Raw genomic sequence first — 54610 nt, 5'->3', positions numbered from 1 at the left:
CTCGCGCTGCTCATCTCGCGCGATGCCCCGTGGCTGACCACCGACGAGTTCATGAACGCGCTCGACGAGAACCTGGCCCGCAAGATCGCTGCCTGATCCAGGCGTACCGCGTCATCGGAGCCCGCCGGCACCCCTGCCGGCGGGCTTCGGCGTGTCCGGCGTCGCCGCGCCGGGCAGCGTCACTGCGGCCGGCGGGCCTCGTTGACCAGGATGGACGAGATGCCAGTCGCGTCCAAGGAAGGTTGACCACGGTCGACCCGCGGCACCCGTGCGCCGATCAGCCAGCCTTCCCGGCTGTGCCGTGCACAGCCAGCCGTCCCTTCCCTGCGGGGGGCCCTGTCCCGGGCCCCCCGCGCCCTGTTTCCCGCCAAGCTCAAGCCACACGCACAGCAGGGCTGATGCCGTCTTGGCCCTGGGCGACGCCGCCATGGCCCGTGTCCCCCGCGGCGGCCGAGCGGGGATTGGCCTCGGCCGCCGAGACCATTCCCCGAGGCCAGGTTGGTGCAGAGCACGACGGTGCCGGCCGGCGGACACTCCAGAGAGCGTGATGTCTGTAAGTCATCACGATGACTCACAGACATCACGCTTCCTGCCAAGTGGGGTGGGAGGTCGTCGAGCTGGCGTACGAGGTTGGCGGCCGGGGCGTTCAGGCGGCGCGCAGCAGGTCGGCGGCGCGTTCCGGGGCGATGTCGTTGATGAAGACGCCCATCCCGGACTCGGAGCCGGCCAGGTACTTCAGCTTGTCCTGGGCACGCCGGATGCTGAACAGCTGAAGGTGCAGGTGGCCCAGCTCGCGGTCGATCCGCACGGGCGCCTGGTGCCAGGCCGAGATGTACGGCATCGGCATGTCGAACAGGCCGTCGAAGCGGCGCAGCAGATCCAGGTAGAGCGGCCCGAAGGCGTCCCGCTCACTGTCGCTGAGCGCGGGGATGTCCGGCACCACGCGGTGTGGCGCGACGTGCACCTCGAACGGCCAGCGCGCTGCCGCCGGGACGAACGCCGTCCAGTGTTCGTTCTCGGCGACCACCCGGTCACCGGTGGCGCGTTCGGCGGCCAGCACGTCCGCGTACAGGTTGCCCCCGCCGGTCCGTTCGGCGTGCCGGCGCGCCGCGGCCAGCAGCGCGCGGGTGCGCGGCGTCACGAAGGGGTACGCGTAGATCTGCCCGTGCGGATGGTGCAGCGTCACGCCGATCTCGACACCCCGGTTCTCGAAGCAGAAGATCTGCTCGACGCCGGGCAGCGCGCCCAGCACCTCGGTGCGGTCGGCGAGCGCGTCCAGCACGGTGCGGACCCGGCGTGGCGGCAGGCTGGCGAAGGAGGCGTTGTGGTCGGAGGTGAAGCAGACCACCTCGCACCGGCCGAGGCCGGGCCGGACCGGTGTGAACGGCGTGATCTCGCCGGGCTCCTCGGCCACCCGCCCGCTGAGTGAGGGGAACCGGTTCTCGAAGACCACCACGTCGTAGTCGGGTGCGGGGATCTCGGTCAGCCAGTCGCCCACCGACGGGTCGAGGGGGCACTCGTTCGCCGGCGGGAGGAAGGTGCGGGTCTGCCGGTGCACGGCGACCGCCACCCACTCGTCGGTCAACGGGTCGTAGCGCAGCTGCGACGCAGGGGGAGGCGGCGGCAGGTCCCGGCGGTCCGGCTGGTCGCGGACCGCGTCGTCGCGCTCGTCGAAGTAGATCAGCTCCCGGCCGTCGGCCAGGTCGATCGCGGTGCGCTTCACGGCGCCGTCCCCTCAGTTGTCGGCGTGCGCGTCACGCGGCCCGCCCCTCGCCTTCACCATGATCAGTTCGCCCACCTGCTCGCCGAGTACCCGTCGTGCGGGTGGAGGCAACCGGTCGTCGCTGACCAGTACGTGGGCCGCCGCCAACGCGACGATCGAGGAGATGCCCACAGTGCCCCACTTGGTGTGGTCGGCGAGCACCACCAGTTGGTCCGCCGCGGCCACGAGCGCCCGATCGGTCTCCGCCTCCATCAGGTTCGGGGTGGTGAAGCCGGCCCGCTCGGTGATGCCGTGGACGCCCAGGAAGAGCAGATCAAGGTGCAGTGACCGGACGGCACCGACCGCGAGTGGACCGACCAGCGCGTCCGACGGTGTGCGTACGCCGCCGGTGAGCACCACCGTCTGGTCCGGGCGGCCGCCGGCGTGCATGATCTCGGCGACCGGCAGCGAGTTGGTGACGACTGTCAGCTCGGGCACGTCCACCAGTCGGCGGGCCAGTTCGGCGGTGGTGGTGCCGGCGGAGAGCGCGATCGCCGCTCCCGGCCGGACCAGCTGGGCCGCCCGGTCGGCGATGGCGGCCTTCTCCGGAAGTTGGCGGACCGACTTGGCGTGGAAACCCGGCTCGTCGGTCGAGCTCGGCCCGGTCGTGGTGGCACCGCCGTGCACCTTGGCCAGCAGGCCGCGCTCGTGCAGCGCGTCCAGGTCACGCCGGATGGTCATGTCGGACACGCCGAACTCGCCTGCCAGCTCGCTGACCCGGACCCCACCGGTCGAGCGGACCCGCTCCAGGATGGCCGCCTGCCGCTGCTGAGCGAGCATCAGCCGTGCCTCCCCGGACGTCCACGTACCTCACGCGGTCAAACGTGTTCCAACAAAGATGAACACTAGCGCGTGCGGGTCAGCTGTGGAAGAAACGGGTACGGCGACGCCTCAGGCGGTGGCGATCTTCAGCTCCACCCAACCGGTCTCGGTCAGATGGTGCAGCACGGCCTGCACCGCGTCCGCCACGCTCAGGTCGGTGGTGTCGAGCACCAGATCGGCGTCGGTCGGCTCCTCGTACGGGTCGTCGATGCCGGTCATCCCGGTGAGCAGGCCGGCCCGCGCCCGCGCGTACAGGCCCTTGCGGTCCCGCCGCTCGCACACCTCCAGCGGGGTGGCCACGTGCACCAGCACGAAACCCGCCCCGGCGGCGAGGGCCATCTCCCGGGCGGTGGCCCTTGCCGCCGCGTACGGGGCGATCGGGCAGCAGATGCCCACCCCACGGTGCCGGGCGATCTCGGCGGCCACCCAGCCGATCCGCCGTACGTTGAGATCCCGGTCGGCCTTGCTGAAGCCCAGACCGGCGGAGAGTTCCCGGCGCACCACGTCCCCGTCGAGCAGGGTCACAGTGCGGTCGCCGCTCTCCCGTAACGCGTCCGCCAGGCCTCGGGCGATCGTCGACTTGCCGGAGCCGGAGAGGCCGGTCAGGAAGACCACCAGCCCGCGCTGCCGACGTGGCGGCCGGGCCCGGGCCAACTCGCGCGCCACTGCGGGCGGGGTGTGCCACTCCGGTAGCGGGAAGCCCCTGTCCAGCAGGTCGTCGATCTCCGGCTGGGTCAGCGCGAGCCGGCGATTGCGCGGTGGGATGTCCTCCCGCCAGCGCCACTGCCCGTCCCGGTTGTCGTACGCGAGCTCGCGCGGCACCAGCACCCGCAGCCCGGCTCCGGAGAGCATCTCCCCGGTGGAGAGCAGGTGGGTGACCCCGTACGCGGCGGAGACCCGGGCGCGCAGCAACGCGTCACTGATCTCCTCGCGGCGGTGCGACAGCGGCACCGCGACCAGGGTGGCGGGGGGCATCCGGTCCCGCGCGGCGAAGATCGTACGGACCAGCGCCTCCGGCGGGAGCCCGTCGGCGCCACCCTCACCGACCGGGATCATCACGAGCAGGTGCGCGGCCAGGGTGCGGGCGGCATGGGCGATCTGCGCGAGCTGCGGACGATGCAGCGGCCGATCGGCGATCACCCCGAGCACCCGGCCCGGGGGCAGTAGCGCGCGGACCTCCTCCGGGTTGCGGCGCAGCCGCTGGAACGGACCGTGCCCACCGTCGCCCAACCGCCGGACCTGACCGCCGACCCCCGCCACGCCCTCGCGTACCGGCCAGACGTCGGCCACGTCCAGGGCGGCTGCCGGGGCACCCTCCCCGTCGGTCAACACGAGCGCCCGGCGGGCCGGGTCGCGCGGATCGAAGCTCTGCGCCAGTGTCGCCGGCACCTGGAGGACGACCGCAACCTGCCACGGTGTGCCGTCGGCCAGCCGGCCGCGCCGGCTGACCGAGACCAGGTCGGCGCGGGTCATGAAGCCAGTCAGAGGGGCGTACGCGCCGGTCAGTAGCAGCTCCAGATCCGCGAGCTCACCGGGACGTGGCGTGTACGCCGGTGCGTCCCGTAGCACCTCGTCGGGCAGCACCCAGCCGTTGCTCATCCACACCCCCCACTCGCTGACCGGCACACAGTTTCGCAGCCGACCGCCGATCGGTCGAGGGCGCCACTCCACGACCCCGGCGGGCGGATCAGCGCTTGATCCGCCGGCCTACCGCCGACCGCACCCGGTTCCACACCTTCCGCTCGTCGCGGATCCGGGGTCGCGAGCCGTCGGCCGGGCAGATGAACACCAGCGGCAGTCGCGCGTCCTCGGTCCAGCCCACGTTGGAGATCCGGGCCTTGAGCATCCAACTGCCCCTGGTCCGGCCACCGTTGAGGGCGGCGAAGTCGATAGTGGCGGTGGCCCGGTGCACCAGGTGCACGATGTCGGCTCCGGTCCCGCCGGTGATCCGCTCGGTTTGGAAGGTCATCGGAAGGAAGATCTCACCGCCGGTCTCCCGGTGGCGGGCCACCAGGTCCAGGCGGGCCTTGCGCACCTGCGCGGTGGCGTCCAGCACCTCGGGGGCGATCTCCTCCATCGGGAGCATCAGCACGTCGCGGCCATCGTCGGCGCGGAAGCCCACCGGCTGGTCCCCCGAGCGCAGCTCGGCGGCTACGGTCACCGTGACGGCGTGGTCGGTGTGCTGGAGTTCGTCGATCCGGCTGTGTGCGGCGATGCCCGCCTCCCAGTTGGCGAGCCGGCGCAGGTCCGCGACGCGGCCCCGCTCGGCGAGGTACGCCACGGCGCGGAGCAGGGGCGGCAGCCCGGCGGCGACGCCACTGGCGAAGCGGTCCTGGATGATCTTCTGGGTCTCCAGCGCGACCTGGTCCAGCCAGGCCTCGGGGGCTTCCAGCAGCCGCTTGCCGCGGAGCCGGCTGAGCATCTCGTTGCGCAGCCAGCGCCGGTGCAGCCGGTCCCGCAGCGGACCCGGCTCGGTGTGGGCGTCGACCACGTCCAGCGCCTCCCGCACGCTGGCGAAGTAGCTCGACGGGTCCATCTCGCCGGCGGTGACGTTACGCCCGTCGCCCCGGTGGACGTGGTGGTAGCAGGTGTAGTCGGACAGCACCGAGGTGCGCCGGGACAGGAAGTAGGCGCGGACGACCAGCGAGTGGTCCTCCAGCCGACGCTTGCCGCCCTCCGGGAACCGCAGACCGTGCTCGTTGAGGAACGACCGCCGGAACAGCTTGTGGCAGGTCAGGCTGTCGATCAGGGGGGAGTTGGCAAGCGTGGCGTCGAAGCGGTTCTTCCGGAACAGCTCCCGCGGCACGGGGCGCCCGTACCCGGCCATCTTCCCGACCACGATGTCGGCGTCGTTCGTCGTCGCGCAGGCGTGGAGCCGCTCCAGCGCCTCGTCGGCGAACCAGTCGTCGTCGTCGGCGAAGAAGACGTACTCGCCCTGGGCGTGCTCGATGCCGAGGTTACGCGGACGCGACGGCCACCCGGAGTTCTCGATGTGCAGCACCCGGATGTGTGGGTGCTCGGCGGCCAGCCGGTCCAGTCGCTTGGCCGTGCCGTCTGTCGAGCCGTCGTCGACGAAGATCGCCTCGAACTCGTCAGCGGGCAGTGACTGCCGCAGCAGCGAGGCGACGAGCTTCTCGATGTGCGGGCCGCAGTTGTACGCCGGCACCACGACGCTCACCTTGGGGACGCCCACCTTGGCTTTCAGGATCCCTCCCACGTCGTCAGTCGATCACCAGTCAGGTCGATGTCTGGTGAACGGGAGGTGAATGGTGCCACCCCGGATCCGTCTTTCCCGAGGCGGGGTCGGGCCGAACGCAGGACCGGCGGAAACGTCGCCAGAGCCCCGGGTGGGGGACCTTAGGGGTCCGGCCGGAAAAGGATCAGGGGAGCGCCGGGGGCGTGCCGGTGTCCGGGCTGGGCATCGACTCCCTACGCTGGGCTCGTGACACTGATCGCGACCCAGTCGCTCACCAAGACGTACGGAGGTCGGGTCACCGCGCTGGCCGACCTCACCGTCGCCGTCGAGCCCGGGATCATCGGCCTGGTGGGCGCGAACGGCGCCGGAAAATCCACGTTGATCAAGATTCTGCTCGGCCTGATCGCACCAACCAGCGGGCAGGTCTCGGTGCTCGGCATCGACCCGACCGCGGACCCGGCGGCCGTCCGCAACCGGGTCGGCTACATGCCGGAGCACGACTGCCTCCCCCCGGACCTGTCCGCCGCCGAGCTGGTCACCCACCTCGGCCGGATGAGCGGTCTGCCCCGCACCGCGGCCCGTGAGCGGGCCTCGGAGGCGCTGCGGCACGTGGGGCTCTATGAGGAGCGCTACCGCCCGGTCGGTGGCTACTCCACCGGCATGAAGCAGCGCGTCAAGCTGGCCCAGGCACTGGTGCACGACCCCGACCTGCTGCTGCTGGACGAGCCGACCAACGGCCTGGACCCGGCCGGCCGCGACGCCATGCTGGCGCTGGTGCACCGGATCGGCACCGAGTTCGGCATCTCCGTGCTGGTCTGTTCGCACCTGCTCGGCGAGGTGGAGCGGATCTGCGACACGCTCATCGCCATCGACGGCGGCAAACTGCTGCGCGCCGACAACATCTCCGCGATGACCTCGGCCACCGACGTGCTCGCCGTGGAGGTCAGCGAAGGCACCGAGGAACTCGCCGCCCGGCTCGCCGAGCTGAAACTGCCGGTCGCCCGGGACGGGCGACTGCTCCTCGTGCCGCTCGCCGACGACGGCACCTACGACCTGATCCTCGGTGCGGTCGCCGAACTGGACCTGCCACTGCACCGACTGGACCAGCGCCGGCACCGGGTGGCCGAACTCTTCGCCACGAGGGAGCTCACCCATGCCTGAGCCGACCGCAGCCGCCGTGCGCCCCGCGCCGACCGGCGTCATCCACGACATCGGCTACCAGCGCTACAAGGGTCCGCGGCTGGGCCGCCGACAGGTCTTCGGCGCGCTCTACCTGCACGGTCTGCGCACCGCGTTCGGCTTCGGGCGCAGCGCCAAGGCCAAGATCTTCCCGTGGCTGGTGGTCGGCATCGTCTCGCTGGTCGCGGTGGCCCTGGCTGCGGTACGCAGCCAGATCGGCGAGCCAGTCGCCACGTACGCCCAGTTCGCCGACGCGATGAGCTGGCTTGTCATCTTCTTCGTCGCTGTCGTCGCTCCGGAGCTGGTCTCCCGGGACCTGCGCAGCGGTGTGCTGCCGCTGTACTTCTCCCGGCCGCTGCCGCGCACCGACTACGCGCTGGCCAAGCTGCTGGCGCTGGTCACCGCCCTCTGGTTGCTGCTCGGCGGGCCGCAGCTGCTGATGTTCCTGGGTGCCGCCTTCACCACCAAGCAGGGCATGCGCGGGGTGTGGAACGAGCTGCTCGACCTGCTGCCCGGGCTGCTCTACGCCGGGCTGTGGGCTGTGGTCTTCGCCTCGGTCGGGCTGCTGGTCGCCTCGCTGACCGGCAAGCGCGCCTTCGCCGCCGGTGGGGTGGTGGCGGTCTTCCTGATGACCACCCCGATCGTCGGGGTGCTGAGCATCCTCCCGTCGCGCGCCGCCAACGAGCTGGCCGGGCTTGCCTCGCCCTCCACGCTGGTGCAGGGGGTGGGCATCTGGTCGCTGGGTGACCTGCTGGTCGAGGGCGATCCGGGCGAGATGATGATCGGCGGGTTCGGCCCGGTCTACGCCCTGGCCGCGGTGCTGTTGGTCGCCGGCGCGACCGCCCTCCTGCTGGCCCGCTACCGGAAGGTCGCCTCCTGATGAGCACGCTGAGCCTGACCGGGGTGTCCCGGTGGTACGGCAACGTGGTCGCTGTCAACGACATCAGCATGGCCCTGGGGCCGGGCGTGACGGGGCTGCTCGGCCCGAACGGCGCCGGCAAGACCACGCTGCTGCACATGATGGCCGGGTTCCTCGCCCCGTCGCGCGGCACTGTCACCCTCGACGACGAGCCGACCTGGCGTAACCCCGACGTCTACCGGCGGCTGGGGCTGGTCAGTGAACGGGAGGCGGTTCAGGGTTTCCTCACCGCGTACGAGTTCGTGCTGGCCAGCGCGAAGCTGCACCGGCTGGCCGACCCGGCGGCGGCGGCCCGGCGGGCGATCGATCTGGTGGAGCTGGAGTCGGCGCAGGACCGCCGGATCGGCACGTACTCCAAGGGCATGCGGCAGCGGGCCCGGGTTGCCGCCGCGTTGGTGCACGACCCGCAGGTGCTGCTGCTCGACGAGCCGTTCAACGGGATGGACCCGCGCCAGCGGCTGCACATGATGCAGCTCCTGCACACCCTGGGCGACGCCGGTCGGACCATCCTGTTCAGCTCGCACATCCTGGAGGAGGTCGAGCAGGTCTCCGGGACGGTGCAGGTGATGGTGGCCGGCCGGTTGGCGGCCTCCGGCGACTTCCGGACCATCCGCCGGTTGATGACCAACCGCCCGCACGTGTTCGCGGTGCGGTCGACGAACGACAGGGCCTTGGCCGTCGCGCTGATCGCCGAGCCGTCGGTCAGTGGGGTCGAGTTGGACCCGACCGGCCTGACCGTGCGGGCCGGTGACTACGGCGCCTTCACCCGGGCGCTACCCCGGATCGCGCTCAAGCAAGGCATCCGGGTGCGCCAGCTGGTGCCGTCCGACGAGTCTCTGGAGAGCGTCTTCTCCTACCTGGTGGAGGCCTGACATGTCGACAATTACCTGGATCACCGCACGCGGGCTGTTCGGCCGGCGTCGGTTCCTGCTGCTGCTCCCGTTGCCGTTGGTGCTGCTCGGGCTGGCCGTGCTCTGCCGGTCGCTGGGCGTGGACCCGGGCGAGTGGGGGCCGCCGGTGCTGGTCGGCCTCGGGCTCGCCGTGGTGCTGCCGGTGGTCGCGCTGATCATCGGCACGGGGGTGCTGGGTGCCGAGATCGACGACGGCACCGTGGTGCACATCCTGACCAAGCCGCTGCCGCGCTGGCAGATCGTGCTGCCGAAGCTCCTGGTCGCCGCCGGGGTCACCGCGGTCACCGTCGCGGTGCCGCTCTACGTCGCGGGCGTGCTCGCCGATTCGGTACGCCTCGGTCTGGCGCTGGCGGTCGCGGCGGCGCTCGGCGCGCTGGCGTACTCGGCGTTGTTCCTCGCGCTCAGCCTGGTCACCAGGCGGCCGGTGCTGCTCGGCCTGGTCTACGTGCTGATCTGGGAGGGGCTGCTGGGCAACTTCGTCAGCGGCACCAAGGTGCTCTCCATCCAGCAGTACGTGATCGCTCTCGCCGACCGGCTCGCCCCCACCGGGCTGCTGGAGACCAGCGTGTCGGTGCCGGTGGCGTCGGTGATGACCGCGCTGGTCAGCGTGGGCTTCACAGTGCTCGCCATCGACCGCCTGCGCTCGTTCAGCGTGGCGGGCGAGACGAGCTGACGGCGGTGCTAGGGCGTGTGTCAAAGCCCCTGGCCGGCCTGCGGCGGGCCCAGGCGACGACCGGCCGCGTTGGAAATCGGCCCGGATACAACACCGGTATCCGGGCCGATTTCCGCCTTCCCGGACCGCCGCCTGGACTCCGCCTCGGCTCGACCGAGGCTTTGACACACGCCCTGGCCGCTGTTCCGGCCAGCCCCCGCGCGGCGGTAGGGCTGGCCGGATGGACCGGTCGGGCCACATCGGGCCAGGCTGAAGGGCGTGAGCGTCGAAGCGGAGCGGACGTCGTTGGCTGAGCCATACTCCCGGAGCAGCCGGCCGTGGCTGACCAGCCTGGCCGTCGCCGGTCTGGCCTGTGCCACTGTCGCCACGGCGGCTCAGGGCACCGGCCAGTTCCACTGGTGGGCGGTGTTCATCCTGATCCCGGCCGCGTTGATCGCGGCCAGCGGCGGCCCGTTGCTGGCCCGCGGCGGGGGCCGGGCCTTCGCCGGGTACATGCTCGCCTGCGTCGGCACGATGGTCTTCGCGGTGGGCGCGCTGCTGATGTTCGGGGTGATGGGGCGGGGTTGGCCGCTGATGGTCGTGCTGCCCTGCCTGGCGGTCGCCGGCACCTACGGCTGGCGGGCGGCCCACCCGCTGGCCCGCGGCCTGCACCGGGCGGTGGCCCTGCTCGCGCTGACCGGGGCGCTGCTCGGCCTGACCCTGCAACTGATCCGGGTGGAGCTGATCGACCTGGAGACCGGTTGGTGGGGCGCGTTCCTGATGCTGGCCGGGGCCATCGTGCTGGGCAACGCGGGCGAGCTGACCCGGCACCGGATGCCGTACCGCCTCCAGGCGATCACCCTGCTGGTGGGGCCCTCCGTGATCGCGTTCCTGCTCGGGCTGCGCTTCCTGCGCGGTTGGTGACCCGCCGGCCCGCCGCCGCCCGAGCAGGCGGCGGCGGGCCCGGGTCAGAAGGCGCAGGCGATGACCAGCTCCGGGGTACGGTCCGGGAGCAGGTCGAGTTTGCCGATCCGGCCCGCCGCCCGTAGATCGTCGGCGACCAGCGTGAGCTGCTCCAGCAGCGCCGCCGGGCCGAGCGCCTCGGCCAACGGCACCTCCGCCTTCATCGACAGCTTCCGCTCCGACTTGGCCCGTCGCACCTGGCTGAGCGCCTCACCGGCGAGCCGCAGCAGCGCCGGCTCACCCGACCCCTCGATCGTCCGGGCCACCTCGTACGTGGTGGGCCACGGCGCCTGGTGCACCGAGCCGTACCGCCACCACGACCAGACCTCCTCGGTCACGTACGGCAGCACCGGTGCGAACAACCGCAGCTGCACCGAGAGCGCCGAGGCCAACGCCGCCCGGGCGGAGTCGGCACCCGCGCCGGTGCCGTAGGCGCGCTCCTTGACCAGCTCGATGTAGTCGTCGCAGAACCGCCAGAAGAACGCCTCGGTCACCTGCAACGCCGCCGTGTGGTCGTACGAGTCGAAGGCGGCGCTCGCGGCGGTGACCACGGTGGCCAGCTCGGCGAGCATGGCCCGGTCCAGTGGTGTCGTGGCCGACAGCTCCAGGTCGCGGCGTGGCGTCAGACGCGCCGAGCTGGAGTTGTCGTACGGGGCGCGCAGCGCGTCGCCCGCGCCCAGCCCGAGCGCGAACTTGGACGCGTTGAGCAGTTTGGTGGCCAGTCGCCGGCCGACCTTGATCTGCGCCGGGTCGAAGGCCAGGTCCATGCCGGGCTTGCCGCTGGCCGCCCAGTAGCGCACCGCGTCCGAGCCGTGCTGCTCCAGCAGGGCCAGCGGGGTGACCACGTTCCCCTTGGACTTGGCCATCTTCTTGTGGTCGGGGTCGAGGATCCAGCCGGAGAGCACTGTGTCCCGCCAGGGCAGCACACCGTGCTCGAAGTGCGAACGGACCACGCTGTCGAAGAGCCAGGTCCGGATGATCTCCTGCCCCTGCGGGCGGAGGTCCATCGGGAAGACCCGGGCGAACAGGTCCGGGTCGGTCTCCCAGCCACCGACGATCTGCGGGGTCAGCGACGAGGTGGCCCAGGTGTCGAGCACGTCCGGGTCGCCGATGAAGCCACCCGGCCGGCCGCGCTGCGACTCGTCGTATCCGGGCGCCGGATCGCTGGATGGATCGACCGGCAGCGCGGACTCGTCCGGCGTGAGAGGGTGGGACCAGTCCGGCTCGCCAGTGTCGTCGAGCCGGTACCACACCGGCACCGGCACCCCGAAGAAGCGTTGACGGCTGACCAGCCAGTCGCCGTTCAGGCCGCCCACCCAGTTGTCGTAGCGGTGTTTCATGTGCGCCGGCACCCAGTGCAACTGCTCGCCCCGGGCCAGCAGCGTGGCTCGCAGCGCCTCGTCCCGGCCGCCGTTGCGCAGATACCACTGTCGAGTCGAGACGATCTCCAGTGGCCGGTCGCCGCGTTCGTAGAACTTGACCGGGTGGGTGATCGGGCGCGGCTCGCCGATCAGGTCACCCGCGTCGGCCAGCATCCCGACGATCTCCCGCCGGGCGCCGTTGACGGTCTGCCCGGCCAGTGCCGCGTACGGCTGTGCCGGCACCCCGTCCGGCGGCTCGGGGAGCAGCCGGCCGTCCCGGCCGATCACCACCCGGGTGTCCAGCCCCAGCTCCCGCCACCAGGTCACGTCGGTCAGGTCACCGAACGTGCAGACCATCGCGACACCGGTGCCCTTGCCGGGCTCGGCGAGGGGATGGGCGTACACCGGAACCTCGACGTCGAACAGCGGGCTGCGCACGGTGCCGCCAACCAGGTCGGCGTACCGCTCGTCGTCGGGGTGACAGACCAGCGCCACACAGGCCGGCAACAGTTCGGGCCGGGTGGTGTCGATGAGCACGTCACGTCCGTCGGCCGCGACGAACCGCAGCCGGTGGTAGGCGCCGGGGCGCTCCCGGTCCTCCAACTCCGCCTGGGCGACCGCCGTGGAGAAGCCGACGTCCCAGAGGGTCGGCGCCTCCGACTGGTACGCCTCGCCGCGGCGCAGGTTGCGGACGAACGCCCGTTGGCTGGTGGTCCGGGCCATCCGGCCGATCGTCGTGTACGTCAGGGACCAGTCCACCGAGAGCCCGAGCCTCCGCCACAGCGCCTCGAAGGCCTGTTCGTCGGTGACCGTCAACCGTTCGCACAGCTCGATGAAGTTGCGCCGGGAGATCGGGGTGGGGTCGCGTCGGGCCGCGTCGTCGACCGGAGCCGCCGGTGGCCGCCACACCGGGTCGTACGGCAGTGCCGGGTCGCAGCGCACCCCGTACACGTTCTGCGCCCGACGCTCGGTGGGCAGGCCGTTGTCGTCCCAGCCCATCGGGTAGAAGACGGCCTTGCCGCGCATCCGCTGGTACCGGGCCGTGGTGTCGGTGTGCGTGTACGAGAAGACGTGCCCCATGTGCAACTCGCCCGATACGGTCGGCGGTGGGGTGTCGATCGAGAACACGTCGCTCCTGCGACCATTCCGGCTCGGCGCGTCTGACGCCGCGCCGCGACCCGGAACGGTCGTCTTCGAGCGGTCGAACGCGTACGTGCCTTCCTCCTGCCAGCGGCGTGCCCAGCTCTCCTCGAGCCCGTCCAGGGTGGGACGCTCGGGAACGCCGGCGCGGGCCGTCCTCGCCGTATCGGTCATCCTGCGATCGTAGGCACCTGCCGGGTGCGGGGCGACGTAGTTGCGGCCGAACACACCGGCCGTCGGCGATCGGCCACGACGGTGGCGGCCCGCCTAGATCAACGAGTCGCGCCACTGGCGGTGCAGTGCGGCGTACCGGCCGTCGGCCTCGGCCAGCACGGCGGGTGGGCCGTCCTCGACGACAGTTCCGCCGTCGAGGACGAGCACCCGGTCGGCGGTCTCCACTGTGGATAATCGGTGGGCGATCACCAGCGCCGTGCGGTCGCGCAGGATGGTGCCGAGTGCCCGCTGTACGAGACGTTCGGTCGGCACGTCCAGCGACGACGTCGCCTCGTCCAGGATGAGCACTGTCGGGTCGGCCAGGAACGCGCGGGCGAACGCGACCAGCTGGCGTTGCCCGGCGGAGAGCCGGCCGCCGCGTCGGTGCACCTGGGTGGCGTACCCCTCGGGTAGTGCGGCGATGAAGTCGTGCGCGCCGATCGCCCGCGCGGCGGCCTGGACGGCGGCGTCGTCGGCCCCCGGGCGACCGAACCGGATGTTCTCCGCGACGGTCCCGCTGAACAGGTGGTTCTCCTGCGTCACCAGCACCACGGCGCGGCGCAGGTCGGCGTCGCGTACGTCGCGCAGGTCGACCCCGTCCAACCGGACCGTGCCGGTGTCGGGGTCGTGGAACCGGGCGACCAGCTTGGCGATCGTCGACTTGCCCGCCCCGGTGGGCCCGATCAGCGCCACTGTCTGCCCGGCCGGCACTGTCAGCTCCAGCCCGCAGAGGATCGGGGTGTCGGCCCGGTAGCCGAAGCTGACCGCCCGGAAGATCAGCTCACCCCGGCCGGGCCCGGTCGGCAGCGGCGTGGGCCGGGCCGGTTCGGCGACGGCCGGTCGTTCGTCGAGCACCCCGGCCAGCTTCTCCAGCGCGGCGGTGGCCGACTGCAACGAGTTGTAGAACTGGCTCAGCTCCTGCATCGGCTCGAAGAAGCGGCGCAGGTAGAGCAGGAACGCGGCGAGCACGCCGACCTCGGTCTGCCCGCCGAGCACCCGCCAACCGCCGTAGCAGAGCACCACCGCCACTGTGACGTTCCCGATCAGCTTGATCGCGGGCGAGTACGTGGCGATCAGCCGGAACGCGTGCAGGCTGGTCCGTCGGTAGTCGTCGCCGAGCGCCATGAAGATCCGTTGGTTGCGGGGCTCCCGGCGGAACGCCTGCACCGCCCGGATGCCCCGCATCGACTCGACGAAGTGCACGATGACCAGCGCGACAGCGTCCCGGGTCCGCCGGTACGCGCTGGCCGACGACCGGGCGAACCAGCGGGAGAGCCAGAACAGGAACGGGAAGGCGAACAGCGTCACGGCCGCCAGCGGCAGGTCCAACCAGAGCAGGATGGCGGCCACCGACAGGATCGAGAGGCCGGCCAGCACCAGGCTGTCGATCCCACCGTCGACCAGCTCGGCGATCGAGTCCAGGTCGCTGGTGAGCCGGGAGACCATCCGGCCGGACGTGTACCGCTCGTGGAAGCCCACCGACAGCCGCAGGAAGTGCCCGAACACCCGCTGCCGCAGGTCGAGCAGCACGGCCTGGCCGATCCGGGCGGAGAGGGTGAGGAAGCCGCGGCGGGCCGCGTACTCGGTCACCGAGGCCACCGCGAACGCCCCGGCGACGGTGATCAGCGGGCCGGCGTCGCCGGCGCGCAACGGCGGGATGGCCCGGTCGATGCCGATCATGACCAGGTACGGGCCGGCCATCGCGGCGCCGTTCTGGGCCAGCAGCAGGCCGACCGCCGCGGCGAGTCGCCTCCGGTGCGGTCGGAGCAGGTCGCCGAGCAGGGTCCGGCTGAGCCGGCGGAGCCGGGCCACCGCCTCGGGGCTGGTGTCCTCGGCTCGACTGCGGTCGGCCTCCGGGTCGGTGGCGGTGCCCCGCCAGCGGGTGAGCTCGGGCTCCTCCTCGGGCGGCGGGTCGGCCTGCTTCGGCACGCTCACGAACGCACCAGCCCCCACCCGTCCGAAGGGGACGAACTCGGCCCGCTGGCTCCGGCCGGCGGTGGCTGCCCGGCGGGCGGTTCGGCGGCGAGCAGCGCCCGGTACGCCGGAACGGTGGCCAGCAGGTCGGAGTGCCGACCGGTAGCGGTGATCCGCCCGTCCTCCAGCAGCGCGACCCGGTCGGCCAGCGCGATCGTCGACGGCCGGTGCACCACCAGCAGCGCGGTGCTGTCGCGCAGGACCCGCCGCAGCGCCGCTTCGACAAGGGCTTCGGTGTGCACGTCGAGGGCGGAGAGCGGGTCGTCCAGCACCAGCACCGCGGGTCGGCCGAGCACGGCCCGCGCCAACGCGAGCCGTTGCCGCTGCCCGCCGGAGAGGGACAACCCCTGCTCGCCCACCCGGGTGGCCAACCCCCACGGCAGGTCGTACGCGAAGTCGGCCTGGGCCAGCGCGAGGGCCGAGCGGACCTCGTCGTCACCGGCGTCCGGGCGACCCAGGGTGAGGTTCTCCCGCACCGACATGGAGAAGAGCGTGGGCTCCTCGAACGCAACCCCGACCAGTCGGCGCAGAGAGGCGAGCCGCAGCTCGCGCAGGTCGTGCCCGTCCAGGGTGATCCGGCCGGCGGTCACCTCGTGCAGTCGGGGTACCAGGGAGAGCAGCGTGCTCTTGCCGGAGCCGGTGGCGCCGACCAGGGCCAGCGTCTCGCCCGGCTCGACGCTCAGGTCGATCTCGTGCAGCACCGCCGTGCCGGCACCCGGGTAGCTGAACGCGACCCGCTCGAAGCGCAGCCGACCATGCACCGCGCCGCGCGGCAGCGCGACAGCGCCGGGGGAGTCCACGATCTGGGGTGGAGTGTCCAGCACCTCCTGGATCCGGTCGGCGGCGGTGGCCGCCTCCTGACCATTGGCGATGATCCAACCCAGTGACTGCACGGGCCAGATGAGCATCAGTTGGAGGCTGACGAACGCGACCAGTTCGCCGATGGTGAGCGCGCCCCGCGCGGCGGCGGCCGCCCCCGCCGCCAGCACCACACCCAGGGTCACGTTGGGGACCAGGTCGAGCAGCGCCGAGGTGTTGGCGAGCAACCGTCCCTTGCCGACACCCGTGTCGTGCAGCCGCCGGGCCGCACCGGCGAAGCGGGCGGCCAGTTCGGGCCCCCGCCCGTACGCCTTCATGGTGCGCAGGCCCTGCGCGGTCTCCTCGACCAGCGTCGCCACGTCGCCCTGCTGGTCCTGCATCCGACGGGACGCGGCGTGGTAGTGCCTGCCGAACCGGCGACTGATCAGCAGCAGCGGCACCGCGCTGGCCGCGACCAGCACCCCGAGCGCCGGGTGCAGGTTGATCAGCAGCACCACCACGACCACGTACGTGGTCAGGTTGAGCACCAGGAAGAACACGCCGAACGAGAGGAACCGGCGGATCACCGACAGGTCGCTGGTGATCCGGGAGAGCAACTGGCCGGACTGCCAGCGGTCGTGGAAGCTCGTGGGCAGCCGTTGCAGGTGGGCGTAGACGTCGGCGCGCAGCGCCGCCTCCATGCCCACCGCCGAGGACGACTGCACCCACCGACGGATGAAGATGAGCACCGCCTCGACGACGCCGAGCAGCAGCGCCAGGCCGCCGAGCTGGAGCAGCCCTTCCGGTTCGTGTCGGGCCACCGGCCCGTCCACGACCCGCTGCACGACAAGCGGTACGGCGATCCCGGCGGCAGTGCCGGCGAGCCCCGCGACGAGCAGCCAGGCGAACTCGGCGGCGTACGGGCGCAGGTAGGGGCGAAGCCGCCAGAGGTTGTGCACGGGGTGGGTGCCCGCGGCGGCCCGGGCGGCCGGGTCGCCGTCGCTCTCCACAGGCACTACCAGACGGTAGCGTCTAACAGGTGTCGATGCTCCTGTCAGCTTGTTGTCAAGCGCCGCTCATGACCGAGAAGCCACTTCTTCACGTCCAGCCCCCAGCGGTAGCCGCCGAGCGTGCCGTCGGTGCGAAGCACCCGGTGGCAGGGCACGAAGAGGGCTGCCGCGTTCCGGGCGCAGGCGGCCGCGGCGGCCCGCACCGCCGGTGGCCGGCCGGCCAGCGCCGCGTACCCGGTGTAGGTGACCGGGGTGCCCGGCGGCACCTCGCGCAGCACCTGCCAGGCGTGCGCCATGAACTCGCCACCGGTGCGCTGCCGTACCGGCACGGTGTCGATGGCGGCGAGGTCACCGTCCAGGTAGGAGCGGACGGCCGCGCTGACCGGGCCGAGGTCGGCGCGCTCCCGTAGCGGTGCCCGCAGGGCCGGGTGGACCAGGGGCAGCAGCGCCGCCGGGTCCGGGGTGAAGCCGGCCGCCCGTACGTCACCGTCGGGGCCGGCGAGGATGCTCAGTGGGCCGGCCGGTGTGCTCAGTACGGTGCTGTCGATGTTCATGCCGCTCTCCAGAGTCTGATCGTGGCGTAGGACCGCCAGGGGCGCCAACGTTCGGCGTACCTGTCGAGGGTTGTCGGGGTGTCGGGCAGGCCGAGCGCGGCGGCGCCGCGCCGGACCGCGAGGTCGGAGCTGAGCAGGATGTCCGGGTCGCCGAAGGCGCGCATGGCCAGGTAGTTGGCGGTCCACGGGCCGATGCCCGGGAGCGCGAGCAGCCCTCGAACGGCTTCCCCCCGGTCCACCCCAGCGGCGAGGTCGACAGACCCGTCCACCACGGCCCGAGCCAGTCCCCGCAAAGCCTCCCGCCGCCCCACCGGCATCCCAAACCCCGAGTCGGGAACCCCCAGCAGGTCCTCAGCGCTCAAGAACGCCCGCAGCCCACCCCCCGACACACCCCGTTGATCATGAGGTTGACCTGGACTTTGATCTCCATCGACCACGTCAACCTCATGATCAACGTGATGGGAGAGGAGGCGGGTGAGGGTTGTTCTTGCGGAGGTGACCGAGACCTGTTGGCCGATGATGGCGCGGACGGCCTGTTCGAAGCCGTCGACTGCGCGGGGGACGCGGATGCCGGGTTCGGCGGCGACCACCGGGGCCAGCGCCGGGTCGGCGGCCAGCGTCGCGTCGATGGCCGCCGGGTCCGCGTCCAGGTCGAGCAACCGGCGGCAGCGGGCCACCGCCGGCGCCAGGTCGCGCAGGTCGGCGAGGCGCAACGTCGCCGCCACGTGCCCGTCCGCCGGGGTCAGCGCCACCTGGCCGATGCCGTGCGGCAACCGCAGACCCCGGTGGTACGTCCCGTCGCGGACCTCCTCCACGCCGGGCAGCGCCCGTACCACGAGGAAGTCCAGCAGCGCCCGGGCGTGCAGCGGCGGGCGGTACGCCAGCCGGAGCGCGATGGTCCCCGCCCCGGCCGGCGCCTGCTGGCGGCCACGGGCCGCGCGCAGGTCCGACGGGGCGCTCGCGTACACCTCGCGAAGCGTGTCGTTGAACTGCCGCACGCTGCCGAAGCCGGCGGCGAACGCGATCTCGGCCATCGCCAGGTCGGTCGTCTCGATCAGGATCCGGGCGGTCTGGGCGCGCTGGGCCCGGGCCAGCGCGAGCGGCCCGGCACCCATCTCGGCGCTGAGCATCCGGTGCAGGTGCCGCTCGGTGTAGCCCAGCCGGGAGGCCAGGCCCGGCACGCCGTCCCGGTCGACAACGCCGTCGGCGATCAGCCGCATCGCCCGACCGACCACGTCCGCCCGGACGTCCCAGAGCGGGGAGCCGGGCGCGGCGTCCGGCCGGCAGCGGCGGCAGGCGCGCAGCCCGGCACCCTGCGCGGCGGCGGCGGACGGGAAGAACCGGACGTTCTGCCGCTTGGGCGTGATCGCCGGGCAGGACGGCCGACAGTAGATGCCGGTGGACGTCACACCGGTGTAGAACCAGCCGTCGAACCGCTGGTCACGGCTGTCCACGGCCCGGTAACACCGCTCGAAGTCCATCTCCATGTCACCGATGATGCCCCGCCCGACCGGTCATCGGCTGGCGGGAATCGGACCTGGGTGTGCGCGGCCTGCGCGGGTACCGCCTCGGCGTCAGCGGCGGCGTCGGTGCGGCTGGCCGGACCGGCCGGCCCGGGAGCCCTGACCGGTCCGGTCGGCCTGGCCGGCACCGTTGGACCGGGCGCCCTGGCTGGACCGGTTGGCCTGGCCGGCTCGGTTGGCCTGGCCGGTCAGCAGCGCCGACCGGAACACGCCGTCCGGGTCGTACCGCTTCCACAGCCGCCGGACCCGGGCCCCGGTCTCGCCCGGGTAGATCCGGGCGAACGCCGCCGGATCCGGCCGGCTCTCGAAGTTGACGTACGCGCCGTCGGCGCGCGCCCCGGCGGCCCGCCAGGCGACGTTCAACGCGGAGTCGGCCTGCGGCGGAAACACCGAGGCCACGATCAGCGTGTCCTGGTGACGATGCGGGTACGCGGTCGCGTCGGAAGCGACGTCGTTGACCGCCCCACCCAACGAGCGGAGCTGGATCACCGCCCGCCCCGGCCCGGTCACCGCTCGCGTCACGGCCCGCGCCCCGGCGTCGTCCAGCGCTGCGAACAGGCCGTTCGTGGTCGTGCCACGCTGCTGCCCGACGTTTGGGTTGAGATGCGCCGTCGGCACCAGCGTGGGGTAGGGCAGCAGGTCGGTCCGGTGTTCGAGCACCTTGCCGATGGCGAGCAGCGGTTCCACAGCCGGTCGGGCCCGGCGCAGGCTCTCGGCGGCGACCACGGCGGTGATGGACATGAGGACCGATCGACCCTCCGCGAACACCACGGCGGCGGCGGACAGCTCCCGTGGCGCGTGCGCGAGGTAGCTCGTCCACTCCCGGACGGTGCGACCGTCCGGATGCGCCTCGACGACCAGCTGCGCGACACCGACGTTGCGTTGCTCGGCCGCCTCGATCTCGAAGGCCACCACGATCCCCGCGCCGGCCCCGGCCCCGCGGACCAGCCAGAACAGCTCCGGCTCGTGGTCGGCGTCCGCGCGTACCAGCGTCCCGTCCGCCAGCACCACCTCGACGGCGCGGACCCGGTCGATGGTGAGGCCGTGGGCGCGGACCAGCCAGCCGACACCACCGCCGGTGGCCAGGCCGCCGACGCCGACGCCGCCGTAGTCACCCGAGCTGATCACCAGGCCGTACGGGGCCAGCGCCTTCGCGACGTTCGCCCAGCGGGCCCCGGCCTCGACCCGGACCAGCCCGGCCCGCTCGTCGATCACCTGAACCCGGTTGAGCATGGAGAGGTCGATGACCACCCCACCGTTGTTGGACGAGGCTCCGGAGAGGCCGTGGCCGCCGCTGCGGACCGCGATGGGCAGCCGCTGCTCCCGCGCGTAGCGCAGCGCGTCGACCACCTGCGCGGTGGTCTTCGGCAGCAGGACGGCAGCCGGAGACGCCGACCTGGTGTACGTCGAGCGCAGCTGCGCGTACCGGCGGTCGCCGGGGGTGACGATCTGCCCCCGGAGGGAGTCGGGCACCCGGGCCATGGCGGTGCTCATCGTCGCCCCCGCAGCTGGCGCCTCGGGTGTCCGGGATCGGTCATGGCCCAAGAATGAGCGGGCATGTCGGCCTCGACAAATTTGGTGGACCGGTGCCCGCCGATCGCCCCGGCGCGCGACGCTCGCCGGTACGGGGAGCGCCGCGCGAAGGTGACCGGAATCTCCTGGGTTGACCGGTCAGGCCGGGGCGGAAGAACCACCGACCTGACCGGTGCTGCTCAACGTGACGGGCTCGGCGTGACAGTCGGCCGTCCCGGCACACCGGGCGGGCCCGGCGGAGTCGTCGGGGTTGGTGAGACAGTCGGCCGTCCCGGCACACCGGGCGGGCCCGGTGGGGTCGTCGGGCTCGGCTTGACCGTCGGCTGGCCCGGGACGCCGGGCGGGCCCGGCGTGATCGACGGGTTCGTTTCCGCGCCTCCAGGGCTCGGCTCGACCGTCGGCAACCCGGTGGGCGCGGACGGGGTGGGTTCGGGTGGGCTGGGCACGGCCGCCGGACCGGCCGGGCTGGGCACGGCCGGGGGAGGCCCGTCCGAGCCGGTAGCGGCCAGGGCGAGCGGGGTGGCGATCAGGATCGCCGCCAGGGTGCTCACCGCCCCCACCGCCACCGTGGCGCGACGTCTGTTGCGCACCCGCCGTTCCGCTCGGCTCAACTGGTCATGCACGATCGGTGCCTCCTCGGCCAGGTCGGTGAGGGTGGAGCGGATGAGGTGCTCGAAGGGTTCGGTCATCGCCGTACCTCCAGCATGTCGACGTCCGGCAGCAGGTCGCGTAGTCGCTTCACCGCTCGATGGGTACGGCTGCGCACGGTGCCCACCGAGCAGCCCAGCAACTCGGCCACCCGGGCTTCGGGCAGGTCCTCGTAGTAGCGGAGGACCACCACCGCCCGCTGCGTCGGTGGCAGGTGGCGCAGCGCGGTGCGCATCGCCAACCGCACGTCGGAGCCGCCGCTCGGGTCGCCGCCGACCGGTTCGTCCGCCGGGTTGAGCGGTGTCTCCCGCCACCGGCGAAGTCGCCGCCACCAGCTGATCTGCTCGCGGTACATCACCACCCGCAGGTAGCCCTCGGGGTCGACGTGCCGAATGGTGCCCCACTTCGGGATGGTCCGCGCCAACGCCGACTGGAACAGGTCCTCGGCGGCGTTGCGGTCCCCGGTCAGCAGGTACGCGACCCGCATCAGCGCCGGAGTCCGGCTGCCGACGAACTCGGCCAGTCGCGCGCGCTCGTCCTCGTCCACCCACCACCCCCGTTTCGTTGTCACAGATACAGACGTCCCAGGTCATCGTCGCTATCCACGATCGGTGGGGTTTTTCGGCCCGAAAGTGTCGGTCGTGCCGGGTAGCGTCCGGCCACCAACTGAAGAAGGGGTGCGGCGAATGACGAGCGTGGCGGGTTGGGTGGCGGCGTCGACACCGGGTGCGTTCCCGCCGTTGCCCCGCGCGGTGGCGCAGTCCTTCTACCGCCGGATGCGAGCCGTCGCGCCGGCCGCCGTGGGCGCCATCGAACGGGACCGAGCAGGCGACCCTGAGCAGAGCTTTCCGGACACCGCCTGCGGTCGGTTGGCCGGCTCGCTCGACGATGCGGGCCTGCGGGCGCTCGGGATGTGGACGCACCACTGGTGCATGCGCTTCTACGACGACGACACGCGGGTCGGCAGGCGGTTGGTCCGCGAGATCGCCGCGCGGCCGGGGCTCGGCTGGACGGCCGACGAGGTGCGTTGGATGCTGCGCGAGTCGGTCTCGGCCGGGCCGGCCGCCGCCGACCGGTTCACCCTGCCGCACGCCGCCGCCGCGCAACTACCACCGGCAGACCGGCCGGCCCTGGGGCATCGGCCGGAGGTTGAGGTGCCCCGCCAACGGCGCCCGGGCCAGTCTGGCTGATCATGGGGTTGGCGGGGTGTTCGACCGCCACCCGCAGGTGGCGGTCGGGCTGGCACCGCGCGGGCGGGAGGCCGGCTGCGGCAGGATGGACGCCGCACCGCCCCCGACGGAAGGACGCCCCGATGGCTGCCAGCGAACCGACCATCATCGCCACCAGCATGGGCTTCTTCCGGGGCGACCGCGGGCCCTACGACCTGCGCCCCAGCCCGGTCTTCGAGCTGGCCGCCGAGTTGGCCGAGGCGGGTCCGCAGCCGCAGGTCTGTTACCTCGGGCAGGCCGTCGGCGACCAGCCCACCTCCTTGACCGCCGTCTACGGCGCGTTCGCCGACACCCGGTTCCGGCTGTCCCACCTCGCCCTGTTCCCGATGCCGAACGTCGAGGACGTCCGCGCCCACCTGCTCGCCCAGGACGTGATCTGGGTCGGCGGGGGCAGCGTCGCCAACCTGGTCGCCGTGTGGCGGGTGCACGGGCTCGACGAGATCCTGCACGAGTGCTGGCAGGCCGGCGTGGTGCTGGCCGGTGTGTCCGCCGGCTCGATCTGCTGGCATGTCGGCGGTGCCACCGACAGCTTCGGCCCCCGGCTGCGCGGCTTCACCGACGGCCTGGCCTGGCTGCCGTACGGCAACGGGGTGCACTACGACAGCGAGGGCCAGCGCCGCCCGCTCATGCACGAGCTGGTCGGCGACGGCACGCTCCCCACCAGCCACTGCACCGACGACGGCGTCGGCCTGGTCTACCGGGGCACCCGGCTGGTCGAGGCGATCGCGGACCGCGAGGGCGTCTCGGCGTACGAGGTCAGCCGTGGCGCGGACGGCAGCGTCCGGGAGGCGGTCATCGCCCCCCGCCGGCTCGGCTGAGCCTCACGCCTCGTCGTCCGGCTGCCGGCGGCGGAGCACCGCGTCGAAGACCTGGGCCAGCTCGGCGGCGTCCTCCCCGGCGTGGTGGGTGTGCGGCAGGTCGTGCAGGCCCAGCTCGTGCTTGATGGTGCTCTTGCGGGTCTGGACCCACTCGCTGCCGGTCAACCCCATCCAGTAGCTGCGGAGATCAACACCGGAGCCGGTGGCACCGAACGGGCTGTGCCCGACGAAGCGGACGAAGTACCAGTGCACGAACATGCCGTCCCAGACGGCCGGGGCGGCGAGGAAGACCGGACGGCCGACCCGGCGCAGCCCGTTGACCCAAGCCGCCGCGGCGGACATCGCCTCCTGGGCGGTGGGCGCCTCCCGCAGCAGACGGTCCCGGTCCAGGCCGGAGACGGCCAGTGCCGCCGGGACGAAATCATCGGAGATGGGACGCAGCTCGGTGTAGAAGGTGAGGTCCGGGCGGCCGGCCACGGCCATGCCCAGCGAGATCATGCTGTACGGCCCGGGGATCGGCCCGTCCGCCTCCACATCGACGGCGATGTACAGCTCGGGCAACGTCGAGGTCATCTCACCTCCAGCAGCGGAACATCGAACCGGGAGATTAGCAACGTCCACCGGGGCCCGGCGGGATCGACGATCCACCACCTGCCCGGTGCCGAATCGGAGCCGCCTGGACCGGCCCGGGCGGGACCGGCGTAAGCTGGCCCGTCGTGAGTCTCACCATCGGCATCGTCGGCCTGCCCAACGTCGGCAAGAGCACGCTTTTCAACGCGTTGACCAAGAACGACGTGCTGGCGGCGAACTACCCGTTCGCCACCATCGAGCCCAACGTCGGCGTGGTCGGGCTGCCCGACGAGCGGCTGGGCAAGCTGGCCGAGATCTTCTCCTCGCAGAAGGTGCTGCCGGCCCCGGTGTCGTTCGTCGACATCGCCGGCCTGGTCCGCGGCGCGTCGAAGGGGCAGGGCCGGGGTAACGCCTTCCTGGCCAACATCCGGGACGCCTCGGCGATCTGCCAGGTCGTCCGGGCCTTCTCCGACCCGAACGTGGTGCACGTCGACGGCAAGATCTCCCCGGCCGACGACATCGAGACGATCAACACCGAGCTGATCCTCGCCGACCTGCAGACCCTGGACAAGGCGCTGCCCCGGTTGGAGAAGGAGGCCAAGCTCCGCAAGGACCGGGCCGCCGCGGTCGCCGCCGCGAAGACCGCGATCGAGGTGCTCGACGGCGGCACCACCCTCTACTCCGGCGCCGCCGCCGCCAAGATCGAGCTCGAGCACCTGCGCGAGCTGCACCTGCTCACCACCAAGCCCTTCCTGTACGTCTTCAACGTCGACGAGGCCGAGCTGGCCAACGAGACGTTCCTCGACGAGCTGCGCGCCCTGGTAGCCCCCGCCGAGGCCATCTTCATGGACGCCAAGATCGAGTCTGAGCTGGTGGACCTGCCCGAGGAGGAGGCCCGCGAGCTGCTGGAGTCGATCGGGCAGAACGAGCCCGGCCTCAACCAGCTCGTCCGGGTCGGCTTCCGCACCCTCGGCCTCCAGACGTACCTCACGGCCGGCCCCAAGGAAGCACGCGCCTGGACCGTCCCGGTCGGCGCCACCGCGCCGGAGGCCGCGGGTGTCATCCACAGCGACTTCCAGCGCGGCTTCATCAAGGCCGAGGTGGTCTCGTACCACGACCTGGTCGAGCACGGTTCGATGGCGGCGGCCAAGGCGGCGGGCAAGGTCCGCATCGAGGGCAAGGAGTACGTCATGCAGGACGGCGACGTGGTGGAGTTCCGCTTCAACGTCTGAAACCGACCCGTTCCCGCAGGTCAGTAGTAGTCGTGCCGGTAGGGGCCGGCGAAGCGGGTCGTGAACTGCCACTCAATCCGCATGGGGGCGGGGGTGACACTTCCGCAGTCGGGATCCCGAGATCTACCGTTCGGTGAAAGTCGCCATCGACATGCCCGCCGAGATCGGGCCAGGTCTGGGACGCCAGCTGGTCGACACGGTGCAGGGGTTCGAGGGACCCGATCTACGCTTCCGCCGTCAGTCCGAGGTCCGGATCTGCTCCAGGCGCGTCAGAGGCTCCCGGCGGAACTCCATGAGCTCCCGCAGCGCGTCCTTCTCCGCCGTGGTGATCACGACGTCCTCCTTCAACAGGGCGCCGACGAGCGTCGGGATCGCCAGGTCCCAGGCCCCGGCGCCTCCGGCGGTCAGGACGATCGGCCGGTACTCCGGGCTGATCCTGGGTGCGAGCTGGTCGGTGATCCGGCGGCTGCGCCGGTAGAAATCGATGACTTCCATGGGTCTCCCGTGGGTTCGGTGGCTAGGCCAGCGGGTTGGTGGTGACGCCCTCGCCGCTGACGGGGTAGCCGCCGGCGATGCTGCCGTCCTTGTCCAGGATAACGACGCAGGTGATGCCGTCGCGGGTGCCGGTGACGAGCCAACCGTCGCCGTCGAGACGTGCCTTAGGGCGGCTGTCGGGGTTGGCGGCGATGCTCTTGAACCAGCCCTCGACCTGTTCCTTGGTGGTGCCGGGCGGGAAGCGCGTCTTGCCGGGCTCGGTGGACGAGGGCTTGTGGTCGCCACTGCCCATGCCGTCGCCGTCCCAGATCTTGTCCATCGCCCCGTCGCCCATCTGACCGAAGCGGTCCATGTCGTACTTGGCGTCGGCGAACTCGGGGTCGTCCCAGGGGTTGGTCCTCTTGGGTACCTCGGGCTCGGATGTGTCGGCGTCCTTCGGGCGGCCCTCCCGGACGCGATCGAGGCCGTGCTGCTGGGCTGCCCCCACGCGCTTGGGCATCATTGCCGGGTTGAACTTTTTAGGCTTGGGGCCATCGTCGCCACCGCCGTGCGGTGGGGTGGGGCCTGAGGGGTGCTTGTGGAGGCCCGCCACAGCGAACAGGACTACCAGGACGGCGGTGGTCCGCAGAGCCGCCATGAGTTGTCGCATCGTGGGCCGCCTAGACGTCGAGGAGTGCGCGAAGGGCGGAGAGGCTGCTGATCAGGCCCATCAGCCAGCCGAAGATGCGGCCGGTCCAGCGGACAACGGCCATCGCGAGCTGGGAGACAACCAGCGGTGTGGCGAAGCCGAGAGAGAAGACCACCTCGGCCAGCCACACCACGACCTTGGCGATGCAGTCGGCGATGAAGGCGCGCACCACCTCCCGCACCGTCTGCACCAGGACCCCCGCGCCACGGGTCGCGGCACCCATGCCGGCGGCCGTGCCCGCGAAGATCCCGGCGACGTCGATGTTGATGGTCAGGATGTCGCGGTAGGCGTCGGCGGCCGCGCCCTGCCATCCGTCGAGGTCGCCGACCAGCCGCGCCTTGAGGTCCTCGGCGATGGAGAACAACTCATTGGCCATGTTGTCCCAGGTCAAGGCGTGCGTCTCGATGGTCTGGGGATCGCCGGCCAGCCAGTCGAGTGCCTGCTTCAGTGGCTCGACCTGCTCGATGGCCCACTCGATGCCCATCGACAGGAGCGTGCTGAACGGGTCGATGACGATGGACGCCCCGTCGAGAGCGGCGCCCAAGCCCGCGACTGAGCCGTCGATCCAGCTGCCGGAGTCGATGGCGTCCTTGATGCCCATGTAGTCGTCGGCCAGCGGCAGGCCGGTCCAGCCGTCGCGGTGCGCGGCGCTTGTCGAAGCGATGTCGGAGGTCGTGGCGACCAGTGGGTTGCTCATGAGAGGGCGCCGGGCCGGCTCAGGTCGCGGAGTGGAAGGAGTTGAAGCCGTCGGTGTTCGACTCCTCGGCCCGCTCGTAGGCGTCGGCGTTTTTCTTGATTCCCGCGGCGAGCAGCGCGATGTTCTCGGCGAGCATCCCCACACCCTTGTCCTGGTCCCGGTGGCGTCCCTCCAGGATGGGCGGTAAGAACTGGCAGAGCTGCCCGTACGCATCATCGGCCTGGAAAATGGTGCCGCTCGCGGCCATGACGGCGGCAAAGCGGTCGTGAATGGCCGACATGGCCGTGGCGTGCGCGCGCAGCGCCTCGACGTCGACCTCGAACCCCCCGTGCATCAGTAACGCCCCTCTTCGTCCTCGGTGTCGGCGGTCCGGAATCCGGCCAGCAGGGCCCGGCCGGTCGCCGAGTCGGCGCCGACCGTCTCCCGCACGACCTCGGCGGCGGCCTCGGCGAGCTTGACCCGCGCGTTGCGATAGGCGCCCATGATCGCCTGCTGCGTCTGCTCCAGGCTCACGCGCTGCGCCCGCGCGGAGAGCCGGACGTCGGCCATCGCCCCCGTGGAGTCGACGGTGACCTCGACGATCCCGTGGGCGTCGCTGGCCGTGACCCGCAGCGCGCCCAAGCCGGCAGCGGCGGCCTGCGTGTCGGCTGCCCGGCGCACGGCGTTGGCCTGCCATGCCTCCAGGCGTTCGCGCGCATCCTCGGCGTCCAACAGCGGATTGACCATCGCGCCTCCGTTTCCGTTGCCAAGCAGGGGATTCAGAGGCGCCAGTGTAGCTACGGCCCGCCACACCAAGATTGCCGAGCGAATGCGGCGTGATCCGGTCACTGTGGATCGCGGCGACGTGGGTGCTGATGATCCAGCCGAAGGGCTGACCCAAGCGGTAGTCCTCCGAGCGCTCGTTTGGGCGGAGGACTTGCTTGCCGGCGGCCGGAGCTGGTGACGCAGCATCTCTCGGAGTCGGGGCACACATGGGGCACAAGACAGCGTCAAACGTCGGCAACCAGCAACAAGTGGCATGAGCCGCCGACGGGCCGCGACCAGCACGCCGAGCATCGTGACGCAGGTCAGGCCACGGCGACACAAAGTTCCGCTTCAACGTCTGAATCCGGTCCGGCGGCTGTTGCTTAGGGTGGCGGCATGGTGCAGGCAGGGGTAACCCGGTGAACGCCTCAGCCGACGACGACCGGGCCCGCTATGTCCGTGATCGCCAGTGGCTTGACTATGCGGTCCACGAGCTGCCGGCCGGTGTGCTGTGGGGCGCCGATGGCGCGACACCTGACCAGTGCGCCGAGATGCTGGACGGCTTGGACGAGTTCGCACGTGTCTGTGCTCGCCTCGGGCTCGATGACCACACGGAGTTCGTCGAGGCCTGCCGGTGGCACTTCGATCACTACCCGCACTTCCTCGGCCGTCGCCGCCACTTTGCGGACTATGCGACGTACATCCGCGACCGCCGCGGACCGTTGCGGGTCTCCCTGCCCGCAGCTCCGGGTTGGCTACGGCGTCAGTGACAGGCGCCTGCCAGTGAGTCTCGGCGGTCAGCTGGGCCCATCCTCACCTGTGGTCGTCGAACCGCAGCAGCTGTCACTGTTCCTCCCGGACCGACGAGTCAGCTGCGGTCCGCTGTTGCAGCTGCCGACGAGCGTCCCGCCACAGGCGCTCGAACTCATGCGAGGGCAGGCTTTCCAGAGCGGGTTCCAACGCCGAGTCGGGTAGCGGGAACGGGGCCTCCGGCACGGTTCCGTACCGCTGCTCGTACTCGGTCACCGCTTCCGGGGTCCCCGAATCACGGGCGATGAGCACCTCCGCGAGCGCCGCCGCCGCCATGACGACCCCGTCCGAGCCGCGTAGCTCGACGTGGCGCAATGCACACCGGTCGGCGTCCAGCTCGTCGTAGTTCCAGCGGTCCTCATCCGGCCAGTACCAACGGACGTAGGTGAGCATGTGGCCGGCGAACTGGCCCGTCACTGGGTGAGGGTGAAGCGGCGATGGTCGGCGCTGGGGCGCACTGTGACATCGATGGCGTCGCCATCCGCGAACCGCAGGGTGAAGACCGGATCGAGGTCGTAGTTGGCCCACCAGTCAAGCCAGCAGCGAACTTCGATGCAATCCACGGCCGCCACCTATCGGGTCAACACGCAAGCGGTCAGGGTGACAAGGTTGGATGTCTGATAGGACGATACACCTTGTCGCCCTGACCACTTCACCGACGAGGCGCGAGGCCGGCCGCCAGGTGAATGCTCATTATTGCCTGAGCATAATGCGGGAAGTGCGGAGCTGACTTTCGCATTGTGCGGTGGTCAGTTGTAGTGGGCGAACTCCGTATAGTCGTTCCAGATCCAGCCTTTGACGCCGGTGCAGCAGTCGGAGTGCCACCACAGGTTTCCGGCATCGTTCACACAGCGCTTGTCGATACGGAACAGCGTCTTGGACTTCCAGTGGGCGATCACGGTGGACGACCCCGAATAGCTGGTGTGCACCGCGGCGCTGCCGACGATGACCCGCCTCATGTGCGGCGTCCAGTTCGAGCAGGAAGCCAACGTTCCGACCTCCGCCGGCACCTCGCCCAACTCGCTCACCGACGCGCTCGGGCCGGGCTCGACCGCTGCTGCCGGTGCCGCGATCGGAAGAATGCCGGCAAACGCGAGCGTGAGTGCGCCACCCGCCGCTGCGAGTCTCCTCGACGTTGCTTTCCTCATAGAGTTCTCCATATCTGTAAGGGCTCTGAGTTGGACCGTATAGCTAAGGTCATCTCTGCGAAGTCCAGCCCTGGTAACGGATAGATAAACGTGGCTTGATCAGGGCTTTGGTTGGTAGATTCAGGTAAATGGAGCCAGTGAGTCTCGCTTTTTGGGCGGTGGCCCAGGCTCCGCTTGTCTGCCATGCTCGGGATCACGGCCATCGTCGATGCTGCTGGGGCTGGATGTAGCCCGGGGCGGCGGGGCCGCCGGGCTCGGGAGGTTGACCGCATGGCAGACCAGCTGCTCCGATCGTCGTTTGGCGCGGCGGCGACCGCGTACGCCGAGCACCGCCCGGACTATGCGCAGGCCGCGGTGCGGTGGGCGCTGGAGCCCGCGCCCGGCCTGCGCGTGCTCGACCTGGGCGCCGGCACCGGCAAGCTGTCCGCGACGCTGGTGGCGGTGGGCGCGGACGTCGTGGCGGTCGAGCCTGACCCGGCGATGCTCACCGAGCTACGCCGTGCGCTGCCTGGGGTCCGTGCCCTGCCGGGTAGCGCGGAGTCGATCCCGCTGCCGGACGCTTCCGTCGACGCCGTGCTGGCTGGCAACGCCCTGCACTGGTTCGACATGGCCGTCGCCGGGGCGGAAATCGCCAGGGTCCTCGCCCCCGGCGGCGTCCTGGCCGGTCTGTGGAACATCATGGACGACCGGATCGACTGGGTCGCCGGGCTCGAACGGGTCAGCGGGAGTGCGGCCATCGGCCCACGTGACACGTTGGGCAGTTGGCGCGCGGCGACGGCGGGGATGCTCGTTCCGAGCACCGGCCTGATCGCCCGGTTCGGGTCGGCGGAGCAGGTCGAGTTCCCGCACGGTCAGCGTCGTACCGCCGACTCGCTCGTCGCGACGCTCGCCACGCGGGCCGGGATGCTGGTCATGCCGGACGAGGAGCGAGCGGCCACGCTCGGCCGGATCCGCTGCTTCCTCGGGAGCCGACCCGAAACCGCCCACGGCGAGTTCACGCTGCCCATGCTGACCGGCGTGCTGCGCGCCCGGCGGCACTGACGGCCGGCGACCCGGCGACCCGACATCGGGGCGGGACAGTTCAGGGACGGATGGCCTTCTCGCCGTGGACGGTCACGTACTCTGCGGCGAGCCAGGGCCCGAGGTCGTCGATGAGTTCGTCGAGCACACCCGGGTCCGGCGAGGGCGTGCGGCCGATGACGGCGGCTCTCCGCATCTGCCGGGCACGTTCCGGATAGTGGAGCCCGAACGCCTCAGCGGACTGAGTGAGGTCGCTTGTCCAGCCTCCCCACCGAGGCATGACCAGTGTGAAGCCGGTCCTGACGATGCGACGAGCGACGAGCCGGCTGAGGGCCTTCCGTTGCTGGTCGGTATTAGCTTCGGCTGCCTGGCGGCGCCATCCCGCAAGCGCAAGGGACAGGTCGCCGTTCGTCTCGCGGGCGAGCAGGGGAGTGGGCCGGTAGCGGGGGAGTTGGTCGGCGAGGTCGTCGCCCAGCAGGGGAGTGCACAGGCAGGCGACGAAGAAGCCGAGGTCGTGCCGCTCAAGCTCGCTGAGCAGCGTACGTGCACTGAACAGCAGGGTGCCCACGCCGTCGATCTGCGGAAACGACTCATCGAGGTCCTGCTCGATCCTGGTGGCGGCCGCCCGGTCGGCCTCGGTTGGTTCGGTGCGCAGGGCGAGGAGCAGGTCGAGATCGGAGACGCCGAGGATTGCGGTGCCACGCGGGATGCTGCCGTAGATGTAGGCGCTGTGCAGCCGACCACAGTCGAACGACTCGGCTATCCGAGCCCGGGCCGCGTCCACAACACCGGTGAACGCGGCCGGGACCCGGCTCAGTGCACCCTCGCGCGCAATCCATCCCTCGACGTCCAGTCCTGCTCCGGCCATGGCGACACTCTGCCGGAACTGGCGAGGACGCTCAGCCCCGCCCGGGCGACCTTGGAGTCCTACTGCTCGGCCCAGGCGCCCAGCTCGTTGCCACTGGGGTCGGTGAAGTGGAACCGCCGTCCACCGGGAAACTCGTACGGCCCGTTCACCACCTGGCCGCCGGCCTCCTTGACGGCCTGCACGGACCGGTCCAGGTCGGTGGAGTAGAGCAGCACGAGTGGGCCGCCCGCCCGAACTTCCCCGTCCAGACGGAGACCGCCCACCTCGGGCGCGGGGTCGCCGTGTGGGCTGCGGATGCCGGCGTACTCCGGCCCGTAGTCGGTGAACTGCCAACCGAACGCGTCGGCGTAGAAGCGCTTGGCCACGGCGATGTCGGTCACCGTGAGCTCGATGTAGTCGATGGCGTGGTGTCGGTGCGGCGATGGCTCAGACATGGGCCGATCGTGCACCAGGGGTACGACGGAACCGCGACATGCAACGAAAGGTTGCGCGATGGGTGGCGGCTGTCGTAGGTTGAGTGCAACCAAAGGTTGCGAAAGGTTGTGCGCATGGAACAGGGAACGATCGAACGCGACATCCACGTCAACGCGTCCCCCGAGGTCGTCTTCGAGGTGGTCAGCCAACCCGAGCACATGCGGGAGTGGTGGCCCGACGACGCGCGGTTCGAGTCGGTCGCCGGCGCGCCCGGCGAGCTGGTGTGGCGCGACGCCGACACCGGCGAGACGAAGACCGTCGCGCTCGCCGTCGTCGAAGTCGACCCGCCGAAGCGGTTTTCCTTCCGGTGGTGTTTCACCGAGCCGGACCGGAGCGGGCAGGCGCTGTTCGTCACCTTCGACCTGGTGCCCAGCGGCGCGGGAACGCTGATCCGGATGACCGAGACTGGCTTCCGCGAACTGGGTTGGGAGGTTGCGGTCCTGGAAGAGCAGTACCGCGACCATGAGAACGGCTGGGACCACTACATGCCCCGGCTGGGCGCGTACGTTGCCCGGCTGGTCGCGACCCCGTGACCGCTGTGGTCGACGACGAGTTGTGGTCGGCGATCGGCGACCCGATTCGGCGTACGATGATCGACCTTCTTCTCTCTGACGGGCCGGGCACTGCCACCTCGCTGAGCAGGCGGCTACCCGTCACCCGCCAGGCCGTCTCGAAGCACCTGGCGGTCCTGGACCGGGTCGGGCTGATCCACGCCGAGCCGGCCGGCCGCGAGCGCCACTACCAGGTGGACGAGGCGCAACTCGCGCGCGCTGTCGCCCAGTTGTCGGCGGTCGGCTCCACCTGGGACGCCCGACTGCGCCGGATCAAGCGGATCGCCGAGGCGATCGAATGCACCCGCACCAACGACGAAGGAGACTGAGAATGGTCGACATCCTGCACCGGGTCGGCGTCGTCGCTCCGCTCGACGACGTCTACCGAGCGGTGGCAACGCCGGAGGGCCTCGCCGCCTGGTGGACCACCGACACGGTGGGCAAGAGCGAAGTCGGTGGACAGCTGGCCTTCCGGTTCGGCGATGCCGGCGGCTTCGACATGGAGGTCCTGGAGCTGAACCCCGCCGGGCGGGTGCGGTGGCGCGTCGTCGACGGCCCCGAGGAGTGGGTCGGCACCGAGGTCGACTGGCGTCTCGACCAGCGCGACGAGTACACGATCGTCCAGTTCGCGCACCAGGGCTGGCGCGAGCCGGTCGAGTTCATGCACCACTGCAGCACCAAGTGGGCGCTGTTCCTGATGAGCCTCAAGGAGCAGGTGGAGACCGGCCACGGCCGACCGGCCCCGGACGACGTCCGGATCAGCGACTGGCACTGACCTCGGTGACGGCTGCATCGCCGGGCAATCGCGAGCTCCGCCTGGAGATCGCGATTGCCCCGGCGATCAGGCCGAGGGCCACGATCGCCATGGCGCACAGCAGCAGCGTCGGGCGTGCACCGATGGCACCCACCAGTGGCCCGCCGAGCATGGTGCCCAGCGGCACCGCCAGCACGAGGATGGCGCCGTTCGCGGCGAGCACCGCCGGTAGCTGCGCGATGGACGTGCTGCGCTGGAACAGCGCCATCGACGTGGACATGTACGGTGCCCAGATCAGGCCTGCGAGGGCGAAGGCGGGCAGCGACAGGCTGACAGGTGCTCCCAGGCCGAGCGGCAGCATGGCGACGCCGAACCCGACGACGATGCTGATGGTGGTGGCGCGCAGGGGCCAGCGACGTAGATGACCGGCGACCACACCGCCGACCAGACCGCCGACGCCGAACGCGGTGTAGTAGGCGCCGAGCAGCGTCGCGGAGGCGTGCAGGTCGTCGGTGATGTGGATCGGCATGGCTACGTACACCGGCCCGAAGAGGAAGAAGAACCAGAGGCTCAGCACCAGCAGGCCCAGCAGCGCGGGGTTGCGGCGGATGACGGCGAAGCCTGCGGTCCGCGAGGCGCCACCCTCATGCCGGTGGTCGCTCTCGCGGGTAGGAAGGGCGAGACGGTACGTGAGGGCCAGCGCGGCGAAGGTGGCGGCGTCGATGGCGATGACCCATACCGGCCCAACCCAGGCGATCAGGAGGCCCGCCAGTGGTGGACCGACGATGGTGGCGAACCCGGCGATGCTGGCGAGCACGGCGTTGGCCGGCAGATGATGTCGCTGCGGCAGCAGCTCGGCGATCAGTGTGAAACGCCCGGCGGAACCCCACGAGTGCAGTAACGCCGAGGCGGCGAGCAGGAAGACGTACAGCCAGATGGTGAGCACACCGGTGAGATACGCGAGGGGGATCGCCGCGAGCGCGCTGGCCCGCAGGATGGCGTCCCACCCGGCGAGTTGGGCGCCACTACGCCCACCTAGCAGCCGGCCGAAGACGACAGTCCCGGCCGCGCTGGGCAGCGTGTACGCCGCCATGGCCAACGCGATCCAGATGCCCCGCTGGTCGTGCGGGGCGAGTTGGATGGCGAACCAGGTCACCGCGACCACCGCCATGCCGTCGCCCAGCGCGGAGACGGCCAGCCCGGGCAGGACGCGCCGGAGCTGAGGGTGACTGACCACCGGCCAGTACGGCGAGGAGCGCGGGAATCGGGGAGCGTCCGGCATGCTGTCAGCTCACCCGGCGAGGAACCTGCGAATCAACACCTACTGCTACCAGCAGAATCAGCCAAGGGGTGAAAGGCTCGAATCACCGGTTCGGGTGGTCGTCTTCACTGGGAGGACAGTCCGGGCGCTCGTCTGCGGTCTGGCCGCCGAGCAGCACCGCGCGTAGTCGGTTGTTCTCGCGCTTGGCGCGACGGTCCCGGCCGAAAGCGGCGACAATCGCACAGATCCAGCCGAGGGGGACCAGCACCCGGCCGATCGTATGGGCGCTGCCGTGCTCGTTCCCCTGAAGGATCCAGCCGGCAACGAGCAGACCGAGCGCCAGCGCCAGGAGAGCCCGTTCGACGCGTTTGGTCATCACGGGCACCCACTTCCGCTGACGGAGATCGACCCGGCCCCTCGGTGACAGGTCGTCATGCCCACGGTGACACATCCACGCCCATCCCCCCGGGGCGCGGAGTCGATCAAGCCTCCCGTGTCCGTCTGATCGGACAGCGAGCTGGCCGGATCACCGTTCCGGGCCGCCGTTTCGGCGGGCAGCGCCGAAGGACGAGCCGATGCTCGCCACTATCGAACCCACCGAGGCGAGCGCCACCGCCACCTTGCCGGCCGTGTCGGCATCGCCGTCCCCGGCCACCCTGAGGATGATGCCGGTGACCATCAGCACGACCGACAGGGCCAGGACTACCTGGACGGCTCGTCTGCTCATGGCGGCATCTCACTTCCGGACGGCGGGAGATCGACTCGGGTTCCTTGACGTCGGGACGATGACATACCGACTTCTCCGGAACCCGAGTCGACCAAACCGCTACTCCGCCCGGTAGACGGAGATGTGCGACGGGCTGTCGGCCTGGAACGGGCGCCGGTGCCAGTCGGCGTACCGCTCGGTGAGCCGGAGCCCCGCCTGCTGCGCCATCTCGTCGATCTGGTGCGGCCAGGCGTACCGCATCGCGAACGGCTTCAGGTGCACACCGTCCACGTCGAACGTGATGGTCTGCCGGATGAACCGCTGCGCCGGCCGGTCGTACCGGTGCAGTCGGATCGTCGCGGAGTCCTCGGTCACGGCACGCACCTGCACCTGCTCGTCCGAGTCGAAGCTGCGCGGGTCGGGCACGAACGTCTCGATGACGAACGCGCCGCCCGGCGACAGCACCCGGGCGACGTTGCGGAAGCAATCCGCCTGCCGCTCGGCGTCCACCAGGTTGAACAGGGTGTTGAAGACCAGGTACGCGAGCCGGAACTCACCAGCCACCGGTACGTCCGCCATGTCGGCGACGACCACCGGGATCTGGTCGCCGCCGGGTTTCGCCCGCAGTTGCGCGAGCATTTCCTCGGACGCCTCGACGCCGTGAACGGCGAGGCCGCGTTCGGCCAGCGGTAACGCGACCCGGCCGGTGCCGATCGCCAGTTCGAGAACCGGGCCGCCGTCGGCCAGGTCGGCCAGGAAGTCCACGGCGGGGGCCGGGTCGGGGTTGGTGCCGCCGTCGTCGTATCCGGCGGCCCAGAGCCGGCCGAAGAGGCCGGGATCGTCGAAGACCGACATCAGCGGCCTCCGGGGTTGGGATCAGTGGCGCCCAGCGCCAGGGGAGCGGTAGTGCTCACGAAGTCTCGATTCCTCGGGTCGGATGACTGTGGGTTCGGGGGACCTCGTCGTGTTGGGCATGGTGGCTGCTCCCTTCCGCGGCTGTCGACCGAGGACACCAGAGATGCCGTGGGCCCGGCAAGGCAATTACGCCAGCCGGGCCCACGACGGGACGTGCGGTCAGGAGATGTGGTGCAGGATCACGTTGTGTACGTGGTGGCTCTTCTGCGCACCACGGAACTCCACCTCGTAGGTGTGCGTGCCGACGTGGATGGCGATGGCGCCGGTGGAGAAGAACGAACCACCCCACGACTTGTTGCTGACCACGCTCACGCTGGTGATCTTCGAGTACGGGATGCTGGTGATCGCGAACCGCTTGCCGACGAACGAGCGGTCCTGAATGATCACGCGGCGGTCGGTCAGCCCGATGAACCCGGTACCGGTGCCGACGGCGTCGTAGACGGCGATGATCTGCTCGCCTTCGAGGAGGCCACTCTCGATCTGCTGGACCTGCTCCTTGCGGTCGTACGCGATGTTCGCCATGTGATTCAGGCTAGAAAACCGGTGCCACCGGGCCCAACCGGGCGAGGACCACGAACTCGCCGTCACCGTGGCCGACCGGCTCGCCGTGCCAGCCCCCGTGGACGCGGTCCACGATGAAGCCCGCCCTGGTCAGAGAGGTGCGCAACTCGGCCTCGGTGCGGAAGCGCAGGGTCGCCGAGCTGAGGATCTCTTCCCCGTCGCCGAAGTGGTAGTGGTGGGTGAAGTCGACCACTCCGTCGCGTACCCCGGTGACCTCGGTCCACGCGCGGACCTCGCCGCCGTCGGGCAGCGTGACCAGCCGGTGCGAGTCCACCGGGTTCCACAGCTCCCAGCGACGGTCCGCCGGGTCGCGGGCGTCGAACACCAGCCGGCCGCCGGGCACGAGCGCCCGGGCCAGGTCGGCGAGGGTACGCGCCCAATCCGCATCGTCCACGAAGAACTGCGCGACGTGGCTGGTCAGCATCGCCACGTCGAACGCCCGCTCCGGCAGCAGGGCCGAGGTGCCCTCGAGCCAGGTCACCCGCTCGCCGCCCGGCTTGGCACGGGCGGCGGCCACTGACGCCCCGGCCGGGTCCACTCCGGTGACGGTGTGGCCGGCGGTGGCGAGGGCGACGGTCAACCGGCCGGTGCCGCAGCCGAGGTCGAGCACCCGGGCGGCCGGGGTCTCGTCGACCACCGCCTGGAAGAAGTCGTCGTCCGGCCCCCACCGGCACTCCGCGTCGTACACCTGGACCAGCCGGTGGTGGCGGAACTCGGCGTGTCTCATCGGGGGTTCGCGTCGGTCGCGGCGCGGACGAACTCGCGTACCCGTGTGGTGGTGTTGCTGGGCAGCCAGACCGGCCCGCGTTCGATCGGTGGCGCGTCGAGGATGGGCACGTACGCCACGTCGGGGCGCGGGTAGTAGCGGCGTGTGTGCTCACCCACGGGCAGGACACCCCGGCCCAGCGCGACCAGGGACAGCATCTCGGAGAAGGTGTTCCCGGCGGGTCCCCTCGGCACCGGGCGGCCGGACGGGGTGCGCTCCGGGGTGCGGTCCCGCTTGAACTCCACAGAGGTCACTGTCGGGTACTGCACCACCGGGTGGTCGGCGAGCACCTCCAACGACACCGACCGCTCCCGGGTGAGCGGGTGGCCAGCGGCCACCGCCAGCACCCGATCCTCGGAGAGCAGCGCCGGGCCGGTGGCCATCCCGTCGAACGGGTAAGAGGCGATCAACACGTCCGTCGAGCCGTCGAGCAGCCCCGATCGGGTGGTGGACAACTGTGCCTCGTGCACGTCCACCCGACAGTCCGGGTGCCGTTCACCGAACAGGGCCACCGCCCGCAGCAGCACCGGTGCGGTCCACTCGCCGAGGAACGCCACCCGTAGCGTCCCGGTCACGCCCCGGGCGGCGTCGGTCGCGCGGCGGACGGCCTCGTCCATTCCGGCCACCAGCGGAGCCAGCTCGTCGGCGAGCTGCCGGCCGATCGGGGTGAGCCGGACGACCCGACTGGTACGGGCGAACAGCGGTGCGCCGATCCGGCGTTCCAGCTTCTTCACGATGTGGCTGACCCGGCCGGTGCTCACTGTCAGCCGCTCGGCGGTCCGGCCGAAGTGCAGTTCGTCCGCGAGCGTCAGGAACGTCTCGACCTCGTACCGCTCCAGCACACCATTCCCATCGTTGACCTGTGGGCAACGATCGTAGCGGCATCGGGTCTTGGTCGGCGTCCCTCGTCCGGGGATCGTGAACAGGGCAGGGAACACCGAGCGAAAGGCGCCGACGTGAGCATTGACGACTACCTGACCGGCCTGGCCGACCCGCTGCGCGAGATCGGCGAGAAGCTGACCCCGATCATCGCGGCGGCGCTGCCCGGGACGACCGGGGCGATGTGGCACGGGCACCCGGTCTGGGGCCTGGGCGACCGGCCCGGCCAGCGTCCGGTCTGCCTGGTCAAGGCATACGGGTCGTACGTCACCTTCGGGCTGTGGCGGGGGCAGGAGATCACCGACCCGTCGGGGCGGCTGATCCCCGGTGCGCGGGCGATGGCGTCCGTGAAGTTGCGCGACGTCGCCGACATCGACCCAGCCCTGTTCGACGGCTGGCTGCGCGCGGCGGCCCACCTGGAGGAGGCGTGAACGGGGTGCGGGTAACCGGTTTCGACCACCTGGTGCTGACCGTCGCCGACGTGGAACGGTCCCTGGACTTCTACTGCGGCCGGCTCGGCCTGGCACCGGTACGTGTCGACGAGTGGCGCGCCGGCACCGTCCCGTTCCCGTCGGTGCGGATCAGCCCCGACAGCATCATCGACCTCGTCCGAGGTGAGCCGCACGGCGCGAACGTGGACCACTTCTGCCTGGTGGTGGCACCACTGGACTGGGCGCAGGTGATCGAGTCGGGGGTCTTCACAGTGCTGACCGGGCCGGTCAGCCGGTTCGGCGCCCGCGGTTCGGCGACCTCGATCTACGTACGGGACCCGGACGGCAACTCGGTGGAGCTGCGCTGGTACCCGCAGGACGCCGGGTCGGACGCGGAGACGGTGGTCAGGACTCGGTGACCGCCCGGTACGCGTCCTCGATGCGGGCGGCCAACAGGACCTCGCCCTCGGTCAGGGGCTCGCCGCTGCCGTGCCCGACCCGGATCTGGGTGCTGTCGGCCCGGCGGCTGATCTCGGGTCGCAGATGCAGCGCATCCGCGACGACCTTGACCCGTTCAGTTAGTGCGGCGTGTTGGGTATCGTCGATCACGAGCGTCCGTCGGATCTGCTCGCCCTCGCGTGTCCAACCAGATAGCAAGGTCAACGCGTCGGAAAGGTAGTCGTGCTTGGCCCTGCTGTTGAACAGCACGCGCATCACCGCACCCCCCAAGCGCCGTTGCCGGCTTGTGGCCAAATCGTCGCCATCCCGTGTCTTGTCGGTGTCCCCTAGTCTCTCGCTGCTCGGAGGGGGTGTCCACGCCCACACTTCCGTGTCTTGTTGGCCTAGCGGACGGCTACGGTACCCAAACCGCCGATTGATCTGGCACCCTGGACGCCCGTGCGGACCGAACGGGCGAGTGATGGCGGGCAGGCCGAACGACGGGACCTGAAGGTGATCGTCGGAGCGGCGATCATCCGGGATGGGCGGGTGCTCGCCTGTGCGCGTTCCGCCCCACCCGAGGTAGCGGGCATGTGGGAGTTTCCGGGCGGAAAGGTCGAGCCTGGGGAGGCCGAGACCGACGCGTTGATCCGGGAATGCGCCGAGGAGTTGGCCGTACGCGTCGAGATCGGCGCCCGGGTCGGCCGCAACGTACGGATGGCGCACGGCCGCTCGGTGCTCAAGGTGTACGCGGCCCGCCTGCTCGGCGGCGACCAGCCCCAGGCGCTGGAGCACGAGGCGCTCCGCTGGCTGGCGGCCGACGAACTGGACTCGGTCACCTGGCTCCCCGCCGACGCCCCCATCGTGGCCGCCCTCCGCCCCCTCCTGACCCCAACCGCCTAACCCCTATCTCCGGGTGATCAAGAGGTTTCGGTCATGATCACGCCTTCTGATGACCGACATCTCTTGATCACCGGGGTGATGGGGGTGGCGGGGGTGGGGTGGGGGCGCGCCTGAGGGTGCGGGAAGTGGGACGGGGGCCGTGGCTATCGCCACGGCCCCCGTTGTTGTTCAGGTGATTAGTGCTTGTTGTCCTGCTCCGGGTGCGCGAAGTTGAGGTGCTCCGGAGGCAGCGGGAAGGTCACGTCGTCGCCGAACGGCGACGGCGCGGCGGCCCGGTCGAAGGTGAGCTCGGTCAGCGGCAGCTTGCCCCGGTCGTCGACCGCCGGAGCGGTCGGGTGGGGCACCTCCCGGTGCCAGTTGACGCCGCTCTGCGCCTGCGCCTCAGCCCGCGAATCGTGGGAGCCACCCGCGTGCGAGTGCACCCCACCCCGGGCGGAGCCCGGCGTCGCCGAGCCCTGACGGGCGGTGGTCACGCTGGTCTGGGGCGTCTCGCCCCGACGGAAGATCTTGCTACCAAGCCACACAAGGGGATCGTACCTGCGGTCGACGACCCGTTCCTTCATGGGGATGATCCCGTTGTCAGTGATCTTGATGTGCTCGGGGCAGACCTCGGTGCAGCACTTGGTGATGTTGCAGAAGCCGAGGCCCTGTTCGGCCTGCGCGTACTCCTTGCGGTCGGTCCGGGCGTCCAACGGGTGCATGTCCAGCTCGGCCGCCCGGATGAAGTACCGCGGGCCGGAGAACGCCTGCTTGTTCTCCTCGTGATCGCGGATCACGTGGCAGACCGTCTGGCACAGGAAGCACTCGATGCACTTGCGGAACTCCTGCGAGCGCTCCACGTCGACCTGCTGCATCCGGTAGTCACCCGGGGCCACGTCCGCCGGAGGGGCGAACGCCGGGGTCTCCCGTGCCTTCTCGTAGTTGAACGAGACGTCGGTGACCAGGTCCCGGATGACCGGGAAGGTGCGCAGCGGGGTGACAGTGACGGTCTCGTCGTCCCCAAAGGTCGACATCCGCGTCATGCAACCCAGCCGCGGCTTGCCGTTGATCTCCATGGAGCAGGAGCCGCACTTGCCGGCCTTGCAGTTCCACCGGCAGGCCAGGTCGGGCGCGTCGGTGGCCTGCAGACGGTGGATGACGTCGAGGACGACCTCGCCCTCGTTCACCTCCACCATGTAGTCCTGGAGGTCACCGCCGCTCTCGTCGCCCCGCCAGATCCGGAACTGACGCTTCCCGCTCATCGGTTGTCCGCCTCTCCAGCGTCGGCAACGAGGGCGTCGAAGTCGGCGAGCTCCTCGTCGGTGAGGTACTTGGCCAGCTCGGCCCGGTCGAAGAGGCCGATCAGCTCCGGCCGCATCTTCGGCAGCGGCTTGCGGGTCAGCTGCACTGTGTCACCGTCCAGCGCGCAGACCAGGTTGACCTGCCGCCACTTCGGCTCCATCGCCGGGTAGTCCTCCCGGGTGTGGCCGCCGCGCGACTCCTGCCGCTCCAGCGCCGCCTTCGCTGTGCACTCCGAGACCACCAGCATGTTGCGGAGGTCCAGGGCCAGGTGCCAGCCCGGGTTGTAGCGTCGGCCGCCGGCCGCGCTCACCTTGGCCACCCGCTCACGCAGCTCGGCGAGCCGGACCAGCGCGTCGGCCAGCTCACCCTCCCTGCGGATGATGCCCACCAGGTCACCCATGACCGCCTGGAGGTCCTGCTGAAGGGTGTACGGGTTCTCGCCCGTGTCCCGTTGCAGCGGCGCGAGGGCGGTCTCCACGGCCGCCTCGACCTCATGCACTGCCACCTTCGGCCGGGCGGTCAACCCGTCGGCGTAGCTGGCCGCGTGCCCGCCCGCCCGCTTGCCGAAGACCAGCAGGTCGGACAGGGAGTTACCACCCAGTCGGTTGGAGCCGTGCATGCCGCCGGAGACCTCACCGGCGGCGAACAGCCCGCGTACGTGGCCGAAGGCGGCACCCGAATCCGGGTCCACCTCGACGCCGCCCATCACGTAGTGACAGGTCGGCCCGACCTCCATCGGCTCGGCCGTGATGTCGACGTCGGCCAGCTCCTTGAACTGGTGGTACATCGACGGCAGCCGGCGGCGGATCTCGTCGGCCGACCGTCGGCTCGCGATGTCCAGGAAGACACCACCGGCGGGGGAGCCCCGGCCGGCCTTGACCTCGCTGTTGATCGCGCGGGCCACCTCGTCGCGGGGCAGCAGCTCCGGTGGACGCCGGTTGTTGTCCGGGTCGGTGTACCAGCGGTCCGCCTCCTCCTCGGTCTCCGCGTACTGCTTGCGGAAGACGTCGGGGACGTAGTCGAACATGAACCGCTTGCCGTCGGAGTTCTTCAGAACGCCGCCGTCACCACGCACCGACTCGGTGACCAGGATGCCCTTCACCGAAGGCGGCCAGACCATGCCGGTCGGGTGGAACTGGAGGAACTCCATGTTGATCAGCGTCGCCCCGGCGCGCAGCGCCAGCGCGTGCCCGTCCCCCGTGTACTCCCAGGAGTTCGAGGTGACCTTGTAGGAGCGCCCGACGCCACCAGTGGCCAGCACGACCGCCGGCGCCTCGAAGAGGATGAACTCGCCCGACTCGCGGTAGTAGCCGAACGCGCCGGCCACCCGGTCACCGTCGAGCAGCAGCTCGGTGATGGTCGTCTCGGAGAACACCCTGATCCGGGCGTCGTACGAGCCGAACTCCCGCTGGTCCTCCTGCTGGAGCGAGACGATCTTCTGCTGGAGGGTGCGGATCAGCTCCAGGCCGGTCCGGTCGCCCACGTGCGCCAGGCGCGGGTACTCGTGGCCACCGAAGTTGCGCTGCGAGATCTTGCCGTCCTTGGTGCGGTCGAAGAGCGCACCGTACGTCTCCAACTCCCAGATCCGCTGCGGCGACTCCTTCGCGTGCAGCTCAGCCATCCGGAAGTTGTTCAGGAACTTGCCGCCGCGCATGGTGTCGCGGAAGTGCACCTGCCAGTTGTCCCGGCTGTTCACATTGCCCATCGCGGCGGCCGCGCCGCCCTCGGCCATCACCGTGTGCGCCTTGCCGAACAGCGACTTGGAGATGATCGCGGTCTTCTTGCCGGCCAACCGGGCCTCGATCGCCGCGCGCAGACCGGCGCCGCCGGCCCCGATGACGACGACGTCGTAGTGGTGTCGTTCGATGCGAGTGGTTGTGGTCATGTCAGGGGCCCTTTAGTTGATGAACCGCAGGTCGGAGAACCAGCCGGCCGCGAGCGCCATGATGTAGAAATCGGCCAGCGCCAGGGTGCCGAGGGTGATCCAGGCGAGCTGCATGTGCCGGACGTTCAACGCCGAGACGAAAGTCCAGGCCTTGTACCGCACCGGGTGCTTGGAGAAGTGCTTGAGCCGGCCGCCGATGATGTGCCGGCAGGAGTGGCAGGAGATCGTGTACGCCCAGAGCATCACCACGTTGAGCAGCAGGATGATGTTGCCCAGCCCGAAGCCGAAGCCCTTCGGCGAGTGGAAGGCGAGGATCGCGTCCCAGGTGTTGATCAGCGAGATGATCGCGGCGGCGTAGAAGAAGTAGCGGTGCAGGTTCTGCCCGAGCAGCGGGAAGCGGGTCTCACCGCCGTACTCCTTGTGCCCGTCCGGGACCGCGCAGGCCGGCGGCGACAGCCAGAACGACCGGTAGTAGGCCTTGCGGTAGTAGTAGCAGGTGAGCCGGAACAGCAGCAGGAACGGCAGGGTCAGCGCGGCGTCCGGGATGATCCACCAGCCGGGCAGGAACCGGCCGAAGTGCGAGGCTTCCTCGACACACCTGTCGGTCACGCACGGGGAGTAGAACGGGGTCAGGTAGTGGAACTGGTCCACCCAGTACCACTTGTGCATGAAGACCCGGACCGTCGCGTACGCGACCCAGGCGCTGAGCCCGATCACGGTGATCAGCGGGGCGAACCACCATCGGTCGGTACGCAACGTCTTCGCCGCGATGGCGGCGCGCGCCCGCGCCCCCCTCGGCCTCGTTGCCGTTGAAGTCATTCGAGTCGTCTCCTCGACGGGCCCGTACGGGCGGGCTGGTCTCTCTCCGGTCGGCACGCGGACCGGCGAACCCGCACCCGCTGCCACGTCATGCGCACACCAACGACCACGCCGGATCGACCGACGCAGCTAAGTGACACACGTTACGCCGATCTCTGCGAGCCGTCCGCGCAAGGGAGTGTCCCGTGTGTCTGGCCTGCGGAAAAGCCCCCGACACGCCGGTTTGGCGCGCTCGGCGACAACATCAGCCGGACGCGCCTCCGGTGAAGTGCCAGGACGCCAGCCGCAGCGAGGGCGCCGCCCACCAGGCACCGTCCACCCGCTCCGGTTGGCGGACCGCCCGCGCCCCCAGCCCGAGCACCGCCCCCGGCCCGAGCGCCCGCGGGTACGACTCGGTGAACCGCAGGTCACGGACCGCCCGGACGACAGTGCCGTCCTCGATCAGCCAGACGCCGTTGCGGGTCAACCCGGTGACCACGAGGCTCTTCGGGTCGAGCACCCGCGTGTACCAGAGGTCGGTGACCAGCAGCCCCCGGCGTACGCCGGCGACCAACGCGGCGGTGTCCGCGTCGACGACAGCTCCGGCCGCCGCGCCGGTGGTGCTCCGGCCCACCGCGCTGGCCGGACCCGCCGCCGCGCCGGTCAGCCGCAGGTTTCGCGGCATCGGGCCCCAGGTGGCACCCCCCGCCACCGCGTGACCGGTGGACTCCACGCCCGCCTCGACACCCGTCCGGCGATCGTGTGCCACCGCCCGGGTGGTTCCCGCCTCGACCAGCGTCAACGCCCGTCGGCCGGTGCCCTCCGCGTCGAACGGCAACCCGGACCCGCCCAGCGGGTCGTCCACGAGGGTCACCGCCCTGTCGAACTGGGCGGCGCCCGGCTCGGCGAACGACTGCCGCTCGGCGTACCGCTTGCCGTTGAAGCCGTAGAAGGACAGGTTCTGGAGGAGGTCCGCCACGGCCGCCGGCTCGAACACCACCTCGTAGTGCCCCGGCGGCAGCTCGACCGGGTCGGCCGCCGCCTGCGCCTTCGCGGCCGCCTGCGCCCCCAACTCGGCGCCGTCCAGGTCGGCCAACCGGTCGGCGCTGCGTCGGGCCACCCCGTCCGCGCCATCGCGGCGCGCGATGCCGTCCATCGCCGCCTCCACCGAGCGGCCGTACGCCGAGTGCCCGGTTGAGTTGGCGAACGCCGACGAACGGTGCGCGGTGCGGCAGTAACCGGCGGTGCTGAGGCCCCCGGCGGCGGCCACGAACGCCCCCACCCGGTCGGCCCGCTGATCCGGCTCGGCGTGCGCCGTGGCCTCGTCGACGGGCGGCGCGTCCGGCGTGGGCATCGGTGGGGCCAGCCCCGGCCAGCCCGGGTCGGGTGGGCAGAGCCGCGCCGCGGTCAGGGTGCGCTCCACGAGGGCGGACAACCCGTCGGCGGTGACCACGCTGCCGCCGCCGGCAGCCGTCCGACCGTCGACGTGCACCCGCAGCCGGACCCCGACCGTCGACTCGGAGACGTTCTGGTGGATGCCCGAGTTGGCGAACCGGGTCAGCGCCAGGTCCGCCCGCGTCACCACCGCCTCGGCCTGCGCGGCCGGCCCGCCAAGACGCCGAACCAGCTCCACAACCTGCCCGGCCAGATCCAACTCCGTCACGCTGAGCCACCTTTCGTTCGCGACTGCGGGGCTCGCAAACCCGGCTCACTCCTCGCGCTCACGCCGAGCCGCCTTTCGTTCGCGACTGCGGGGCTCGCAACCCCGGCTCACTCCTCGCGCTCACGCTGAAACCCCCACGCGGACGTTGCGGAACCGGGCCGGCGCGGCCGGGTGGCCGGTGTGCCCGATCTGGCCGGGCTGGCCCTTCCCGCAGTTGGGCGTCCCCCAGGAGACCGTCTCGCCGGAGAGCATGTCCATCGAGCGCCAGAACAGTGGGCCGATCCCGGTGTACGTGGGGTTGCGCAGCATCCGCCCCCGCCGCCCCTTCTTGATCTCCCAGCCGATCTCGCAGCCGAACTGGAAGTTGAGTCGTTTGTCGTCGATCGACCAGGACCGGTTGAGATCCATCAGCACGCCGTCGTCGGTGGCCGCGATGATCTCCTCCAGCGTGTGTGGGCCGGGTTCCAGACCGACGTTGGTCATCCGCACCATCGGCAGCCGGGCCCACCCGTCGGCCCGTACGCTGCCGCCGTAGTCGAGGCTGGCCATCGCGGCGGAATCCCGGCCGGCGAGCACCCCCACCCAGCGGCCGTCCCGGACCGCGTCCCGCTTGACCGCCGGGGAGCCCTCGTCGTCGAAGCCGAAGCTGCCCAGCGCACCCGGGATGGTCGGGTCGATGGTGATGTTCATCAGCTCCGAGCCGTAGCGAAGCGAGCCGAGCTGGGCCAGGTCCAGCCAGGACGTGCCGGCGAACGCCGCCTCCCAGCCGAGGATCCGGTCCAGCTCGATGGCGTGCCCGACCGACTCGTGGATCTGCAGGGCCAGCTGCTCACCGCCGAGGATCAGATCCGTCTCGCCGGCCGGGCAGAGCGGCGCGGTGAGCAGCGCCCGGGACTCCTCGGCGATCTGCGCGGCGTGCGCGGCCAGGTCCAGCGATTCGACCAGCTCCCACCCGGTGGTGCCGTACTGGCCGCGGTAGCTCGGCCAGGACCGGCGCTGCGTCTCGCCGTCACCGATCGAGGTGGCCGAGATGCCACCACCGCACTCGCGGATCCGCTGGTCGATCCGGTGACCCTCGCTGGAGACGAACCACTTCGCCGTGTCCCAGATCTGGTACAGGCCCTCGGCCAGGTCCGCGCCGTGCTCGGCCATCGTGCGGGTCGCGTCGACAAGCAGATCGCCCTTGGCCGACAGGGGCACCCCGAGCGGGTCGATCTGGCAGCCGGAGGCCCAGCTCGCGGTGACCGCCTCGACCGGCACCAGGTCGACCGAAGGGCCCGGCACCCGCGCGCTCGCCATGGCGGTCCGCGTCGCGCGCCGGCCGGCGTCGCGGGCGGCGGCGTCCGACAGATCGGGTACGGCGTGGAAGCCCCAGCTCGCCCCGACCAACGCTCGGACCCCGAGCCCGATGCTCTCGTCCTGGGTCAGCTCCTCCACGTCACCGTTGCGCGCGGTCATCGACTCGTAGCGGCGGTGCATCACCCGGGCGTCGGCGTACCGGGCGCCCGCGTCGAGGGCGGCCTGGACGGCGGCGCTGGCCGCGTCGAACTCGGTCATGGACCGACACTAGGCCAGCCGACCGACACCCGTCAGTCGAGCAGATCCTCCGGCCGGATGGTGGCCCGCACCGGCTCCGCCAACTCCAACACCTCGCCGGCCTTGGTCGTTGACCGCTCCACGTAGTGGGAGCCCTGCCCCCGCCGCGCCCCGCCGCGCCCCGCCGCGCCCCGCCGCGTCGCTTCGCTTCGCTTCGCGAGATCGCGCAACATCCTGGTTGTAGTGGCATCGGCGCGTCGGCGATGCCACTGGATCCTGGTTCGAGCGTGACCTTGGCAGCGGCGGGCGCACCAAACCCCGCTCCTGGCCTTGGGGGCGGTGTTCGTCGTCAAGATCCGCGCAATATCGGAGATGTTGCTGTCTCCTTGCGTCTCGGAGGCAGCAACATCGGGGAAGTTGCGGAGATCTTGGCGCGGTGCGCGAGACGCGGTGCGCGAGGCGCGGTGCGCGGGGCGCGGTGTGCGAGGCGCGGGAGATGAACGGGCGTGGATGGCGAGGTGACGGGGGTGCGGGGCCGATGCCGACTCGTTACGCTCGGGCCCGCTGACACGTGCCGACTTTGTAGCTTATTTTCACCCTCGGGACTTTCCTGTAAGTTCCCTTCGTCACTGAGGGAGGTGGCCGTGGACAGCTCGGAACCCTCGCCGTCCGGCGAGCCGGACGACCGCCCCGTCGTGCCGGCGCAGCGCTCCGACCAGGACGCCTACCTGCGGGTGCGTGATCTGCGGGTCCGGTTCGACACCGAGGACGGCGTGGTGCGCGCGGTCGACGGGGTGTCGTTCGCCGTCGAGCGGGGCCGCACCCTCGGCATCGTCGGTGAGTCCGGCTCCGGCAAGAGCGTCACCTCGCTGGCCATTCTCGGCCTGCACGACCCGAAACGGACCACCATCACCGGGGAGATCTCGGTGGGTGGCCGGCAGGTGGTCGGCCTCGGCGACGAGGAGGTACGCCGGCTACGCGGCCGGGACATGGCGATGATCTTCCAGGATCCACTGTCGGCGTTGCACCCGTACTACACGGTGGGCCGGCAGATCGCCGAGGCGTACCGGGTGCACCACCCGAAGGCCAACCGGCGGGAGGCCCGCCAGCGGGCGGTCGACATGCTGGACCGGGTCGGCATCCCGCAGCCGGCGCGCCGCTTCGACCAGTATCCGCACGAGTTCTCCGGTGGCATGCGCCAGCGGGCGATGATCGCGATGTCCCTGGTCAACGACCCGGCGCTGCTGATCGCCGACGAACCGACCACCGCGCTGGACGTCACCGTCCAGGCGCAGATCCTGGACCTGCTCGCCGACCTCCAGGCCGAGTTCCACTCCGCGATCATCCTGATCACGCACGACCTCGGCGTGGTCGGCCAGGTCGCCGACGACGTGCTTGTCATGTACGGGGGGCGGGCCGTCGAGCGGGGCAGCGTCGAGCAGGTGCTCCGGGCGCCGCAGCACCCGTACACCTGGGGGTTGCTCTCCAGCGTGCCGTCGCTGCACGGCGACGCGGACGCGGACCTGGTGCCCATCCCCGGCAACCCGCCCAGCCTGATCAACCTGCCGTCGGGCTGCGCGTTCCACCCCCGCTGCCGGTACGCGGACCGCGCCGGCAGCCGCTCCCGCACCGAGGTGCCCGAGCTGCGCCCGGCCGGTGCCGATGGCCACCTGGTCGCCTGCCACCTCGGCGCCGAGGAGCGGGGCACGTTCTACGCCGAGGACATCGCACGAGTGGGGGTGGCTGTGTGAGGGCGAGGAACGCAGCGCAGCGGAGTACCGCAGTCCCGAACGGAGGACTGTGGAGATGACCGATGAGCCACTGCTGCGGGTACGCGGCCTGAGCAAGCACTTCCCGGTACGTCAGGGGCTGCGCGCCACCGGTCTGGTGCGGGCGGTGGACGGGCTCGACTTCGACGTGCGCCCGGGCGAGACGCTCGGCCTGGTGGGGGAGTCGGGCTGCGGCAAGACCACCACCGGTCGGATGCTGGTGCGGTTGCTGGAGCCGACGAGCGGCAGCATCGAGTTCGACGGGCGGGACATCACGCACGCCGGTCGTCGGGAGTTGCGCCCGCTGCGCCAGGAACTCCAGATCATCTTCCAGGATCCGTACGCCTCGCTGAACCCTCGGCACACTGTGGGCCGGATCGTGGCGATGCCCCTGCAGGTCAACGGGATCAAGCCTCCGGGTGGGATCAAGGCCCGGGTGCAGGAGTTGCTGGAGCTGGTCGGGCTGAACCCGGAGCACTACAACCGGTACCCGCACGAGTTCTCCGGTGGGCAGCGTCAGCGCATCGGCATCGCCCGCGCGTTGGCCCTGCGGCCGAAGCTGATCGTCGCGGACGAGCCGGTGAGCGCGTTGGACGTCTCGATCCAGGCGCAGGTCGTCAACCTGCTACGTGACCTGCAACGGGAGCTCGGCCTGGCCTTCGTGTTCATCGCGCACGACCTGGCCGTGGTGCGGCACTTCTGCCAGCGGGTCGCTGTCATGTACCTGGGTCGGATCGTGGAGATCGGCGACCGGGCCGACATCTACGAGCGCCCGCAGCACCCGTACACCCGGGCGTTGCTCTCGGCGATCCCGGACGTCACCCAGCTCGGCCCGGCGGGCCGGATCCGGCTGACCGGTGACGTGCCCACCCCGCTGGACCCGCCGTCGGGCTGCCGGTTCCGTACCCGCTGCTGGAAGGCGCAGGACATCTGCGCCACCGAGGAACCCGCGCTGGTCCCGCGCGACGGCGGCAACCAGGCCACCGCGTGCCACTTCCCGGAACCAGCCGGCGCCGGCCTGGTGGCGGAGACCGCCGCGATCGGCGTCGAGCCGGCGGGTCGCGGGGTCGAAGCGAACGTCGAGGAGGTGTCGTCGTGAGCCTGTCCCCGGTGGAGGGTGTGGCGCTGGCCGAGATCGAGTCCGGCGCTGACCCGGGCGGGCCCGCCGCGAAGGGCGTCGTCGGCCGCTCGCCCGGTCAGCTCGCCTGGCTGCGGCTGCGCCGCGATCGGACCGCGATGGTCAGCGGCGTACTCCTGGTGTTCTTCCTGCTGTTGGGTTTGGCCGCCCCGCTGATCGAGATGGTCTACGGGATCGGCCCGCGGGAGCAGTTCCAGAACATGCTGGACGGCTTCGGCATGCCGCTGGGTTACGCCGGCGGGGTCAGCGGCGAGCACTGGTTCGGTCTGGAACCGGGGCTGGGTCGGGACATCTTCATCCGGTTGATCTACGGGCTGCGGACCTCGCTCTTCATCGCGATCGCCGCTGCCCTGATCACCGCGGTGCTCGGCGTGGCGCTCGGCGCCCTCGCCGGCTACCTCGGCGGCTGGCTCGACGCGGTGATCAACTGGATCACCGACCTGACCCTGGCCATGCCCTTCCTCATCATCGCGCTGGCGCTCACGCCCACCATCACGCTGCGCTTCTACGGTGAGCGGGGGCAGGTGTCATCCGCCTTCGGGGTGGGAGTGCTGATCGCCGTCTTCGCGATCTTCGGCTGGACCAGCACGGCCCGGCTGGTACGCGGGCAGGTGATCGCGCTGCGCGAGCGTGAGTTCGTGGAGGCGGCCAAGGCCAGCGGCGCCGGGCTGGGGCACATCATCTTCCGGCAACTCCTGCCGAACATCTGGGCGCCGATCCTGGTGTCGTTCTCGCTGGCGGTGCCGCAGTTCATCACGAGCGAGGCCGCGCTCTCGTTCATCGGTGTCGGCCTCAGCGACGAGACGCCGAGCTTCGGCCGGATGATCTACGACAGTCTGGACTTCCTTCAGACCGACCCGGCGTACGTGTTCTTCCCGGGCATCATGATCTTCGCGCTGGTGTTCGCCTTCAACCTCTTCGGCGACGCGTTGCGGGACGCGCTCGACCCGAAGTCGTCCCGGTAGGGGTGGGCTCATGTCACGTTTTCTGCTCAAGCGGCTGTTCTCCGCCACGCTGACCCTCTTCGCGGTGAGCGTGCTGACCTTCCTGATGTTCTTCGCCCTGCCGCGTGACCCGGTCAGCAGCATCTGCTCGAAGAACTGCAACCCGGAGCGGCTGGAGCGGGTCCGCGACGACCTGGGCCTGAACGACCCCCTCATCAGCCAGTACGCCGGCTACATGAAGGGCATCGTGACCGGTCGGGACCTGGGCAGCGCCCAGGGCGGCCGGTGCGACGCGCCCTGCCTGGGCTGGTCGTACGTCACCAACGAGGCAGTCTCGGACACCATCGCCCGGGTGCTGCCGGTGACGCTGAGCATCGTGATCCCGGCGGCCATCCTCTGGCTGCTGCTCGGAGTGGGTCTCGGCATGGTCTCCGCGCTGCGTCGGGGCACCTGGCTGGACCGGCTGGCCATCGGCTTCTCGCTGACCGGCGCCTCGTTGCAGCTGTACTTCGTGGGCGCGGTGCTGCTGCTGGTGTTCGTCTACAACCTGCGGCTGTTGCCGGTGCCGAGTTACACCTCCCTCTTCGACAACCCGGCGAAGTGGGCCAGCGGACTGGTGCTGGCCTGGGTGGCGCTGGCCTTCCTCTTCTCGGCCATCTACGCCCGGCTGTCGCGGGCGCAGATGTTGGAGACGCTGTCGGAGGACTTCGTCCGGACCGCGCGGGCCAAGGGCCTGGCCAAACCCACTGTGTACGGGCGACACGCGCTGCGCGCGGCGATCACCCCGGTGGTGACGATCGCCGGGTTGGACGTGGGCGGGGCGCTGGGCGGGACGGTGATCACCGAGACGACGTTCGGCATCCAGGGATTGGGGCGTACGGCGGTGGACGCGGTGCGCTCGGGCGATCTGCCCACCATCATGGCCACAGTGCTGATCGCGGCCGTCTTCGTGGTGCTGGCGAACGTGCTGGTGGACCTGCTCTACGCGGCCATCGACCCCCGGGTGCGGCTGCGCTGAGCGGGAGGTGTCCGATGCACCCCCCGATGGCGAAATTTATCGACAACTGTTACACAACTCGTAGGTTTTCTTCCTTACGATCCTCGGGACGTCGGCGGTTCTCGCCCCGACGAAACCGCACGGCACATGGGTGAAGGGGGTACTTCATGAGACCACGCGTGGCGGTTGCCGCAGGCGGCGCGATCGCTCTGGTGGTGGCATTGGGTGCGTGCTCGAAGAACACGGGCGAGGGCACCACTGTCGACACCGAACGGCAGCAGACCGGGGTCATCGCAACCGACCCCAAGGACTCGCAGGGGCCAGCGGCCGAGGTGAGCGGCGCTGCGAAGGGCGGCACCTTCACCATCATCCGGGAGTCGCCGATCTCCCACCTGGACCCGCAGCGGACGTACTCGTTCGCCGGCCTGATGGCCAACCCGCTCTTCGCCCGCTACCTGACCACCTGGAAGGACGACGGCAAGGGTGGCCTGGTCCTGGTGGGCGACCTGGCCGAGACGCCGGGCAAGAACGTCAACAACGACTGCAAGGTCTGGGAATTCACCGTCAAGGACGGGGTGAAGTTCGAGGACGGCCGTCCGATCACCTCCAAGGAGATCGCGTACGGCATCGCCCGGTCCTTCGACCCGGACCTGTCCGGCGGCCCGACCTACATCCAGGAGTGGCTGGCCGACACCGCGCAGTTCGACACCAAGTGGGACTTCAAGAAGAACAAGACGTCGCTGCCGCCGGGCCTGAGCACGCCGGACGCGAAGACGCTGCGCTTCGAGTTCGCCAAGCCCCGCTGTGATCTGCCGTTCGCGGTTTCGCTGCCGACCACCGCGCCGCTTCCGGCCGACAAGGACACCGGCGTCGACCTGGACAAGCAGCCGTTCTCGTCCGGCCCCTACAAGGTCGCCAAGAACCAGGTCGGCGTGCAGATCACCCTGGATCGCAACACCAACTGGGACCCGAACACCGACCCGGTTCGGCACCAGTACCCGGACCAGTTCGTCTGGAGCTTCGGCCCGACCGCGGACGCCGCCAACAACCGGGTGATCGCCGACAACGGCGCCGACCAGAGCGCGCTCGCCTTCAACGCAGTGCCCGCCTCGCTGGTCGCCAAGGTGGCCGGGGACGCGACGCTCAAGTCGCGCACCATCCTCTCGCCGACCCCGAGCGCCAACCAGTTGGTCATCAACAACCAGCGGGTCACCGACCTGAAGGTGCGGCAGGCGCTCAACTACGCCATCGACCGCGAGGGCTTCATCAAGGCCATGGGCGGGCAGACCGTCGCCGCGCCGCTGACCACGCTGATGCCGCCGGCCACCATCGGCTACAAGGCGTACGACGCGTACCCGGCGGGTGCCAACGGCAACGTCGACAAGGCCAAGGAACTGCTCGGCGGGAAGACGCCCGAGCTGGTCCTCGGTGTCGCCGACAACTCCACCGAGCAGCAGCAGGGCGCGCAGCTCAAGGCCAACCTGGAGCGGGCCGGCTTCAAGATCACGCTGCGGAACATCTCCGACGACGCGAAGCTCGACGAGATCAAGAAGAAGAACAACCCCTGGGACCTGTACATCGGTAACTGGGCGGCGGACTGGCCGAGCGGGGCCTCGATCCTGCCGGTGCTCTACGACGGCCGCACCATCAAGGCCGAGGGCAACAGCAACCAGGCCTACTTCAACGACCCGGCGATCAACACCGAGATGGACCGCATCTCGGCACTGCCCGCGGCCGAGCAGGGTCCGGAGTGGGCCAAGCTCGACGAGCGGATCATGAAGGAGCACGCGCCGGTGGTGCCGCTCTTCGTCGACGTGGCCTACAACGTGCACGGGTCCAAGGCTGGCGGGGTCTTCATCTCCAGCGTCTTCGGCTACCCGTCGTTCGTGAACGCGCACGTCAAGCCGTAAGTCACACCGCAGACCAGAAGGGTCCCCTCCCGACAACGCCGTCGGGAGGGGACCCTTTCTGTTTCTGGTCTCAGATCCGGCTCATGGTGGAGGCGTAGCCGCCTCCGCCGGGGTAGGTCCACTCGCCGGTGACCGTGGTGTCGTCGGCGCTGAACGTGCCCTCGTAGTACGCCGGGCTGCCTTTCGCGCCGGCCCAGATGGTCAGCTTGTCGCCGGCGAGTTCGTAGACGTAGTCGAAGGTGTTGCCGGTCGTGTCGTAGAACCGCGACACCACGTCCGGGCCGACCGGCTCACCGAACGGGTGCAGGTTGCCGATGACTTCCAGCCCGGTGACGGGTTGGCCGAACTGACTCAGTTCGACGTGCTGAAGCAGGAAGAACCGGCCAACCATCCACTCGTACCGCACGGTGCCCTCGGCGCCGCCGGTCACCGACCAGGTGCCGACCAGACGGTCCAGGGCGGTGAGTTCTGCGCTCGGCTGGGTGTACTCAGACATCGGGCCCTCCTCGGTGGGTGCTTGCCGGTACCTCGAAGGCGGCGCTCGGGCTTTGACGTCGACGCGACGTGACCCAG

General features: G+C 70.7%; 59 protein-coding genes and 2 pseudogenes (1 of these 61 only partly in view). 22 read left to right on the top strand and 39 right to left on the bottom strand.

Annotation, left to right across the window (positions count from 1 at the left end; genetic code table 11):
* Nucleotides 1–96: the end of an NADP-dependent isocitrate dehydrogenase gene (locus IW249_RS04980; protein WP_124773753.1), read on the top strand. 1122 nt of this gene lie to the left of the window's left edge; only the last 96 of its 1218 coding nucleotides appear in the window; its start codon lies off the left edge, out of view; it ends in the stop codon at nt 94–96.
* A 550-nt stretch (nt 97–646) separates the two neighbouring features.
* On the opposite strand, the gene galT is transcribed toward IW249_RS04980, so the two are convergent.
* The 4 genes from galT to IW249_RS04960 all read right to left on the bottom strand — a co-directional run bounded on the left by galT (nt 647) and on the right by IW249_RS04960 (nt 5801).
* Nucleotides 647–1723: a galactose-1-phosphate uridylyltransferase gene (galT, locus tag IW249_RS04975; protein WP_196919720.1), complete on the bottom strand. Its 1077-nt coding sequence runs from the start codon at nt 1721–1723 to the stop codon at nt 647–649.
* 12 nt (nt 1724–1735) lie between these two features.
* Nucleotides 1736–2542: a DeoR/GlpR family DNA-binding transcription regulator gene (locus IW249_RS04970; protein WP_112583761.1), complete on the bottom strand. Its 807-nt coding sequence runs from the start codon at nt 2540–2542 to the stop codon at nt 1736–1738.
* 111 nt (nt 2543–2653) lie between these two features.
* Nucleotides 2654–4183, bottom strand: a complete 1530-nt coding sequence (cysC, locus tag IW249_RS04965) for an adenylyl-sulfate kinase (RefSeq protein WP_196919719.1) — start codon at nt 4181–4183, stop codon at nt 2654–2656.
* Nucleotides 4184–4271: 88 nt separating this feature from the next.
* A complete protein-coding gene (locus IW249_RS04960; protein ID WP_307788525.1) occupies nt 4272–5801 on the bottom strand; it encodes a glycosyltransferase family 2 protein in 1530 nt (509 codons plus the stop codon).
* A gap of 225 nt (nt 5802–6026) precedes the next feature.
* Between IW249_RS04960 and IW249_RS04955 the strand changes: the two genes are divergently transcribed.
* The 5 genes from IW249_RS04955 to IW249_RS04935 all read left to right on the top strand — a co-directional run bounded on the left by IW249_RS04955 (nt 6027) and on the right by IW249_RS04935 (nt 10365).
* Complete coding sequence (locus IW249_RS04955; RefSeq protein ID WP_196919718.1) at nt 6027–6941, top strand: ABC transporter ATP-binding protein; 915 nt, start codon at nt 6027–6029, stop codon at nt 6939–6941.
* Nucleotides 6934–7839: an ABC transporter permease gene (locus IW249_RS04950; RefSeq protein ID WP_196919717.1), complete on the top strand. Its 906-nt coding sequence runs from the start codon at nt 6934–6936 to the stop codon at nt 7837–7839. Before IW249_RS04955 ends, IW249_RS04950 begins: the two co-directional genes overlap by 8 nt.
* Nucleotides 7839–8750, top strand: coding sequence for an ABC transporter ATP-binding protein (locus IW249_RS04945; RefSeq protein WP_196919716.1), 912 nt, complete (start codon nt 7839–7841; stop codon nt 8748–8750). The genes IW249_RS04950 and IW249_RS04945 overlap by 1 nt, the downstream gene beginning before the upstream one ends.
* 1 nt (nt 8751) lies before the next feature.
* Nucleotides 8752–9462 carry an ABC transporter permease subunit gene (locus IW249_RS04940; protein WP_196919715.1) on the top strand — a complete coding sequence of 237 codons (711 nt, stop codon included), beginning with the start codon at nt 8752–8754 and terminating at the stop codon, nt 9460–9462.
* A gap of 258 nt (nt 9463–9720) precedes the next feature.
* Entirely contained in the window at nt 9721–10365 is a 645-nt protein-coding gene (locus IW249_RS04935) for a hypothetical protein (RefSeq protein ID WP_196919714.1), read from the top strand.
* A gap of 44 nt (nt 10366–10409) precedes the next feature.
* Here the strand turns inward: IW249_RS04935 and valS are convergent, their stop codons facing one another.
* From valS to IW249_RS04895, 9 genes and pseudogenes are all read right to left on the bottom strand, one after another.
* Nucleotides 10410–13079 (bottom strand): valine--tRNA ligase, encoded by a 2670-nt coding sequence (gene valS, locus IW249_RS04930; RefSeq protein WP_196919713.1) that lies wholly within the window; start codon nt 13077–13079, stop codon nt 10410–10412.
* Nucleotides 13080–13172: 93 nt separating this feature from the next.
* Entirely contained in the window at nt 13173–15053 is a 1881-nt protein-coding gene (locus IW249_RS04925; protein WP_196919712.1) for an ABC transporter ATP-binding protein, read from the bottom strand.
* Complete coding sequence (locus IW249_RS04920) at nt 15050–16906, bottom strand: ABC transporter ATP-binding protein (RefSeq protein WP_196919711.1); 1857 nt, start codon at nt 16904–16906, stop codon at nt 15050–15052. The genes IW249_RS04925 and IW249_RS04920 overlap by 4 nt, the downstream gene beginning before the upstream one ends.
* Nucleotides 16907–16944: 38 nt before the next feature.
* Nucleotides 16945–17454, bottom strand: a complete 510-nt coding sequence (locus IW249_RS04915) for a methylated-DNA--[protein]-cysteine S-methyltransferase (RefSeq protein WP_196919710.1) — start codon at nt 17452–17454, stop codon at nt 16945–16947.
* A pseudogene (locus IW249_RS35155) lies at nt 17451–17846 on the bottom strand (DNA-3-methyladenine glycosylase family protein); the annotation flags it as partial. The pseudogene IW249_RS35155 and the gene IW249_RS04915, both read right to left, overlap by 4 nt.
* 72 nt (nt 17847–17918) lie before the next feature.
* Nucleotides 17919–18941: pseudogene (locus tag IW249_RS04910) on the bottom strand (bifunctional transcriptional activator/DNA repair enzyme AdaA); the annotation flags it as partial.
* Between the two features lie 87 nt (nt 18942–19028).
* Nucleotides 19029–20471 carry an FAD-binding oxidoreductase gene (locus tag IW249_RS04905; RefSeq protein ID WP_196919708.1) on the bottom strand — a complete coding sequence of 481 codons (1443 nt, stop codon included), beginning with the start codon at nt 20469–20471 and terminating at the stop codon, nt 19029–19031.
* 218 nt (nt 20472–20689) lie between these two features.
* The gene (locus tag IW249_RS04900; protein ID WP_196919707.1) at nt 20690–21199 is read right to left on the bottom strand and encodes a hypothetical protein; all 510 of its coding nucleotides are present in this window, start codon (nt 21197–21199) and stop codon (nt 20690–20692) included.
* Nucleotides 21196–21705 carry a SigE family RNA polymerase sigma factor gene (locus IW249_RS04895; RefSeq protein WP_196919706.1) on the bottom strand — a complete coding sequence of 170 codons (510 nt, stop codon included), beginning with the start codon at nt 21703–21705 and terminating at the stop codon, nt 21196–21198. The genes IW249_RS04900 and IW249_RS04895 overlap by 4 nt, the downstream gene beginning before the upstream one ends.
* A gap of 139 nt (nt 21706–21844) precedes the next feature.
* Between IW249_RS04895 and IW249_RS04890 the strand changes: the two genes are divergently transcribed.
* Together IW249_RS04890 and IW249_RS04885 are read left to right on the top strand one after the other, a co-directional pair.
* Entirely contained in the window at nt 21845–22348 is a 504-nt protein-coding gene (locus IW249_RS04890; RefSeq protein ID WP_231392411.1) for a hypothetical protein, read from the top strand.
* A 122-nt stretch (nt 22349–22470) separates the two neighbouring features.
* Nucleotides 22471–23205 carry a Type 1 glutamine amidotransferase-like domain-containing protein gene (locus IW249_RS04885; protein WP_196919705.1) on the top strand — a complete coding sequence of 245 codons (735 nt, stop codon included), beginning with the start codon at nt 22471–22473 and terminating at the stop codon, nt 23203–23205.
* 3 nt (nt 23206–23208) lie between these two features.
* On the opposite strand, the gene IW249_RS04880 is transcribed toward IW249_RS04885, so the two are convergent.
* Entirely contained in the window at nt 23209–23778 is a 570-nt protein-coding gene (locus tag IW249_RS04880; RefSeq protein ID WP_196919704.1) for an exonuclease, read from the bottom strand.
* Between the two features lie 143 nt (nt 23779–23921).
* On the opposite strand from IW249_RS04880, the gene ychF reads away from it, so the two are divergent.
* Nucleotides 23922–25007 carry a redox-regulated ATPase YchF gene (ychF, locus tag IW249_RS04875; protein WP_196919703.1) on the top strand — a complete coding sequence of 362 codons (1086 nt, stop codon included), beginning with the start codon at nt 23922–23924 and terminating at the stop codon, nt 25005–25007.
* Nucleotides 25008–25244: 237 nt separating this feature from the next.
* On the opposite strand, the gene IW249_RS04870 is transcribed toward ychF, so the two are convergent.
* From IW249_RS04870 to IW249_RS04850, 5 genes are read right to left on the bottom strand one after another with little or no spacing between them, the layout of a single operon-like run.
* Nucleotides 25245–25502: a hypothetical protein gene (locus IW249_RS04870; RefSeq protein WP_146754740.1), complete on the bottom strand. Its 258-nt coding sequence runs from the start codon at nt 25500–25502 to the stop codon at nt 25245–25247.
* A gap of 22 nt (nt 25503–25524) precedes the next feature.
* Nucleotides 25525–26139: an EndoU domain-containing protein gene (locus tag IW249_RS04865; protein WP_196919702.1), complete on the bottom strand. Its 615-nt coding sequence runs from the start codon at nt 26137–26139 to the stop codon at nt 25525–25527.
* Nucleotides 26140–26161: 22 nt separating this feature from the next.
* Nucleotides 26162–26887, bottom strand: a complete 726-nt coding sequence (locus tag IW249_RS04860) for a WXG100 family type VII secretion target (RefSeq protein ID WP_196919701.1) — start codon at nt 26885–26887, stop codon at nt 26162–26164.
* 19 nt (nt 26888–26906) lie between these two features.
* Nucleotides 26907–27221, bottom strand: coding sequence for a type VII secretion target (locus IW249_RS04855; RefSeq protein WP_196919700.1), 315 nt, complete (start codon nt 27219–27221; stop codon nt 26907–26909).
* Nucleotides 27221–27613 carry a YbaB/EbfC family nucleoid-associated protein gene (locus IW249_RS04850; RefSeq protein WP_196919699.1) on the bottom strand — a complete coding sequence of 131 codons (393 nt, stop codon included), beginning with the start codon at nt 27611–27613 and terminating at the stop codon, nt 27221–27223. Before IW249_RS04850 ends, IW249_RS04855 begins: the two co-directional genes overlap by 1 nt.
* 437 nt (nt 27614–28050) lie before the next feature.
* Here IW249_RS04850 and IW249_RS04845 point away from each other — a divergent pair, with 437 nt between their 5' ends.
* Nucleotides 28051–28401: a hypothetical protein gene (locus IW249_RS04845; protein ID WP_196919698.1), complete on the top strand. Its 351-nt coding sequence runs from the start codon at nt 28051–28053 to the stop codon at nt 28399–28401.
* A 73-nt stretch (nt 28402–28474) separates the two neighbouring features.
* On the opposite strand, the gene IW249_RS04840 is transcribed toward IW249_RS04845, so the two are convergent.
* The 3 genes from IW249_RS04840 to IW249_RS04830 form a co-directional block, all read right to left on the bottom strand.
* Nucleotides 28475–28858, bottom strand: coding sequence for a hypothetical protein (locus IW249_RS04840; RefSeq protein WP_231392410.1), 384 nt, complete (start codon nt 28856–28858; stop codon nt 28475–28477).
* Nucleotides 28855–29004: a hypothetical protein gene (locus IW249_RS04835; RefSeq protein WP_231392409.1), complete on the bottom strand. Its 150-nt coding sequence runs from the start codon at nt 29002–29004 to the stop codon at nt 28855–28857. The genes IW249_RS04840 and IW249_RS04835 overlap by 4 nt, the downstream gene beginning before the upstream one ends.
* 186 nt (nt 29005–29190) lie before the next feature.
* Nucleotides 29191–29589: a hypothetical protein gene (locus tag IW249_RS04830; protein WP_196919696.1), complete on the bottom strand. Its 399-nt coding sequence runs from the start codon at nt 29587–29589 to the stop codon at nt 29191–29193.
* 270 nt (nt 29590–29859) lie between these two features.
* On the opposite strand from IW249_RS04830, the gene IW249_RS04825 reads away from it, so the two are divergent.
* Nucleotides 29860–30630, top strand: coding sequence for a class I SAM-dependent methyltransferase (locus IW249_RS04825; protein ID WP_196919695.1), 771 nt, complete (start codon nt 29860–29862; stop codon nt 30628–30630).
* A 40-nt stretch (nt 30631–30670) separates the two neighbouring features.
* On the opposite strand, the gene IW249_RS04820 is transcribed toward IW249_RS04825, so the two are convergent.
* Both IW249_RS04820 and IW249_RS04815 read right to left on the bottom strand, forming a co-directional pair.
* Nucleotides 30671–31477 carry a nucleotidyltransferase domain-containing protein gene (locus tag IW249_RS04820; protein WP_196919694.1) on the bottom strand — a complete coding sequence of 269 codons (807 nt, stop codon included), beginning with the start codon at nt 31475–31477 and terminating at the stop codon, nt 30671–30673.
* A 59-nt stretch (nt 31478–31536) separates the two neighbouring features.
* Nucleotides 31537–31911 carry a VOC family protein gene (locus tag IW249_RS04815; RefSeq protein WP_196919693.1) on the bottom strand — a complete coding sequence of 125 codons (375 nt, stop codon included), beginning with the start codon at nt 31909–31911 and terminating at the stop codon, nt 31537–31539.
* 114 nt (nt 31912–32025) lie between these two features.
* On the opposite strand from IW249_RS04815, the gene IW249_RS04810 reads away from it, so the two are divergent.
* Genes IW249_RS04810 through IW249_RS04800 form a run of 3 tightly spaced genes read left to right on the top strand, consistent with a single transcriptional unit; the run spans nt 32026 to nt 33277 of the window.
* Nucleotides 32026–32484, top strand: coding sequence for an SRPBCC domain-containing protein (locus IW249_RS04810; RefSeq protein WP_196919692.1), 459 nt, complete (start codon nt 32026–32028; stop codon nt 32482–32484).
* Complete coding sequence (locus IW249_RS04805) at nt 32481–32831, top strand: ArsR/SmtB family transcription factor (RefSeq protein ID WP_196919691.1); 351 nt, start codon at nt 32481–32483, stop codon at nt 32829–32831. Before IW249_RS04810 ends, IW249_RS04805 begins: the two co-directional genes overlap by 4 nt.
* 2 nt (nt 32832–32833) lie before the next feature.
* Nucleotides 32834–33277, top strand: coding sequence for an SRPBCC family protein (locus IW249_RS04800; protein WP_196919690.1), 444 nt, complete (start codon nt 32834–32836; stop codon nt 33275–33277).
* Here IW249_RS04800 and IW249_RS04795 read toward each other — a convergent pair.
* The 7 genes from IW249_RS04795 to IW249_RS04765 all read right to left on the bottom strand — a co-directional run bounded on the left by IW249_RS04795 (nt 33261) and on the right by IW249_RS04765 (nt 38307).
* Nucleotides 33261–34538, bottom strand: a complete 1278-nt coding sequence (locus IW249_RS04795; RefSeq protein ID WP_196919689.1) for an MFS transporter — start codon at nt 34536–34538, stop codon at nt 33261–33263. The two genes, IW249_RS04800 and IW249_RS04795, sit on opposite strands and share 17 nt — an antisense overlap.
* Before the next feature lie 82 nt (nt 34539–34620).
* Nucleotides 34621–34893 (bottom strand): hypothetical protein, encoded by a 273-nt coding sequence (locus tag IW249_RS04790; protein ID WP_196919688.1) that lies wholly within the window; start codon nt 34891–34893, stop codon nt 34621–34623.
* 150 nt (nt 34894–35043) lie between these two features.
* Entirely contained in the window at nt 35044–35244 is a 201-nt protein-coding gene (locus tag IW249_RS04785) for a hypothetical protein (RefSeq protein WP_196919687.1), read from the bottom strand.
* 99 nt (nt 35245–35343) lie between these two features.
* Nucleotides 35344–36078 carry a class I SAM-dependent methyltransferase gene (locus IW249_RS04780; RefSeq protein WP_196919686.1) on the bottom strand — a complete coding sequence of 245 codons (735 nt, stop codon included), beginning with the start codon at nt 36076–36078 and terminating at the stop codon, nt 35344–35346.
* Nucleotides 36079–36297: 219 nt separating this feature from the next.
* On the bottom strand, nt 36298–36660 hold the full coding sequence (locus tag IW249_RS04775) for a PH domain-containing protein (RefSeq protein ID WP_030337500.1): 363 nt from the start codon (nt 36658–36660) through the stop codon (nt 36298–36300).
* A gap of 10 nt (nt 36661–36670) precedes the next feature.
* Nucleotides 36671–37426 carry a class I SAM-dependent methyltransferase gene (locus IW249_RS04770; protein ID WP_196919685.1) on the bottom strand — a complete coding sequence of 252 codons (756 nt, stop codon included), beginning with the start codon at nt 37424–37426 and terminating at the stop codon, nt 36671–36673.
* Entirely contained in the window at nt 37423–38307 is an 885-nt protein-coding gene (locus IW249_RS04765) for a LysR family transcriptional regulator (protein WP_196919684.1), read from the bottom strand. The genes IW249_RS04770 and IW249_RS04765 overlap by 4 nt, the downstream gene beginning before the upstream one ends.
* 114 nt (nt 38308–38421) lie before the next feature.
* Between IW249_RS04765 and IW249_RS04760 the strand changes: the two genes are divergently transcribed.
* Both IW249_RS04760 and IW249_RS04755 read left to right on the top strand, forming a co-directional pair.
* Entirely contained in the window at nt 38422–38775 is a 354-nt protein-coding gene (locus IW249_RS04760) for a DUF1801 domain-containing protein (RefSeq protein ID WP_196919683.1), read from the top strand.
* A complete protein-coding gene (locus IW249_RS04755) occupies nt 38772–39194 on the top strand; it encodes a VOC family protein (protein ID WP_196919682.1) in 423 nt (140 codons plus the stop codon). Before IW249_RS04760 ends, IW249_RS04755 begins: the two co-directional genes overlap by 4 nt.
* Here the strand turns inward: IW249_RS04755 and IW249_RS04750 are convergent.
* Nucleotides 39181–39489 carry a 4a-hydroxytetrahydrobiopterin dehydratase gene (locus tag IW249_RS04750; protein ID WP_112675736.1) on the bottom strand — a complete coding sequence of 103 codons (309 nt, stop codon included), beginning with the start codon at nt 39487–39489 and terminating at the stop codon, nt 39181–39183. The genes IW249_RS04755 and IW249_RS04750 overlap by 14 nt on opposite strands.
* 183 nt (nt 39490–39672) lie before the next feature.
* Between IW249_RS04750 and IW249_RS04745 the strand changes: the two genes are divergently transcribed.
* A complete protein-coding gene (locus IW249_RS04745) occupies nt 39673–40116 on the top strand; it encodes a (deoxy)nucleoside triphosphate pyrophosphohydrolase (protein ID WP_196919681.1) in 444 nt (147 codons plus the stop codon).
* Between the two features lie 176 nt (nt 40117–40292).
* On the opposite strand, the gene IW249_RS04740 is transcribed toward IW249_RS04745, so the two are convergent.
* The 6 genes from IW249_RS04740 to IW249_RS34110 form a co-directional block, all read right to left on the bottom strand.
* A complete protein-coding gene (locus IW249_RS04740) occupies nt 40293–41357 on the bottom strand; it encodes a succinate dehydrogenase/fumarate reductase iron-sulfur subunit (protein WP_196919680.1) in 1065 nt (354 codons plus the stop codon).
* Nucleotides 41354–43282 carry a fumarate reductase/succinate dehydrogenase flavoprotein subunit gene (locus IW249_RS04735; RefSeq protein ID WP_091406236.1) on the bottom strand — a complete coding sequence of 643 codons (1929 nt, stop codon included), beginning with the start codon at nt 43280–43282 and terminating at the stop codon, nt 41354–41356. Before IW249_RS04735 ends, IW249_RS04740 begins: the two co-directional genes overlap by 4 nt.
* A 12-nt stretch (nt 43283–43294) precedes the next feature.
* Nucleotides 43295–44101, bottom strand: a complete 807-nt coding sequence (gene sdhC / locus IW249_RS04730; RefSeq protein ID WP_112583731.1) for a succinate dehydrogenase subunit SdhC — start codon at nt 44099–44101, stop codon at nt 43295–43297.
* A gap of 244 nt (nt 44102–44345) precedes the next feature.
* Nucleotides 44346–45743 (bottom strand): TldD/PmbA family protein, encoded by a 1398-nt coding sequence (locus tag IW249_RS04725; RefSeq protein WP_307788522.1) that lies wholly within the window; start codon nt 45741–45743, stop codon nt 44346–44348.
* Nucleotides 45744–45863: 120 nt separating this feature from the next.
* Nucleotides 45864–47300 carry a TldD/PmbA family protein gene (locus tag IW249_RS04720; RefSeq protein WP_196919679.1) on the bottom strand — a complete coding sequence of 479 codons (1437 nt, stop codon included), beginning with the start codon at nt 47298–47300 and terminating at the stop codon, nt 45864–45866.
* A 32-nt stretch (nt 47301–47332) separates the two neighbouring features.
* Nucleotides 47333–47512, bottom strand: coding sequence for a hypothetical protein (locus IW249_RS34110; RefSeq protein ID WP_231392408.1), 180 nt, complete (start codon nt 47510–47512; stop codon nt 47333–47335).
* A gap of 462 nt (nt 47513–47974) precedes the next feature.
* Here IW249_RS34110 and IW249_RS04710 point away from each other — a divergent pair, with 462 nt between their 5' ends.
* From IW249_RS04710 to IW249_RS04690, 5 genes are all read left to right on the top strand, one after another.
* Nucleotides 47975–49030 (top strand): ABC transporter ATP-binding protein, encoded by a 1056-nt coding sequence (locus IW249_RS04710; RefSeq protein ID WP_196924637.1) that lies wholly within the window; start codon nt 47975–47977, stop codon nt 49028–49030.
* A 55-nt stretch (nt 49031–49085) separates the two neighbouring features.
* Entirely contained in the window at nt 49086–50147 is a 1062-nt protein-coding gene (locus tag IW249_RS04705; protein ID WP_231392407.1) for an ABC transporter ATP-binding protein, read from the top strand.
* Complete coding sequence (locus IW249_RS04700) at nt 50144–51151, top strand: ABC transporter permease (protein ID WP_196919678.1); 1008 nt, start codon at nt 50144–50146, stop codon at nt 51149–51151. Before IW249_RS04705 ends, IW249_RS04700 begins: the two co-directional genes overlap by 4 nt.
* A gap of 10 nt (nt 51152–51161) precedes the next feature.
* Nucleotides 51162–52148 carry an ABC transporter permease gene (locus IW249_RS04695; protein WP_196919677.1) on the top strand — a complete coding sequence of 329 codons (987 nt, stop codon included), beginning with the start codon at nt 51162–51164 and terminating at the stop codon, nt 52146–52148.
* Between the two features lie 146 nt (nt 52149–52294).
* Nucleotides 52295–54037 carry an ABC transporter substrate-binding protein gene (locus IW249_RS04690; protein WP_196919676.1) on the top strand — a complete coding sequence of 581 codons (1743 nt, stop codon included), beginning with the start codon at nt 52295–52297 and terminating at the stop codon, nt 54035–54037.
* 70 nt (nt 54038–54107) lie between these two features.
* On the opposite strand, the gene IW249_RS04685 is transcribed toward IW249_RS04690, so the two are convergent.
* Nucleotides 54108–54533, bottom strand: a complete 426-nt coding sequence (locus tag IW249_RS04685) for a hypothetical protein (protein ID WP_196919675.1) — start codon at nt 54531–54533, stop codon at nt 54108–54110.
* Nucleotides 54534–54610 lie beyond the last annotated feature (77 nt).

Source organism: Micromonospora vinacea (assembly GCF_015751785.1).
Classification (GTDB): domain Bacteria; phylum Actinomycetota; class Actinomycetes; order Mycobacteriales; family Micromonosporaceae; genus Micromonospora; species Micromonospora vinacea.
This window is presented reverse-complemented; position numbering and strand designations above follow the sequence as displayed.

Coding starts and splice junctions, on each gene's coding strand:
- IW249_RS04970 (WP_112583761.1), bottom strand. CDS start 2,542: ATGCTCGCTCAGCAGCGGCAGGCGGCCATCCTGGAGCGGGTCCGCTCG.
- cysC (WP_196919719.1), bottom strand. CDS start 4,183: ATGAGCAACGGCTGGGTGCTGCCCGACGAGGTGCTACGGGACGCACCG.
- IW249_RS04950 (WP_196919717.1), top strand. CDS start 6,934: ATGCCTGAGCCGACCGCAGCCGCCGTGCGCCCCGCGCCGACCGGCGTC.
- IW249_RS04945 (WP_196919716.1), top strand. CDS start 7,839: ATGAGCACGCTGAGCCTGACCGGGGTGTCCCGGTGGTACGGCAACGTG.
- IW249_RS04940 (WP_196919715.1), top strand. CDS start 8,752: ATGTCGACAATTACCTGGATCACCGCACGCGGGCTGTTCGGCCGGCGT.
- valS (WP_196919713.1), bottom strand. CDS start 13,079: ATGACCGATACGGCGAGGACGGCCCGCGCCGGCGTTCCCGAGCGTCCC.
- IW249_RS04915 (WP_196919710.1), bottom strand. CDS start 17,454: ATGAACATCGACAGCACCGTACTGAGCACACCGGCCGGCCCACTGAGC.
- IW249_RS04905 (WP_196919708.1), bottom strand. CDS start 20,471: ATGAGCACCGCCATGGCCCGGGTGCCCGACTCCCTCCGGGGGCAGATC.
- IW249_RS04900 (WP_196919707.1), bottom strand. CDS start 21,199: ATGACCGAACCCTTCGAGCACCTCATCCGCTCCACCCTCACCGACCTG.
- IW249_RS04890 (WP_231392411.1), top strand. CDS start 21,845: ATGACGAGCGTGGCGGGTTGGGTGGCGGCGTCGACACCGGGTGCGTTC.
- IW249_RS04885 (WP_196919705.1), top strand. CDS start 22,471: ATGGCTGCCAGCGAACCGACCATCATCGCCACCAGCATGGGCTTCTTC.
- IW249_RS04880 (WP_196919704.1), bottom strand. CDS start 23,778: ATGACCTCGACGTTGCCCGAGCTGTACATCGCCGTCGATGTGGAGGCG.
- IW249_RS04870 (WP_146754740.1), bottom strand. CDS start 25,502: ATGGAAGTCATCGATTTCTACCGGCGCAGCCGCCGGATCACCGACCAG.
- IW249_RS04865 (WP_196919702.1), bottom strand. CDS start 26,139: ATGGCGGCTCTGCGGACCACCGCCGTCCTGGTAGTCCTGTTCGCTGTG.
- IW249_RS04860 (WP_196919701.1), bottom strand. CDS start 26,887: ATGAGCAACCCACTGGTCGCCACGACCTCCGACATCGCTTCGACAAGC.
- IW249_RS04855 (WP_196919700.1), bottom strand. CDS start 27,221: ATGCACGGGGGGTTCGAGGTCGACGTCGAGGCGCTGCGCGCGCACGCC.
- IW249_RS04850 (WP_196919699.1), bottom strand. CDS start 27,613: ATGGTCAATCCGCTGTTGGACGCCGAGGATGCGCGCGAACGCCTGGAG.
- IW249_RS04830 (WP_196919696.1), bottom strand. CDS start 29,589: ATGAGGAAAGCAACGTCGAGGAGACTCGCAGCGGCGGGTGGCGCACTC.
- IW249_RS04825 (WP_196919695.1), top strand. CDS start 29,860: ATGGCAGACCAGCTGCTCCGATCGTCGTTTGGCGCGGCGGCGACCGCG.
- IW249_RS04820 (WP_196919694.1), bottom strand. CDS start 31,477: ATGGCCGGAGCAGGACTGGACGTCGAGGGATGGATTGCGCGCGAGGGT.
- IW249_RS04815 (WP_196919693.1), bottom strand. CDS start 31,911: ATGTCTGAGCCATCGCCGCACCGACACCACGCCATCGACTACATCGAG.
- IW249_RS04810 (WP_196919692.1), top strand. CDS start 32,026: ATGGAACAGGGAACGATCGAACGCGACATCCACGTCAACGCGTCCCCC.
- IW249_RS04800 (WP_196919690.1), top strand. CDS start 32,834: ATGGTCGACATCCTGCACCGGGTCGGCGTCGTCGCTCCGCTCGACGAC.
- IW249_RS04795 (WP_196919689.1), bottom strand. CDS start 34,538: ATGCCGGACGCTCCCCGATTCCCGCGCTCCTCGCCGTACTGGCCGGTG.
- IW249_RS04790 (WP_196919688.1), bottom strand. CDS start 34,893: ATGACCAAACGCGTCGAACGGGCTCTCCTGGCGCTGGCGCTCGGTCTG.
- IW249_RS04785 (WP_196919687.1), bottom strand. CDS start 35,244: ATGAGCAGACGAGCCGTCCAGGTAGTCCTGGCCCTGTCGGTCGTGCTG.
- IW249_RS04780 (WP_196919686.1), bottom strand. CDS start 36,078: ATGTCGGTCTTCGACGATCCCGGCCTCTTCGGCCGGCTCTGGGCCGCC.
- IW249_RS04775 (WP_030337500.1), bottom strand. CDS start 36,660: ATGGCGAACATCGCGTACGACCGCAAGGAGCAGGTCCAGCAGATCGAG.
- IW249_RS04770 (WP_196919685.1), bottom strand. CDS start 37,426: ATGAGACACGCCGAGTTCCGCCACCACCGGCTGGTCCAGGTGTACGAC.
- IW249_RS04750 (WP_112675736.1), bottom strand. CDS start 39,489: ATGCGCGTGCTGTTCAACAGCAGGGCCAAGCACGACTACCTTTCCGAC.
- IW249_RS04740 (WP_196919680.1), bottom strand. CDS start 41,357: ATGAGCGGGAAGCGTCAGTTCCGGATCTGGCGGGGCGACGAGAGCGGC.
- IW249_RS04735 (WP_091406236.1), bottom strand. CDS start 43,282: ATGACCACAACCACTCGCATCGAACGACACCACTACGACGTCGTCGTC.
- sdhC (WP_112583731.1), bottom strand. CDS start 44,101: ATGACTTCAACGGCAACGAGGCCGAGGGGGGCGCGGGCGCGCGCCGCC.
- IW249_RS04720 (WP_196919679.1), bottom strand. CDS start 47,300: ATGACCGAGTTCGACGCGGCCAGCGCCGCCGTCCAGGCCGCCCTCGAC.
- IW249_RS34110 (WP_231392408.1), bottom strand. CDS start 47,512: ATGTTGCGCGATCTCGCGAAGCGAAGCGAAGCGACGCGGCGGGGCGCG.
- IW249_RS04705 (WP_231392407.1), top strand. CDS start 49,086: ATGACCGATGAGCCACTGCTGCGGGTACGCGGCCTGAGCAAGCACTTC.
- IW249_RS04695 (WP_196919677.1), top strand. CDS start 51,162: ATGTCACGTTTTCTGCTCAAGCGGCTGTTCTCCGCCACGCTGACCCTC.
- IW249_RS04690 (WP_196919676.1), top strand. CDS start 52,295: ATGAGACCACGCGTGGCGGTTGCCGCAGGCGGCGCGATCGCTCTGGTG.
- IW249_RS04685 (WP_196919675.1), bottom strand. CDS start 54,533: ATGTCTGAGTACACCCAGCCGAGCGCAGAACTCACCGCCCTGGACCGT.